General features: G+C 35.0%; 66 protein-coding genes and 1 pseudogene (1 of these 67 running past the window's edge). 46 read left to right on the top strand and 21 right to left on the bottom strand.

Features of this window, described 5'->3' with window-relative positions:
- On the top strand, nucleotides 1–359 hold the final stretch of the coding sequence (locus tag BHX94_RS04790; protein WP_199798139.1) for a YncE family protein. Its footprint begins 859 nt before the window's first position; 359 of the gene's 1,218 nt are visible here — the last part of the coding sequence; its start codon lies beyond the left edge, outside the window; its stop codon occupies nucleotides 357–359.
- Between the two features lie 52 nt (nucleotides 360–411).
- Entirely contained in the window at nucleotides 412–1,365 is a 954-nt protein-coding gene (gene corA, locus BHX94_RS04785; protein ID WP_111745143.1) for a magnesium/cobalt transporter CorA, read from the top strand.
- Between the two features lie 52 nt (nucleotides 1,366–1,417).
- Here corA and cspD (BHX94_RS04780) read toward each other — a convergent pair whose 3' ends face one another.
- The 6 genes from cspD (BHX94_RS04780) to BHX94_RS04755 all read right to left on the bottom strand — a co-directional run bounded on the left by cspD (BHX94_RS04780) (nucleotide 1,418) and on the right by BHX94_RS04755 (nucleotide 4,762).
- Nucleotides 1,418–1,618 carry a cold-shock protein CspD gene (cspD, locus tag BHX94_RS04780; protein ID WP_096077388.1) on the bottom strand — a complete coding sequence of 67 codons (201 nt, stop codon included), beginning with the start codon at nucleotides 1,616–1,618 and terminating at the stop codon, nucleotides 1,418–1,420.
- A 263-nt stretch (nucleotides 1,619–1,881) separates the two neighbouring features.
- Nucleotides 1,882–2,100, bottom strand: coding sequence for a hypothetical protein (locus tag BHX94_RS04775; protein WP_111745142.1), 219 nt, complete (start codon nucleotides 2,098–2,100; stop codon nucleotides 1,882–1,884).
- Nucleotides 2,101–2,294: 194 nt separating this feature from the next.
- Nucleotides 2,295–2,495: a cold-shock protein CspD gene (gene cspD / locus BHX94_RS04770; RefSeq protein ID WP_096077388.1), complete on the bottom strand. Its 201-nt coding sequence runs from the start codon at nucleotides 2,493–2,495 to the stop codon at nucleotides 2,295–2,297.
- Between the two features lie 353 nt (nucleotides 2,496–2,848).
- Nucleotides 2,849–3,049: a cold-shock protein gene (locus tag BHX94_RS04765; RefSeq protein WP_096077387.1), complete on the bottom strand. Its 201-nt coding sequence runs from the start codon at nucleotides 3,047–3,049 to the stop codon at nucleotides 2,849–2,851.
- Nucleotides 3,050–3,320: 271 nt separating this feature from the next.
- The gene (locus tag BHX94_RS04760) at nucleotides 3,321–3,719 is read right to left on the bottom strand and encodes a hypothetical protein (RefSeq protein WP_111745141.1); all 399 of its coding nucleotides are present in this window, start codon (nucleotides 3,717–3,719) and stop codon (nucleotides 3,321–3,323) included.
- Nucleotides 3,720–3,820: 101 nt separating this feature from the next.
- The gene (locus tag BHX94_RS04755) at nucleotides 3,821–4,762 is read right to left on the bottom strand and encodes a DMT family transporter (RefSeq protein ID WP_111745140.1); all 942 of its coding nucleotides are present in this window, start codon (nucleotides 4,760–4,762) and stop codon (nucleotides 3,821–3,823) included.
- A 367-nt stretch (nucleotides 4,763–5,129) separates the two neighbouring features.
- Here BHX94_RS04755 and BHX94_RS04750 point away from each other — a divergent pair, with 367 nt between their 5' ends.
- Together BHX94_RS04750 and BHX94_RS04745 are read left to right on the top strand one after the other, a co-directional pair.
- Nucleotides 5,130–5,693, top strand: coding sequence for a winged helix-turn-helix domain-containing protein (locus BHX94_RS04750; RefSeq protein ID WP_111745139.1), 564 nt, complete (start codon nucleotides 5,130–5,132; stop codon nucleotides 5,691–5,693).
- 117 nt (nucleotides 5,694–5,810) lie between these two features.
- Nucleotides 5,811–6,995: an MFS transporter gene (locus tag BHX94_RS04745; RefSeq protein WP_111745138.1), complete on the top strand. Its 1,185-nt coding sequence runs from the start codon at nucleotides 5,811–5,813 to the stop codon at nucleotides 6,993–6,995.
- Between the two features lie 8 nt (nucleotides 6,996–7,003).
- Here BHX94_RS04745 and BHX94_RS04740 read toward each other — a convergent pair whose 3' ends face one another.
- From BHX94_RS04740 to BHX94_RS04735, 3 genes and pseudogenes are all read right to left on the bottom strand, one after another.
- The gene (locus BHX94_RS04740) at nucleotides 7,004–8,242 is read right to left on the bottom strand and encodes an acetylornithine deacetylase (RefSeq protein ID WP_111745137.1); all 1,239 of its coding nucleotides are present in this window, start codon (nucleotides 8,240–8,242) and stop codon (nucleotides 7,004–7,006) included.
- A 92-nt stretch (nucleotides 8,243–8,334) separates the two neighbouring features.
- The gene (locus BHX94_RS13185) at nucleotides 8,335–8,451 is read right to left on the bottom strand and encodes a hypothetical protein (protein WP_379875210.1); all 117 of its coding nucleotides are present in this window, start codon (nucleotides 8,449–8,451) and stop codon (nucleotides 8,335–8,337) included.
- Between the two features lie 11 nt (nucleotides 8,452–8,462).
- Nucleotides 8,463–8,642 (bottom strand): annotated as a pseudogene (locus tag BHX94_RS04735) (DUF1761 family protein); the annotation flags it as partial.
- Nucleotides 8,643–8,803: 161 nt separating this feature from the next.
- Between BHX94_RS04735 and BHX94_RS04730 the strand changes: the two are divergent.
- The 17 genes from BHX94_RS04730 to BHX94_RS04650 all read left to right on the top strand — a co-directional run bounded on the left by BHX94_RS04730 (nucleotide 8,804) and on the right by BHX94_RS04650 (nucleotide 24,308).
- Nucleotides 8,804–9,406 carry a Type 1 glutamine amidotransferase-like domain-containing protein gene (locus BHX94_RS04730; RefSeq protein WP_170120765.1) on the top strand — a complete coding sequence of 201 codons (603 nt, stop codon included), beginning with the start codon at nucleotides 8,804–8,806 and terminating at the stop codon, nucleotides 9,404–9,406.
- A gap of 47 nt (nucleotides 9,407–9,453) precedes the next feature.
- Complete coding sequence (locus tag BHX94_RS04725) at nucleotides 9,454–9,684, top strand: VOC family protein (protein WP_111745134.1); 231 nt, start codon at nucleotides 9,454–9,456, stop codon at nucleotides 9,682–9,684.
- A 315-nt stretch (nucleotides 9,685–9,999) separates the two neighbouring features.
- Nucleotides 10,000–10,875 carry an ABC transporter ATP-binding protein gene (locus BHX94_RS04720; RefSeq protein WP_165958656.1) on the top strand — a complete coding sequence of 292 codons (876 nt, stop codon included), beginning with the start codon at nucleotides 10,000–10,002 and terminating at the stop codon, nucleotides 10,873–10,875.
- Nucleotides 10,862–11,599 carry an ABC transporter permease gene (locus BHX94_RS04715; RefSeq protein ID WP_111745132.1) on the top strand — a complete coding sequence of 246 codons (738 nt, stop codon included), beginning with the start codon at nucleotides 10,862–10,864 and terminating at the stop codon, nucleotides 11,597–11,599. Before BHX94_RS04720 ends, BHX94_RS04715 begins: the two co-directional genes overlap by 14 nt.
- Nucleotides 11,600–12,670, top strand: coding sequence for a sensor histidine kinase (locus BHX94_RS04710; RefSeq protein WP_111745131.1), 1,071 nt, complete (start codon nucleotides 11,600–11,602; stop codon nucleotides 12,668–12,670).
- Entirely contained in the window at nucleotides 12,664–13,263 is a 600-nt protein-coding gene (locus tag BHX94_RS04705) for a response regulator transcription factor (protein ID WP_170120779.1), read from the top strand. The genes BHX94_RS04710 and BHX94_RS04705 overlap by 7 nt, the downstream gene beginning before the upstream one ends.
- A 113-nt stretch (nucleotides 13,264–13,376) precedes the next feature.
- A complete protein-coding gene (locus BHX94_RS13085; RefSeq protein WP_096077374.1) occupies nucleotides 13,377–13,685 on the top strand; it encodes an ArsR/SmtB family transcription factor in 309 nt (102 codons plus the stop codon).
- A 2-nt stretch (nucleotides 13,686–13,687) separates the two neighbouring features.
- On the top strand, nucleotides 13,688–14,035 hold the full coding sequence (gene arsD, locus BHX94_RS04695; RefSeq protein WP_111717341.1) for an arsenite efflux transporter metallochaperone ArsD: 348 nt from the start codon (nucleotides 13,688–13,690) through the stop codon (nucleotides 14,033–14,035).
- Between the two features lie 12 nt (nucleotides 14,036–14,047).
- Nucleotides 14,048–15,766, top strand: coding sequence for an arsenical pump-driving ATPase (gene arsA / locus BHX94_RS04690; RefSeq protein WP_111745130.1), 1,719 nt, complete (start codon nucleotides 14,048–14,050; stop codon nucleotides 15,764–15,766).
- Nucleotides 15,766–17,058 (top strand): arsenic transporter, encoded by a 1,293-nt coding sequence (locus BHX94_RS04685; RefSeq protein WP_165958660.1) that lies wholly within the window; start codon nucleotides 15,766–15,768, stop codon nucleotides 17,056–17,058. Before arsA ends, BHX94_RS04685 begins: the two co-directional genes overlap by 1 nt.
- A gap of 7 nt (nucleotides 17,059–17,065) precedes the next feature.
- Nucleotides 17,066–17,467 carry an arsenate reductase (thioredoxin) gene (gene arsC, locus BHX94_RS04680; protein ID WP_096077371.1) on the top strand — a complete coding sequence of 134 codons (402 nt, stop codon included), beginning with the start codon at nucleotides 17,066–17,068 and terminating at the stop codon, nucleotides 17,465–17,467.
- Between the two features lies 1 nt (nucleotide 17,468).
- A complete protein-coding gene (locus BHX94_RS04675) occupies nucleotides 17,469–17,654 on the top strand; it encodes a helix-hairpin-helix domain-containing protein (RefSeq protein WP_111745128.1) in 186 nt (61 codons plus the stop codon).
- Nucleotides 17,655–18,003: 349 nt separating this feature from the next.
- Nucleotides 18,004–19,365, top strand: coding sequence for a dihydrolipoyl dehydrogenase (gene lpdA, locus BHX94_RS04670; protein WP_111745127.1), 1,362 nt, complete (start codon nucleotides 18,004–18,006; stop codon nucleotides 19,363–19,365).
- Between the two features lie 16 nt (nucleotides 19,366–19,381).
- The gene (locus BHX94_RS04665) at nucleotides 19,382–20,332 is read left to right on the top strand and encodes a thiamine pyrophosphate-dependent dehydrogenase E1 component subunit alpha (RefSeq protein ID WP_111745126.1); all 951 of its coding nucleotides are present in this window, start codon (nucleotides 19,382–19,384) and stop codon (nucleotides 20,330–20,332) included.
- A gap of 12 nt (nucleotides 20,333–20,344) precedes the next feature.
- On the top strand, nucleotides 20,345–21,367 hold the full coding sequence (locus BHX94_RS04660) for an alpha-ketoacid dehydrogenase subunit beta (protein WP_096077367.1): 1,023 nt from the start codon (nucleotides 20,345–20,347) through the stop codon (nucleotides 21,365–21,367).
- A 16-nt stretch (nucleotides 21,368–21,383) separates the two neighbouring features.
- A complete protein-coding gene (locus tag BHX94_RS04655) occupies nucleotides 21,384–22,688 on the top strand; it encodes a dihydrolipoamide acetyltransferase family protein (RefSeq protein ID WP_111745125.1) in 1,305 nt (434 codons plus the stop codon).
- A 180-nt stretch (nucleotides 22,689–22,868) separates the two neighbouring features.
- Entirely contained in the window at nucleotides 22,869–24,308 is a 1,440-nt protein-coding gene (locus tag BHX94_RS04650) for a sucrose-specific PTS transporter subunit IIBC (RefSeq protein WP_111745124.1), read from the top strand.
- A gap of 83 nt (nucleotides 24,309–24,391) precedes the next feature.
- Here BHX94_RS04650 and BHX94_RS04645 read toward each other — a convergent pair whose 3' ends face one another.
- The gene (locus tag BHX94_RS04645; RefSeq protein WP_111745123.1) at nucleotides 24,392–24,916 is read right to left on the bottom strand and encodes a transcription repressor NadR; all 525 of its coding nucleotides are present in this window, start codon (nucleotides 24,914–24,916) and stop codon (nucleotides 24,392–24,394) included.
- Between the two features lie 12 nt (nucleotides 24,917–24,928).
- Nucleotides 24,929–26,011, bottom strand: coding sequence for a cysteine desulfurase family protein (locus BHX94_RS04640; RefSeq protein ID WP_111745122.1), 1,083 nt, complete (start codon nucleotides 26,009–26,011; stop codon nucleotides 24,929–24,931).
- A gap of 81 nt (nucleotides 26,012–26,092) precedes the next feature.
- Between BHX94_RS04640 and BHX94_RS04635 the strand changes: the two genes are divergently transcribed.
- The 4 genes from BHX94_RS04635 to BHX94_RS04620 all read left to right on the top strand — a co-directional run bounded on the left by BHX94_RS04635 (nucleotide 26,093) and on the right by BHX94_RS04620 (nucleotide 29,892).
- A complete protein-coding gene (locus tag BHX94_RS04635) occupies nucleotides 26,093–27,532 on the top strand; it encodes an L-aspartate oxidase (protein ID WP_111745121.1) in 1,440 nt (479 codons plus the stop codon).
- On the top strand, nucleotides 27,498–28,331 hold the full coding sequence (gene nadC, locus BHX94_RS04630) for a carboxylating nicotinate-nucleotide diphosphorylase (protein ID WP_111745120.1): 834 nt from the start codon (nucleotides 27,498–27,500) through the stop codon (nucleotides 28,329–28,331). Before BHX94_RS04635 ends, nadC begins: the two co-directional genes overlap by 35 nt.
- Nucleotides 28,324–29,415, top strand: coding sequence for a quinolinate synthase NadA (nadA, locus tag BHX94_RS04625; protein WP_379875200.1), 1,092 nt, complete (start codon nucleotides 28,324–28,326; stop codon nucleotides 29,413–29,415). Before nadC ends, nadA begins: the two co-directional genes overlap by 8 nt.
- A 66-nt stretch (nucleotides 29,416–29,481) precedes the next feature.
- The gene (locus tag BHX94_RS04620; protein WP_111745118.1) at nucleotides 29,482–29,892 is read left to right on the top strand and encodes a hypothetical protein; all 411 of its coding nucleotides are present in this window, start codon (nucleotides 29,482–29,484) and stop codon (nucleotides 29,890–29,892) included.
- A gap of 166 nt (nucleotides 29,893–30,058) precedes the next feature.
- Here BHX94_RS04620 and BHX94_RS04615 read toward each other — a convergent pair whose 3' ends face one another.
- Complete coding sequence (locus BHX94_RS04615) at nucleotides 30,059–30,364, bottom strand: hypothetical protein (RefSeq protein ID WP_111745117.1); 306 nt, start codon at nucleotides 30,362–30,364, stop codon at nucleotides 30,059–30,061.
- An 86-nt stretch (nucleotides 30,365–30,450) separates the two neighbouring features.
- On the opposite strand from BHX94_RS04615, the gene BHX94_RS04610 reads away from it, so the two are divergent.
- Nucleotides 30,451–31,170, top strand: coding sequence for an AAA family ATPase (locus tag BHX94_RS04610; protein ID WP_096077357.1), 720 nt, complete (start codon nucleotides 30,451–30,453; stop codon nucleotides 31,168–31,170).
- Nucleotides 31,171–31,184: 14 nt separating this feature from the next.
- Here BHX94_RS04610 and BHX94_RS04605 read toward each other — a convergent pair whose 3' ends face one another.
- Both BHX94_RS04605 and BHX94_RS04600 read right to left on the bottom strand, forming a co-directional pair.
- A complete protein-coding gene (locus BHX94_RS04605; RefSeq protein WP_170120764.1) occupies nucleotides 31,185–32,003 on the bottom strand; it encodes an MBL fold metallo-hydrolase in 819 nt (272 codons plus the stop codon).
- A gap of 121 nt (nucleotides 32,004–32,124) precedes the next feature.
- A complete protein-coding gene (locus BHX94_RS04600; protein WP_157742216.1) occupies nucleotides 32,125–32,637 on the bottom strand; it encodes a DUF402 domain-containing protein in 513 nt (170 codons plus the stop codon).
- A gap of 218 nt (nucleotides 32,638–32,855) precedes the next feature.
- Between BHX94_RS04600 and chrA the strand changes: the two genes are divergently transcribed.
- The 3 genes from chrA to BHX94_RS04585 all read left to right on the top strand — a co-directional run bounded on the left by chrA (nucleotide 32,856) and on the right by BHX94_RS04585 (nucleotide 35,405).
- The gene (gene chrA / locus BHX94_RS04595) at nucleotides 32,856–34,010 is read left to right on the top strand and encodes a chromate efflux transporter (protein ID WP_111745115.1); all 1,155 of its coding nucleotides are present in this window, start codon (nucleotides 32,856–32,858) and stop codon (nucleotides 34,008–34,010) included.
- Nucleotides 34,011–34,104: 94 nt separating this feature from the next.
- Nucleotides 34,105–34,635, top strand: coding sequence for a DNA-3-methyladenine glycosylase I (locus BHX94_RS04590; RefSeq protein WP_111745114.1), 531 nt, complete (start codon nucleotides 34,105–34,107; stop codon nucleotides 34,633–34,635).
- Between the two features lie 11 nt (nucleotides 34,636–34,646).
- Entirely contained in the window at nucleotides 34,647–35,405 is a 759-nt protein-coding gene (locus BHX94_RS04585) for a class I SAM-dependent methyltransferase (protein ID WP_111745113.1), read from the top strand.
- A gap of 111 nt (nucleotides 35,406–35,516) precedes the next feature.
- On the opposite strand, the gene BHX94_RS04580 is transcribed toward BHX94_RS04585, so the two are convergent.
- Nucleotides 35,517–36,650: an MFS transporter gene (locus BHX94_RS04580; protein WP_111745112.1), complete on the bottom strand. Its 1,134-nt coding sequence runs from the start codon at nucleotides 36,648–36,650 to the stop codon at nucleotides 35,517–35,519.
- 214 nt (nucleotides 36,651–36,864) lie between these two features.
- On the opposite strand from BHX94_RS04580, the gene BHX94_RS04575 reads away from it, so the two are divergent.
- From BHX94_RS04575 to BHX94_RS04565, 3 genes are all read left to right on the top strand, one after another.
- Nucleotides 36,865–37,494 (top strand): tetratricopeptide repeat protein, encoded by a 630-nt coding sequence (locus BHX94_RS04575; protein WP_111745111.1) that lies wholly within the window; start codon nucleotides 36,865–36,867, stop codon nucleotides 37,492–37,494.
- Between the two features lie 80 nt (nucleotides 37,495–37,574).
- Nucleotides 37,575–38,075: a GNAT family protein gene (locus BHX94_RS04570; RefSeq protein ID WP_111745110.1), complete on the top strand. Its 501-nt coding sequence runs from the start codon at nucleotides 37,575–37,577 to the stop codon at nucleotides 38,073–38,075.
- A gap of 158 nt (nucleotides 38,076–38,233) precedes the next feature.
- Nucleotides 38,234–39,580 (top strand): YjiH family protein, encoded by a 1,347-nt coding sequence (locus BHX94_RS04565; protein ID WP_111745109.1) that lies wholly within the window; start codon nucleotides 38,234–38,236, stop codon nucleotides 39,578–39,580.
- A gap of 57 nt (nucleotides 39,581–39,637) precedes the next feature.
- Here BHX94_RS04565 and BHX94_RS04560 read toward each other — a convergent pair whose 3' ends face one another.
- The 4 genes from BHX94_RS04560 to BHX94_RS04545 form a co-directional block, all read right to left on the bottom strand.
- Entirely contained in the window at nucleotides 39,638–39,937 is a 300-nt protein-coding gene (locus BHX94_RS04560) for a hypothetical protein (RefSeq protein WP_111745108.1), read from the bottom strand.
- Complete coding sequence (locus BHX94_RS04555) at nucleotides 39,934–40,260, bottom strand: heme oxygenase (protein WP_111745107.1); 327 nt, start codon at nucleotides 40,258–40,260, stop codon at nucleotides 39,934–39,936. Before BHX94_RS04555 ends, BHX94_RS04560 begins: the two co-directional genes overlap by 4 nt.
- Nucleotides 40,261–40,272: 12 nt before the next feature.
- On the bottom strand, nucleotides 40,273–40,989 hold the full coding sequence (locus BHX94_RS04550) for an SDR family NAD(P)-dependent oxidoreductase (protein WP_111745106.1): 717 nt from the start codon (nucleotides 40,987–40,989) through the stop codon (nucleotides 40,273–40,275).
- Nucleotides 40,990–41,213: 224 nt separating this feature from the next.
- Entirely contained in the window at nucleotides 41,214–41,477 is a 264-nt protein-coding gene (locus tag BHX94_RS04545; RefSeq protein ID WP_096077344.1) for a SunI/YnzG family protein, read from the bottom strand.
- 161 nt (nucleotides 41,478–41,638) lie between these two features.
- Here BHX94_RS04545 and BHX94_RS04540 point away from each other — a divergent pair, with 161 nt between their 5' ends.
- A complete protein-coding gene (locus tag BHX94_RS04540; protein WP_242446657.1) occupies nucleotides 41,639–42,802 on the top strand; it encodes a CynX/NimT family MFS transporter in 1,164 nt (387 codons plus the stop codon).
- An 18-nt stretch (nucleotides 42,803–42,820) separates the two neighbouring features.
- On the opposite strand, the gene rarD is transcribed toward BHX94_RS04540, so the two are convergent.
- Nucleotides 42,821–43,726 carry an EamA family transporter RarD gene (rarD, locus tag BHX94_RS04535; protein WP_111745105.1) on the bottom strand — a complete coding sequence of 302 codons (906 nt, stop codon included), beginning with the start codon at nucleotides 43,724–43,726 and terminating at the stop codon, nucleotides 42,821–42,823.
- A 165-nt stretch (nucleotides 43,727–43,891) separates the two neighbouring features.
- Between rarD and BHX94_RS04530 the strand changes: the two genes are divergently transcribed.
- From BHX94_RS04530 to BHX94_RS04485, 10 genes are all read left to right on the top strand, one after another.
- Nucleotides 43,892–44,587, top strand: coding sequence for a hypothetical protein (locus tag BHX94_RS04530; protein ID WP_111745104.1), 696 nt, complete (start codon nucleotides 43,892–43,894; stop codon nucleotides 44,585–44,587).
- 344 nt (nucleotides 44,588–44,931) lie between these two features.
- Entirely contained in the window at nucleotides 44,932–45,435 is a 504-nt protein-coding gene (locus BHX94_RS04525; protein WP_111745103.1) for a metal-dependent hydrolase, read from the top strand.
- A gap of 61 nt (nucleotides 45,436–45,496) precedes the next feature.
- Entirely contained in the window at nucleotides 45,497–46,678 is a 1,182-nt protein-coding gene (locus tag BHX94_RS04520) for a UTP--glucose-1-phosphate uridylyltransferase (protein WP_111745102.1), read from the top strand.
- 11 nt (nucleotides 46,679–46,689) lie between these two features.
- Complete coding sequence (locus BHX94_RS04515) at nucleotides 46,690–46,938, top strand: hypothetical protein (protein WP_111745101.1); 249 nt, start codon at nucleotides 46,690–46,692, stop codon at nucleotides 46,936–46,938.
- A 114-nt stretch (nucleotides 46,939–47,052) separates the two neighbouring features.
- On the top strand, nucleotides 47,053–48,144 hold the full coding sequence (locus BHX94_RS04510) for an efflux RND transporter periplasmic adaptor subunit (RefSeq protein WP_111745100.1): 1,092 nt from the start codon (nucleotides 47,053–47,055) through the stop codon (nucleotides 48,142–48,144).
- Between the two features lie 92 nt (nucleotides 48,145–48,236).
- Entirely contained in the window at nucleotides 48,237–49,205 is a 969-nt protein-coding gene (ypfJ, locus tag BHX94_RS04505) for a KPN_02809 family neutral zinc metallopeptidase (protein WP_111745099.1), read from the top strand.
- Between the two features lie 65 nt (nucleotides 49,206–49,270).
- On the top strand, nucleotides 49,271–50,830 hold the full coding sequence (locus tag BHX94_RS04500; protein WP_379875192.1) for an amidohydrolase: 1,560 nt from the start codon (nucleotides 49,271–49,273) through the stop codon (nucleotides 50,828–50,830).
- Nucleotides 50,831–51,017: 187 nt separating this feature from the next.
- Entirely contained in the window at nucleotides 51,018–51,488 is a 471-nt protein-coding gene (locus BHX94_RS04495) for a SepA family multidrug efflux transporter (protein ID WP_111745098.1), read from the top strand.
- A 64-nt stretch (nucleotides 51,489–51,552) separates the two neighbouring features.
- On the top strand, nucleotides 51,553–51,963 hold the full coding sequence (locus BHX94_RS04490) for a MarR family winged helix-turn-helix transcriptional regulator (RefSeq protein WP_111745097.1): 411 nt from the start codon (nucleotides 51,553–51,555) through the stop codon (nucleotides 51,961–51,963).
- Nucleotides 51,964–52,055: 92 nt separating this feature from the next.
- Complete coding sequence (locus tag BHX94_RS04485; RefSeq protein ID WP_111745096.1) at nucleotides 52,056–52,352, top strand: VOC family protein; 297 nt, start codon at nucleotides 52,056–52,058, stop codon at nucleotides 52,350–52,352.
- Between the two features lie 49 nt (nucleotides 52,353–52,401).
- On the opposite strand, the gene BHX94_RS04480 is transcribed toward BHX94_RS04485, so the two are convergent.
- Nucleotides 52,402–53,859, bottom strand: a complete 1,458-nt coding sequence (locus BHX94_RS04480) for an alpha-amylase (RefSeq protein WP_111745095.1) — start codon at nucleotides 53,857–53,859, stop codon at nucleotides 52,402–52,404.
- A 171-nt stretch (nucleotides 53,860–54,030) separates the two neighbouring features.
- Here BHX94_RS04480 and BHX94_RS04475 point away from each other — a divergent pair, with 171 nt between their 5' ends.
- Genes BHX94_RS04475 through BHX94_RS04465 form a run of 3 tightly spaced genes read left to right on the top strand, consistent with a single transcriptional unit; the run spans nucleotide 54,031 to nucleotide 57,189 of the window.
- Nucleotides 54,031–55,089 (top strand): Mrp/NBP35 family ATP-binding protein, encoded by a 1,059-nt coding sequence (locus BHX94_RS04475; RefSeq protein WP_111745094.1) that lies wholly within the window; start codon nucleotides 54,031–54,033, stop codon nucleotides 55,087–55,089.
- Nucleotides 55,090–55,101: 12 nt separating this feature from the next.
- Nucleotides 55,102–55,833: a KinB-signaling pathway activation protein gene (locus BHX94_RS04470; protein WP_111745093.1), complete on the top strand. Its 732-nt coding sequence runs from the start codon at nucleotides 55,102–55,104 to the stop codon at nucleotides 55,831–55,833.
- Nucleotides 55,834–55,881: 48 nt separating this feature from the next.
- Complete coding sequence (locus tag BHX94_RS04465; protein WP_111745092.1) at nucleotides 55,882–57,189, top strand: MFS transporter; 1,308 nt, start codon at nucleotides 55,882–55,884, stop codon at nucleotides 57,187–57,189.
- The last annotated feature ends 482 nt before the right edge of the window (nucleotides 57,190–57,671 follow it).

Here is a 57,671-nt window from a genome sequence, read left to right as displayed (position 1 = left end):
AAAGACCACGTCATTTAGTACTTGATAATCAAGGGAAGACAATCTATATTACAGTGGCTGGTGCTAATGAACTATTAAAATATGATGTTGCAACAGATAAAGTTATTGCACGTGCTACTACAGGAAAAGAGCCACGTTCAATGGCGATTTCACCAGACAGTACAGCTGTATATATCGTTAATTACGATGAAAATACAGTATCAAAGTTTGATACGAAGACGTTGAAAGAAATTACACGTGTGGAAGCTGGGTTCCATCCGATTGGTATCACTTATGAAAATACGACAGGTGATGTATGGGTAGCGAACTATGGCGGTACAATCTCTGTTTATGATGATAAAGTATCGCTAGTAAAATAGCTTTGATCTTTTTATATTCTATTAAAGAATATATATATAAGGGAGGGAGAACATGGCATTAAGCATTTTGTATCATGACGATAATAAATTAAAACGTGTTAATACAATAGATGACCTGCCAAAAGATGCTCCATTTATTTGGTTTGATTTTGAAGGGGCAAATGAAGAAGAGAGTGAACTTTTTAAACAACACTTTGATATTAATGGATTAACGATAGAAGATGTCATACATAGTAACTCTAGACCGAAATATAAAAACTATAACGCATATGAGTATTTAGTGTTCCAGAAGTTTGAACGTGATACTTATGAAGCAGAAACGATTAACGTTCTCTTGAAAGATAATGTATTTATTACTTATCACGATGAAGATATTGAAGCCACAGATGAAATAGATGCTTTAGCCAAAGAATTAGAAGAAGAAGCACCAAGTAATTTAACACCAAAAGTAGCAGCAATGATGTTACTTGATAAGATAGTAGATTTCTATACGGAAACTGTAGAATCTATAGAAGAAAAAGTACTAAGTTTTGAAAAGAGACATTCTACTGATAAAAAACAACACTACATTATGGATGATATCTTTGACTTAAGAGCAAAATTGATTCGTATCAAAGGGATTATCGTACCAATGAGTGAACTGGTAGATGAATTAGAACGTGATCAGCATATGATAGAAACAGAACACGATCATCATTATATTCACCATATTCAGGACCATATGATTAAGCAGAAGAATATTATAAAAAATTCTCAGGAACTCACGGATGAAATAAGAAATAACTATGAATCATATAACAATTACAGAATGAACCGTGTTATGCAGATGCTAACCCTCGTATCAACTGTATTTTTACCATTGACATTGATTGCAGGTATTTATGGGATGAACTTTGAGTACATGCCGGAACTTAAATGGAAATATGGATATTTTACAGTACTGATAGTAATGGCGTTACTATTAGTAGTAAGTATGGTGTATTTTAAAAAGAAGAAGTGGTATTAAATATCTTCAAAAAAAATAAGCCCCTTGAGGGCTTATTTCTTCACATTAAATATTATAATTTAACGATGTTAGCAGCTTGAGGTCCACGTTGACCTTCTTCGATATTGAATTCAACTGCTTGACCTTCTTCTAAAGATTTGTAGCCGTCTCCTTCGATAGCACTGAAGTGAGCGAATACGTCGTCTCCACCTTCAACTTCGATGAATCCAAAACCTTTTTCTGCGTTAAACCATTTAACTGTACCTTGTGTCATAATAATGACCTCCAATAAATTATTAAATAATATCTAATGTTTTACATAATAAAACTTCACATATTTCAAAAAGCAAACCCTTAACACGATTACTTTTTGTAATAGGTGAAGTTCTTACGTTTCTTGCATATGTTCGATATATTTGACTTAAGTATATAACGGATATCATGATTTGTCAATGCATTTGTAACTTTAGTTTATTTTCACCTGGTAAGGCTGCTATAAATGCATGGATTTACTTCTTACATAAAGCCTTTTTTTTCTTAATTGTAACTATAAAGCAACACGATTAAAGTTGCGCCTAAGTAGATGGGTTCAGGCACATCATGAATAATATTGAATGGTTTGGAAGTATCAAGTGTTAATAGTTTATAAAATGAAAAGATGAACAGGATCCCGATAACATAATCGAACGCTTTAGCATATGCAGAATTTCCGATCATTCTTTTCTTACTATCCACTGGATGTTTTGCTTTAAACATCTTTGTTTGACCAAATATTTTATATTTAAAAAGTTCAAATAAGATGAATATTAATATAACAGTGCCAGCAAGTAATTCCTCATAAAAACACTTCTTTATGGTTTTTTATACCAATAATGTTAACATATGAATGAGGCATTCTCAATAAACAAAAAAAATAAACCCCTTGAGGGCTTATTTCTTCACATTAAATATTATAATTTAACGATGTTAGCAGCTTGAGGTCCACGTTGACCTTCTTCGATATTGAATTCAACTGCTTGACCTTCTTCTAAAGATTTGTAGCCGTCTCCTTCGATAGCACTGAAGTGAGCGAATACGTCGTCTCCACCTTCAACTTCGATGAATCCAAAACCTTTTTCTGCGTTAAACCATTTAACTGTACCTTGTGTCATAATAATGACCTCCAATAAATTATTAAATAATATCTAATGTTTCTCTTACAAAGAAAAATTCACATATTACAAAAAGTCTCGACTTAACACGATTACTTTTTGTAATATGTGAAGAAGCTTTGTTTGTTGCATATGTCCGATATATTTGACTTAAGTATATAACGGATATTCGTATAAGTCAAACGTATGTTCTTGTGGTTTGGTCTTATTATCTCGTTAAAGCGCTTAGGTATCGCTTATAAAGAGTAAAAAATTTATTTTTATTTATTAAAAAGGGATCAATAATAGACAGAAAAGTGAAATTAAAGATAAAAAAATAAGCCCCTTGAGGGCTTATCTTTAAACATTAAATATTATAATTTAACGATGTTAGCAGCTTGAGGTCCACGTTGACCTTCTTCGATATCGAATTCAACTGCTTGACCTTCTTCTAAAGTTTTGTAACCTTCACCTTGAATAGCGCTGAAGTGAGCGAATACGTCGTCTCCACCTTCAACTTCGATGAATCCAAAACCTTTTTCTGCGTTAAACCATTTAACTGTACCTTGTGCCATAATATAATGACCTCCAATAAATTATTAAATAATATCTAATGTTTTACAAAGAAAACACTTCACATATTACAAAAAGTGTTGTCTTACATTATTACTCTTTGTAATGATGTGAAGAGCCTTAATTTCTTGCATATGTACGATAGTATTTGACTTTATTATATAATGATTTATTACAATTGTCTAGTATTTATAGTCACTTTAATACAATATGAGTAAAATAAGAATTTATTTTACGTGTATTGAGGCATATATTAGGAGAATTGAAATTGGTTTATTGTGCCAGGTGGTGCTGTAAATATTCGATAAAATGAATGAAACCATGTTGCTCAACTGTCATATCGTATGCATAATCAGCGCCATGAGAAGCATCATGATTTTCTAATAAAGCTTTTAAGTGAATCGTAATATCGATAGTTGTTTCATGAATATTCTTGATATCGATATATAATGATGGTTCTATAAAATGATATTTACCTGTGTTTAATGATTGAAGGCGACTGAGTATAATCAGATCTTCTTCATATAATATATGTTTAAATTGTAAGTTGCTATGCCCATTAATAAAAGCAATTTCAAATTTCGCTACTTTTGGATCATGTTCAATGCTGTAAACTTTATAAATCATTGACGTACTATTATTGATATCCATTAAAGGAAGCGTGTTATTCATCATGATCACCTCAAAACAATTATAGCAAAATCTGTAATATAAAAGAAAATGATTTTATAGTGTTGATGGCTTAAGATTTCTTATCCTTAATAAAAATATCTTTAAAAAAGTCTGATCATCACTACAGCACATACTAATAAACCTAATCCCAACATTTGAACACGAGTGATTGGGACTTTTTTTGCGCCAAGTAAACCAAACATATCAATCAATACACTGCATAAAATCTGGCCGAATAAACAGATTACAACAACGAGTCCAGTTCCGATAATCGGTACAAGATAAGCCATAATTAACACGAAGAATGCGCCGAGAATACCACCACACCAAATCCATTTCGGTTTATCATTACCCAGTGCTAGTTTGAAGTTGCCTAGTTGTCTAAAAACCACTGCAACGATGATAAATAAAATCGTTGTACCGACAAGGAATGATATGAAAGCTGCATGAATTGCTGAATCAAGCAAACCGCCTAAATGTCCGTTAATAGCAGATTGACTAGCCATAAGCATACCTGCTACAATCCCTAAAATTTGAAACGGCAATTTATTGCCACCTTCAGTTGAGACATTTGAGTTACTATGTTTCTTTCTCAAATAATCAGGTAAAACGATCACACAGAAGACACCAAGCATTAAAATAATGATGCCGATGAATCTAAGCAATGTAAAACTTTTCTCTGGAGAGAAGAACAATCCAAAATGGTCGATTAACATACTCATCATAATCTGACCCATAATTGGCAGAACTACAGTCTGTACACCACCAAGTTTAGGGAAGAGCAGTATATTAGTGGTTAAGCCCATGACCCCTAATAAACCACCCATCCAGATCCAGAAAGGATTATCCTGGAATGTGGATAAAGGTATCATCACACTATGCTTTGTTGCAAGTGTCATTATCAATAAAAAGGTCGTTCCCACTAAAAATGAAATAAATGATGCCATAAAAGGGGATAATACGTATGTACGTAATCTTGAATTAACAGCTGTCTGAATAGGCATCATCAACCCGATTGCAAAGGCTAACAAAATATAAATCATAACAACACTCCTATATATTAATAAAATTATCATACATGATTTATGTGTAAATAACATAGTGAAGGGTATTAATAATTTCAGTTAATTAAATGTGGAGGTAACGAGAGAATATAGAAGATCAGAAAGTACATATATAGAAAGTGCTGGACAAGGTATTGACGGAAAAAGTAAATAAACAATTCTTACAATCCAATTAATGAATTAATACATATATGAGACACAAAAGTTTTTAGAGCGGTATTGATTCTAATATTAATCATGTTAATTTATTTCTATCATTAAAAGTGCTGATCTCAATTAGAGCTTTTATTTTTTTCTCCATTTTTATGTTAAAATTATTTTAAACGATAAAGCTGTAGGTGAGAAAATGGCAAATGAATTACTGAAAATATTAATTGATGAAAAAGCGAATCAAATCATTCAGTTGACACGAGAAAAAGCGATGACAACAAAAGAAATTGCAAAAGCTTTAGATGTAAAAACATCAAATCTTTATTATCCTATCAAGAAACTGATGGAAGTTGAAGCGTTAAAAATAGTTGAAGAAAGACAGATCAAGAATATGACGGAGTATTACTATTCAAGTGAACACTTAAATAAATCACCAATTAATTTTGATTTTCCATCGATAAAAGAAAACTTCGATACTATATTAGCATTCTATACGCTAGAAGTTCAGAAAGTATTTGATGCGCTCAAACGAGATGTTGATGAATATGGTGAATTGTCAGAAGAGGAATTAAAGAAAATCGAGACACCAAACAGTGCTCAAATGTCTAATTTAGAAGTAGAATTACCATACGAACAATGGATGGAATTAATGAATGAGATGAGAGCATTAAGTCAAAAATATGAAGAAAAGTATAAAAATTTAGAACACAAAAATTTATATCAAATTCAATTGTCGTCGTATAAAGATGAAACTGAGTAGAGTAGCATAGGCTGCTCTACTTTTTTTGTATATTAAAATAGTCTGATAATTATTATTGACTTATTTATTTTTATCAGTAAAATATATTTTAACGATAAAAATAATGGGAGTGATAATATGTCGAACAAAAATTACCTTTTAACAGGAAGGCTCATTTCAGCGTTAGGTGATTCAATTTATTCAGTAGCAATTATGTGGTATATCTTTGATGTGACAAAAGATGCCTTTATAACGAGTGTCACATCAGCAATTATCTTTACACCAGGTATTCTTTCTGCTTTTGCTGGCCCGGTAATTGATCACTTCAATCGCAAGAAGATGATGCTAATAGCACAAATCTTGCAACTATTTATTATGATCTTTATTGCAGTGATGTTCTATTTGAATCTTATGCCTATAAGTGTTTTATTGTTCAGTCTGTTCATCTTAGGATTAATTGAAGTGGTAGAAGGTAATGCGGAAAGTGCATTGTCTCCTTTAGTGATGGAAGAAGATGAACTTATTGGATATAACAGTTTTGTAAGTACAGGTTCGACGATTATAGGTGTCATTGCAAAATTAATAACAGTTTGGCTAGTCATGAAAGCTGGTATAGAAAGTGTGTATTTTCTAAATGCAGTGACATTCTTCTTAGCTGTGCTATTCTTCGCCAAGATTAAATATAACCATATTGATAACGGCGTATTTAATACTGAAATTTACAGAACTTCTATAACTGAAGGATGGAAATATTTCGTGGGTAATAAATTGTTTTTATTTACCTTACCTGCTATGATCGCAAACTTTACAGGGAGCATGACCAATGCGATATTGCCGGCATTTACTTATAGTAGAGGTGGAGATTATGCATATGGCTATTATTTAACCGCGAGTGTTGTCTTTGCATTAATAGGTTCACTCATTACTCCTAAATTTAAAGATGTAGATATCAACAAGATATTAATGATTTCTCCATTGGTATCTGGTGTGTGTATGATACTTACAGCTGTTGTTCCAAATTATTATGTCTCAATTTTCTTTTATGGTTTAATGACATTACCGATTATGGTGCTAAATATCAGTATGTTTACTTATATTCAGAAGATGGTTGATAATAAAGTGTTAGCACGTGTAGGCACTATAATGAATGCACTATGTATGGTTGCTATGCCTGTGGGATCATTGCTCGGAGGCGTTGTGGCAAAACAATTTGGTGTAGATGTGCCGATTTATATTTCAGGCATTGGATTTATGAGTTTAACAGTGGTGTTTCTGTTGCTACAGCGTAAAGGTGGTAAGATTGATATACAAAAAGCCGTCTAAGTTTATACTCAGACGGTCTGTGCTTTTGGTGACTGATACCATTGTTTAAGAAATGCATACAATACTTGAGAGAATCGCTCTAACTCTGTTGCACTAATTCTTTCATCCACGCTATGTGCTTCAGATAATTGTCCCGGCCCATAAAGAATCGTCGGTATACCGAAGTCTGCTAACCATCCACCATCTGTGACAGTTGAGCTCATTTCGTGTTTTAGAGGTGTATTGAATACTGATTGATGAGAATTCGCTAGGAGTTCGTACCCTGGATGGTCTGTAGGTACTGTAAAACTTGGGAAGATTTCTCCTTTATCTTCAATCATAGAAGAGCCACCCCACTCAAAAGAAAGGGGATTGTCTCTTAACCATATATCAGCATCGGCTACTTTATTTAAGTAATCTTCAATTTCTTTCGTAATATCATGATAATTTTCTTCCGGTAAATAATGTACTGTTATCCAGAGTTTACATTCATCTGCAATAAAGGCTGGATGTCTGCCACCTTCAATGACAGCCGGGTTAATCGTATTTGCACCTGCTGGCATTCCTGGACTTGATTTCATTACAGCCCAGTGCTGTTCAAGTTCTCTTAAAGCGGTGATAACTTTCATCATTTTTTCGATTGCACTGGCCCCAAATAAACCACCGCCTGCATGGATGGTATTTATTCTTGCTCCGTCGTGGATGGTATTATTGCTTTTAACAGTAATCCATCCTGTAATAACGCCACCTTGACCTTGTGCTACACAGTCACTTGTGTCTAATACCAGTGCTAAATCAGCTTTAGAAGAATGTTCGCAGGCAGTTTTTGTGCCGGCTTCTCCAACTTCTTCACCGACGACTGAATGAACGATAATATCTCCTTTAGGCTGAATGTTTTCTTGTGATAGTCTTTCCAATACATAAAATAATGCACTCATGCCACCCTTCATATCGCTGACACCACGACCGTATAACCAGTCATCAACTTGAGTGAGCTGAAATGGCGGATATGACCATTCATCTTCGGTGACTTCAGCGACGTCAACATGTCCATTTAATATTAATTTTGGAGCATTTGCATCCGTACCTTTTAATGTCGCAACGATTACGGAATCATTTTTATATAGTGGAATTCTTTCAATTTGAAAGTTAAGGTTTTTTAGTAGCTGCTCAATTTCATTTTGTAGTGGGTCTGTATTTCGTGCTGGAGGGCTTTCTGTATTATAACTGATCAATAAATCGAGTATGTCGTAAAAACGTTTTTCCAATTCAATCACTCCTTCATCGTGTTGATTTAAGTATAACAACGAATAGGATGAATTTGGAAATGAAAAGGGATGTTCGAAGACAACCCTTATTTTCATCGTTCTAATTTGTTTAGTTGCATCGGGTAGAAGGCTTTACTCATAAATTTAGCAACTGGATTCCCTTTACCATTTGAAATACCTTGCTTACCGCCTTCAAGCATTTCTTTGATAGTAATATCAGAATCAATATACTTACCGTCTTTGTAAAAATAAATACAGAACTTAAGCTACCGGCTGCTTTAATTTGTTCGTCTGTAATTCCGACTTCTCGTTGCCATAACTTACCGAATAAAACAGTATACCAAAGTGCGCCGACCATAAAGGTTAAAGCACCGGCAATGATTGCTGCTAATATACTCAAGCATAAGTAATCTCCATAAGTTTATTCAATTTAATCTTAAACGATATTTAAGAAATTAGCTAAAGGAAAGTGAGAAGTTACACTGATAGGGATGATTGCGGTTGTGTTTGGATGGAAAAATTGAGAAGTATCACTTATATTTTAGAAAAGGAGGGATGGCAGTGGTCGTATTAATATCTGGTGGAGGAACAAAAGAAAGTAATATTATTGTTAATCAATATTTTGCCGATTTAATTAATAAAGGTTCTGTACTGTATTTCCCAAATGCAGGTGATGAATTGATTAGGACTTATCAAGAAAGCTATAAGTATGTTAAAGATATGTTTGAAAGTGTAGGGATTCGTAACATCGATCTATGCGTTGATTTCAATCAAATTACACAAGAAATATTGGTCCAATATGATGCCATTTATATAAGTGGTGGATCTATATCTAAGTTAGTTGGTGAAATGAGGATAGCAGGTATCGTAGATTTAATTTTTAATTTTGAGAAAGAAAATGTGATTTATGGACAAAGTGCCGGGGGAATATCATTAGGCAAAGATGTATCATATTTTGAAGAAGCAAAAAATACGGTACCGTTAGGATTAATTGACTATGCGATTACCTGTCATTATAAAGATGAATATTATGAAAGAGTACTTAAAGGAATTAAAATAAATACATATTGCATTCGTGATAATGAAGCAATACTTTTTGATAGAGATGATGTTAAATTCATCAATGGAATTTCATTATATATAGAAAAAAATAATTTTGAATAATTTTACTTAAATTATATACCCTATTTGATATTTTAGGTGAACGTTTTATGATTAGTGATTCTTGGGGACAACATGAAGTGAACAATGAAGGGACATCGGTTTGTTTCACATTTGATGGGAACAATGAAGAAGATGTTAAGAAAGTAACAGATTTCTACCATAAAGCGATTGAAGTGGGTTGTAAAGAAGCGATGCCGCTTGGTCAAACTGAATGCTCTAAATTATATGGTTATTTTAATGATCCGTTCGGTGTAACTTCGATGATTAATGCTTGTTAATAATTTGGAATGCTTTCTCTGTTGGGAGGAAGTATTTTTTTGTGAAGATTTATCGGTCAAGAAATCTGAAAAACGGGCCAAACCTCAAAATGATGGCCGATAAATCGAAAATATCGGCCAAGAAATCTGAAAAACAGGCCAAACCTCAAAATGATGGCCGATAAATCCAAAATATCGGCCATGAAATGCTCAACAATACAACGCTCTACACCCTCCTCTCCATCTTTATGACAAATGTCATCTCAATTTCATGATGTATGTGAATTATCATAGAAAGCTCTTTCCTGTTTAATGGAGATAAGGAGGGAGATAACAATGATTACGATTCACAACTTAAGTAAAGATATCGGTAAGAAACATATTTTAAAGCATATCAATCTAACGATTAATAAAGGTGATGCAATCGCATTAGTAGGTCCGAATGGTGCGGGTAAATCGACGTTAATTGATTGTTTGTTAGGCAATAAGAAATTAACTTCAGGTGATATTGATGGCCAGCAATTGATATTGGATCACACAAAAACAAGTGTTTTATATCAACAGACATATTTTACACCGAATATGAAGGTTTATCAGATCATTGAACTATTTCAGAATCTTTATCCGAATGCTTTGACCAAAGAAGAGATAAAAGCCATTACATTATTTGATGATGCATTATTAAACACGGAAGCAGAGAAAATTTCAGGTGGTCAAAAGCGTATTTTAGATGTTGCACTAACTTTAATCGGACGTCCGGAGTTTATTATTTTAGATGAACCGACTGTAGGAATGGACACTTCGACACGCAGAAGATTTTATGATTTAATCAAAACGTTAAAAGCAGAAGGCAAAACGATTTTATTTACATCGCATTACATAGAAGAAGTTGAAAGCTTATCTGATCGTATTGTTGTACTGCACAAAGGTGAAATTATACGTGATTCAACGCCACGTGCTCTAAGAGAAGAATCTACTCAGAAACAAATCGTATTACCGAAGAAATATGAGAATGTCACGAAACAAATTTCTGATATTGCATTCTCAAAAATTGAGGGTGAATATATTATGATTCATACTTCACAAATTGATGAAGTGATTAATATAGTGATAAACAATCATATTAGTTTCGAACATGTTGAGATTACAAACGAGTCATTATTAGATAGAGTATTTAAAGTTGTGGAGGAGGAGCGTCATGAAACAGTTTAAAGCGATGTTAAAGTATGAAATGATTGATTTAAGTCAACGTAAAAGTGTATTTATTTTATCTACTTTATTGCCGGTGATCTTTTTCTTAGTGTTTTCTTCTATGATGAAGATACCAGACAAAGATATTCAGCAATTCTTTGTGCGTGATTATATGTTATCAATGACGACATTTAGTCTGACAAGCTTTGCAATATTTACTTTTCCATTAGAGATGATCAATGACAAAGAGAAAGGTTGGAGTAGAGCACTATTTCGCACACCGCTTAATCCATTTTATTATTATGTATGCAAAGTGGTAAAAATATTGATGATGTATATGTTATCGATATTAATCGTATTTTTAGTTGGTTATTTTATCAAAGGTGTGAATATGAGTTTAACAGAATGGTTAGTAAGTTACGCAGGACTTTTGTTTGGTGGCATTATATTTCTAACACTTGGTATCTTATTATCTCAATTTAAAGATACACAGAAAGTAAGTACTTTCGGTAATATTCTGTATTTAGGATTAGCAATGCTGGGTGGACTGTGGTTTCCGGTAAGGACATTTCCCGAGTGGTTGCAACCAATCGCTAAACTCACGCCAACATATAACTTTAAGAATATTGCAGCTGGACAATTCGAAAAGCGTTATCCTTTTGAATCAGCTGGTATTTTACTAATATATGCAGTTATATTTATAATGATAAGTATATGGATGAGAAGGAGATCGGAAGTGATTTAATTGAACTGGATTTATAATAAAATATTACAGTACGGAACGTCTTTAATATTTCTGATATTTCCGATAACTGAGATGCTTGCTACAGAAGAAATCAGCTGGAAATTATTCAAATTGTTCTTTATTTTACTGTATATTTTTTCGGCAGTATTTATGATGAATAGCAATACAAGTAAATATATACCTATTGTAATTGGATGTTTACTTATTTCGATTACTGTGTTTGTTCATTTTTGTAATTTCGGTAACTTATTGTTTTATTTATTCCCTATCTCATATATACCATATGTACTTGGAAAAAGAGTGAATTCTCTGTATGGGAAAATAACACTAGGTAGTTTCGTGCTCAACTATATTGCAATTTGTGTGCAAAACTATGCATATGGCATGGAACTCATTCCACATTTTTTCTTTGTATTGATGATGGCAGTTTCAATGGACTATTTTGCTGAACATTCTCGTAAAATATATGAACTAAACATTAAGAATGAAAAGCTTGCTTTGCTTTCTACACAAATTGAACGTAATCGTATTTCTCAGGATTTACATGACTCACTCGGCCAGGTGTTTAGTACATTGGCAGTCAAATCTGAACTTGCATTGAAATTAATTGAGAAATATCCTGATATAGCAAAAGATGAATTGCAGGAAATTCACTCGCTATCACAGGAATCTTTATATAAAGTAAGGTCAATCATTGAAGATATTAAATCGACTACAATTGAGGACGAAGTTGTACAAGTTGAGAAAATACTGAGAGATGCAAATATTGAATTTGAGAGAAAGGTTCATTACGAGTCTGTTGATGAAATTCAGCAACATGAAGTCAGTATGCTGATTAAAGAATTGATTAATAATGTCATTAAACATAGTGAGGCAACGAAAGTTCAACTTCTTATTGATCAAGTTGATAACATATTAAATTTATCATTGAGTGATAATGGTAAAGGATTATCAAATAGTATGAGTTTAAAAAGTATCGAAGCGCGGGCGCAGGCAATGGATGGTATCGTGAAAACGAAAAGCTTAAATCCAGGACTTGGCATATATGTCACAGTAGAGGTGAAATCATGAAATTACTACATGCAGAAGACCAAAGTATGTTACGTGAAGCAATGAAGAAACTGTTGGTGATTAGTGGTACGTTTGATGAAATTGTAAGTGTTTCTAATGGTGCAGAAGCAATCAATGTTATTGATGACTCATTTGATATTGCATTGCTTGATATTGAAATGCCTGAGCAGAGTGGATTAGATGTGCTAGCTTATATTCGAGAACAAAAGTTAGATGTAAAAGTAATTATAGTCACAACATTTAAACGCCCTGGTTATTTTGAACGTGCTGTAAATTTAGATGTGGACGCATATGTATTAAAAGAACGCTCAGTAGATGAACTTACAGAGACGATTCATTCTGTCATGCAGGGAAAAAAAGAGTATAGCCCGGAACTACTCCCATTAATGCTCACTAAAAATCCATTAACTGATAAGGAACAGGAGATATTAAAGTTAATAGGAGAAGGATTGACGAGTAAAGAAATCAGTCAAAAGTTATTTTTGAGTGATGGCACCGTCCGTAATTATACGAGCATTATTTTAGAAAAACTCGGAGCAGATAACAGAGTACTTGCATGGAAGATGGCAAAAGAATTGGGATTTATAGACTGAAGACTGTAAAAAATGCAGTCTTCTTTATTTTTAATTTAAATATAGACAATCATCTATATTCGATATATACTAAACTTGAATATAGACAACCATCTATATAAAGAGGTGAAACGATGGATTATGAATATTTGGCTAAGCTGTTGAAAGTATTATCGGATAAGAATCGTCTGGAAATTGTGGATTTACTGAGCTGTGGTCCGTTATGTGCATGTGATATTTTAGAGCATTTTGAATTCTCGCAACCGACGTTATCGCATCATATGAAACAATTGAAACAAAGCGGTATCGTAACGAGTTGGAAAGAGGGTACGAACGTGATGTATGCTAACAACTTAGAGGTCATCGAGCAAATCGTCAATTTACAAAATCAAATCTTCGTACCACATCAAAATTGTGTGTGCAAAACAAATGAGGAGTGTTAATTATGGTAGAAATTAAATTATTTGAACCAGCGATGTGTTGTTCTTCAGGTGTATGTGGCCCATCTCCTGATCAGGAACTGATTCGAGTGAATGGTGATATTGAAAAGATGAAACAAAATGGAATTAAAGTATTACGTTACAACTTAACGAGCGCGCCGAATGCTTTTGTGCGACATGAAGCAATCATGACATTAATCAAAGATAAAGGTGAAGCGATCATGCCAATCACGATGATTAATGACGAAGTTGTCAAAACAGGTAGCTATATGACAACAGATGAAGTATTAGATATTATCGTAGTTCATGATTTACAAAATAACTGTTGTGCCCCTGGAGATAACTGCTGTTAGGAGTGAAGTATCATGCAAAAATTTAATCCAAATGCTATATCTTTAACAAAATATTTATTCTTTACGGGTAAGGGTGGTGTCGGTAAGACATCAATTTCGAGTGCGCTTGCTGTCTATTTAAGTGAACAAGGCAAGCGAGTGGCACTCGTTAGCACAGACCCTGCGAGTAATTTGCAGGATATATTCGAAATGGACTTAACGAGCGAATTAACTCAAGTGCCATCATTACAAAATTTATATGTAGCGAACTTCGAACCTATTGAAGCGGCTGAAAAATACAAACAATCTGTCATCAAACCATATATCGGAGTCCTTCCAGAGTTTGCGATAAAAAACATGGAAGAACAATTAAGTGGTTCATGTACTGTAGAAGTTGCAGCTTTCAATGAGTTTACTGCCTTTCTGGCAAATAGAGATTATGCAGAACAATTTGATCATATTATCTTTGATACAGCTCCGACAGGTCATACGTTAAGGATGCTCGAACTGCCTGATGCATGGTATTCATTTATTGAATCATCAACGCATGAAGCATCGTGTCTTGGACAACTTTCGGGTTTATCGGACAACAAACAAATATACTTAGAAGCAGTTAATAAATTGAAAGATACCAGTTTAACAACGATGATGTTTGTTGCTCGTGGTGATCAGCACAGCATTCATGAATTAATACGTGCAATGGATGAATTACGCGATTTAAATATTACCAATGACATGGTTATTATTAATGGCATCATCGAAAATCCAACGAGTAATCTCGCGCGTCAAAAAGCGAATAAAGAACAATCAGTTCTAAAACAATTTGAAGATTTTCTAAATCAAGTGCCGACCTATTACGTACCCATGAAACAGTTTAATATTTTCGGGATTGAAGCGATGAAACAAATGTTCACTGATGACACTTCAATCAACAATCATGAAAGTGTTGTTTTAGATAAAGGGTATTCAATAGATGAACTCGTTAACAAAATGATTAAAGATAATAAACGTTTCATCTTTACGATGGGTAAAGGTGGTGTAGGTAAGACAACAATTGCCAAAATAATCGCGAAACGCTTAGCTAGGCAGGATAAGTCTGTCTTATTGGCAACTACTGACCCGGCAAATATTTGGTATGATACTGAATCAAACGACCGAGTTACAGTGAAATATATTGATGAAGTAGAAGCATTACGTGAGTATGAAGCAGAAGTATTAGCTGCTGCAGAACATCTATCTCAAGATCAAATTGATTATATTAAAGAAGACTTACGAAGTCCTTGTACTCAAGAAATAGCATTTTTCAGAGCTTTTAGTGATTTTATTGCAGACAAATCACATGATATTGTTGTAATTGACACCGCACCAACTGGACATACACTATTACTGCTAGATGCTTCACAAAGCTATCATAAAGAGGTAGAACGAAACACGAATGTTCTACCAAGTTCTGTATCAGATTTATTGCCGAGTATAACGAATAATGATTTAACTGAAATGGTCATTGTGACACTCGCTGAACCTACGCCTATTAAAGAAGCAGAGCGTTTGAAAGTAGATTTAGAACGCGCCGGTATCAATCAGCGTATGTGGGTCGTAAATAATACAATCGCTGCACAAGCAGATACGCACGATATGTTTGATAGCAAAATTCAGGAAGAACGTAAACAAATCAATAAACTAATAGCACATCAGCCGTTTGTAGCGATACAACCTTATGATGTCAATATAGAAGAGGTAGCAGAAATATGATAACAGCCATTGCGATTGCAATATTCTTAATAACTTTAACATTGGTCATCTGGCAGCCGAAGAATCTTTCAATTGGATATTCTGCTGTAGGTGGCGCCATACTGGCTCTTATTTTTGGCGTTGTGGATTTCAACGATGTCATTGATGTAACGAACATCGTTTGGAATGCAACATTTACATTTATCGCAGTGATATTAATCTCGCTCATACTAGATGAAATAGGTTTCTTTGAATGGGCAGCATTGCATATGACGCATCTAGCAAAAGGGAATACCTTTAAAATGTTTGTTTACGTATGCATATTAGGTGCGATCGTTGCAGCATTTTTCGCAAATGATGGTGCAGCTTTAATTCTTACACCGATTGTGCTGGCGATGGTGCGTAACTTAAACTTCAACGAAAAGATGGTCTTTCCTTTTATTATTGCGTCAGGATTTATCGCTGATACAACAAGTTTACCGTTAGTTGTAAGTAACCTTGTCAACATCGTATCAGCTGATTATTTTGATTTATCATTTATGGAATATGCAAAACATATGTTTCTACCGAACATATTCAGTTTAATTGCAAGTATCACAGTGCTCTGGTTATACTTTAAGCGTAATATACCAGCAACTTATGATAAGGATACGTTACGTCAACCGAAGTCAGCAATTAAAGATATGAAATTATTTAAGATGTCGTGGATTGTACTGGCGATTCTATTAATAGGATATTTAGTGAGTGACTTTATTAACTTCCCCGTAAGTATTATTGCATCACTCATTGCTTTTATCTTTATTATATTCGCAAGACAAAGTCCAGCTGTAAACACAGGCAAAGTAATTAAAGGTGCACCGTGGGCAATCGTCTTCTTCTCAATCGGCATGTATGTTGTCGTATATGGGCTAAAGAATGTAGGACTGACAAGTTTACTCGCAGGTGTAATCGATAATATTACACAAACGAATTTATTTGGTTCAATTATGGGTATGGGCTTCTTATCAGCAATACTCTCATCTATTATGAACAATATGCCAACCGTATTGATTGATTCAATCGCAATTAAACAAAGTCAGGCATCAGGGATGCTTCAAGATGCTTTAGTATACGCTAACGTTATCGGATGTGATTTAGGACCTAAGATTACGCCAATCGGAAGCCTTGCAACGTTACTCTGGTTACACGTGTTGAGTGGTAAAGGTGTAAAGATTTCTTGGGGAACGTATTTTAAAACAGGCATCGTCATTACAATTCCCGTATTGTTTGCGACACTTGTAGGACTTTATATATCAATGAGATTATTTGGATAAAAGGAGAATGATTATGACTAAAACAATCTATTTTTTATGTACAGGAAATTCTTGCCGTTCACAGATGGCAGAAGGGTTCGGAAAAGAATATTTACCTGAATGGAATGTATATTCTGCAGGAATTGAATCACACGGAGTAAACCCAAAAGCTATTGAAGCAATGAAAGAAGTAGGTATTGATATTTCAAACCATACATCAGATGTTATTGATAAAGACATCTTAAATAATGCAGACTTAGTTGTAACACTATGTGATCATGCAAAAGATGTATGTCCGGTTACACCACCACATGTACGTACTGAGCATTGGGGATTTGAAGATCCTGCTGGACAAGACTGGTCAGTATTTCAGCGAGTACGTGATGAAATTGGAACACGTATCAAACACTTTGCTAAAACAGGTGAATAAAATGGATCTACCAAAGATCAGCAAACCAGCACTGCGCGCCCTTAATAGTATCAATGTGAAGACAATGGAAGATGTTACGAAATATAGTGAAGCTGAACTGCTGGAGTTACATGGATTTGTCCCAAAAGCCATTCGTATTTTAAGAGAGGATATGGATGAGCAGGGATTGAAATTTAAGGATGAATAAATATATAGGATATGCACCGTTCAAATTTGAACGGTGCATTTTTTGTGTAAGAAATATCACACTTTTTATAAATTTTCACAAATATATTATTACTAGATACTATAAATAGAGACTAGAATTTATTGATTAGACACTAATTTATTTTGAATGTATAAATCGAAAAAAGAACATTTTATATGGATAATGAATTTACTTAATATACACTTTGTGAAAATGAAATTTAAGTTGTATTTTTGAAAATTTTTCTTGTGAATATTTCGTCATAAAATAGATACAAAATATTCTGACAAATTAATTGTAAACGTTTGCAATTAGAGTTAAAATGAAATTGTGAATAGAGGAAGAGGTGATGATATTGAAATATAATTACGATGTTGCAGTGATTGGTGGAGGTCCTGGTGGTTATGTTACTGCCATACGTCTCGCACAATACAAAAAGAACGTAGTTCTATTCGAAGGGGAAAGTCTTGGTGGAACATGTCTTAACGTAGGTTGTATACCTTCAAAAGCAATGCTCAGAATTTCAGAAGTGATGTCAATCGTAAAACAAGCAGAAAAGTTTGGTATTTCAGCGGAAGATGTACAGCTTGATTACTCAAAAGTTAAGGCATACAAAGATGAGGTTGTGTCACAACTTGTGAATGGTGTCGGTTATTTACTGAAGAAAAATGGAGTAGAAGTGATTGAGGATTTCGTTACAGAGATTAAAGGGCATGATATATCATACAGCGATGGAAATATCTCAGCGCAAAATATTATTTTAGCAACAGGTTCGAAACCTTTTATACCGCCTATTGATGGCATTGATAATATTAACTATGACACAACAGATACAATCTTTAGCTGGGAAGCATTACCGAAGTCTTTAGTTATTATTGGTGGAGGCGTTATTGGTGTAGAAATGGCACAAGCATTTGCACCCCTTGGAACGAAAGTGACGCTTGTAGAAGTGGCAGATGATATTTTAATGACTGAGGATGTAGAAGCCCGTAAACTCGTGAAGAAACATTTAAAAAAAGAAGGTATCACTATTATCACAAATGCAAAAATTGAGTCGATTGAAAATGGGAAAATCAAAGTTGGTAAAGAGTCAATTTCATTTGAAAGATTACTTGTGGCAACGGGTCGTAAAACGAATTTAGAACTTGCGGATAAATTAGGGCTAAAACGCACTGAAAATAATAAATTTATCGAAGTAAATGATTTTATGCAAACTTCACAAAAACACATTTATGCCATTGGTGACATTATTCCAGGTTATCAACTTGCACATGCTGCAAGTCACGAAGGATTTGTTGCAGCTGATCATATAGTTAATAATAATCCGCGCAAATTAGATCAAACAAAAGTACCACGTTGTGTGTATACAACACCTGAAATCGCTTCATTTGGCTTAAGTGAAGAACAAGCAAAAAAAGATTATGATGTAAAAGTTTCATCTTATAACCTCGCTGGCAACGGTAAAGCAATTTCATATGGAGATTCTACGGGATTTGTAAAAGTCATTAGTGAAAAGAAATACGGTGAAATTCTCGGTGCAGTTATTTGTGGTGCGCATGCAACAGAACTCATAAGTACTATCTTAGCTGTAAAAAATGCTGAAGGTACGATGGATGAATTATCTCATCAAATCTTTGCACATCCTACAGTTTCAGAATCAATTGGAGAAAGTGCTGAAGATTACTTTGGTCTAAGTATTCATCAGCCATAAAAGGGAGGAACGCAAAATGGAAAAAGAAAAAGTGTTATGGATTTATAAGAAAATGAATGAAATTCGTGAATTTGAAGATGAAGTGCACAGAATATTTTTAACAGGAACGATTCCTGGTTTCGTGCACTTGTATGCAGGTGAAGAAGCGATAGCAGTAGGTGCTTGTGCAGAATTAAATGATGCCGATTATATTACAAGTACACACCGAGGGCATGGTCATGCAATCGCTAAAGAGTGCGATATTTTAGGAATGATGGCTGAAATCTATGGTCGTAAAGATGGTTTGAATAAAGGTAAGGGTGGATCAATGCATATCGCCGAAGTAGAGAAAGGTATTCTCGGTGCTAACGGTATCGTTGGTGCCGGATTCCCACTTGCAAATGGTGCGGGTTTATCTATAAAAACATTGAAACAAGATGCAGTGGCAGTATGTTTCTTTGGAGATGGTGCATCAAATGAAGGTACTTTCCACGAAGGATTGAATTTCGCATCAATTCTAAATTTACCTGTAATCTTTATTTGTGAAAACAATGGATATGGTGAGGCGACACCACATAGCTATGCCTCAGCGTCAGATACTGTTGCAGAACGTGCCTCAGCATATAATATGCCAGGTCACCATGTTGATGGTAAAGATGTTGTTGCAGTCAACGAAGTGATGATTGAAGCAGTGAAACGCGCAAAAGCTGGAGAAGGGCCGACATTAATTGAATGTAAGACTTATCGTAACTATGGTCACTTTGAAGGAGATGCGCAAAGTTATAAATCAGATAAAGATGAACTACGTGATTTAGATCCTATTGTCATCTTTAAAGAGCGTGCATTAAAAGAAGGCTGGATGACAGAAGAAGAAGCGAAAAAAATTGAAGATGATGCTAAAGCATTAGTTGAAGAAGCGGTTAAATTCGCAGAGAATAGTCCACTACCAGATGAATCTTCATTACTTGAAGATGTCTATGCAGATTAAGGAGGAATAATAATGACAAGAGAACTCACATTTATGCAAGCAGTTACTGAAGGAATCGACCAGGCAATGGAGAAAGATGAAACAGTTATTTTAATGGGAGAAGACGTTGCTGGTGGTAATACAATTGAGCATTTAGATGGAGATGAAGCGTGGGGCGGCGTGTTCGGCTTAACGAAAGGTATTGTAGGTAAATATGGTCGTGAACGTGTTATTGATACACCAATCGCCGAACAAAACTATGTTGGTGCAGGTGTAGGTGCCGCGGCAACCGGACTTAGACCGATTGTTGAATTAATGTTCAACGATTTCATTGGATATGCACTAGACGCATTACTTAACCAAGGTTCAAAAATGCGTTACATGTTTGGTGGTAAAGCAAAAATTCCTATGACGATGCGTACCGTGCATGGCGCAGGTGCTTCAGCGGCCGCTCAGCACAGTCAATCATTATATGGTATGTTCGGAGCAATTCCAGGTATAAAAGTAGTTGTACCATCAAACCCATATGATGCAAAAGGATTATTACTTGCCGCAGTTGAAGATGATAACTTAGTTGTATTTTCTGAAGATAAAACATTATATGGTATGAAAGGTGAAGTACCAGAAGAGTATTATACTGTTGAAATAGGCAAAGCAAAAATTGTAAGAGAAGGTACAGACCTTTCAATCGTTGCGATTGGTAAAATGGTACATGTAGCACTTGAAGTAGCGGATGAATTAGAAGGCCAAGACGTTTCAGTTGAGGTTATTGATTTAGTAACAGTAGCACCGTGGGATCAGGAAACAATATTGAATTCTGTAGAGAAAACAAATCGACTAATTGTAATAGACGAAGCAAACCCTCAAAGTTCTACAGGGCATTCTATTGCAGCTGTTGTTAGTGACAAAGCATTTGATTATTTAGATGGGCCGGTAAAAGTGATTACTGCACCACATACACCTGTACCTTTTGCTGAGAACCTTGAGAAACTTTACATTCCAAATAAAGATAGAGTACTTAAAGAAGCAGCAGAAATTATTGATGATTTAAAATAATGCGAGGTGAAGTTAAATGAGTAAAAGAATAGATATGCCGAAGCTAGGGATGACCATGACAGAAGGTACAATAGATGAATGGTACAAATCAGTAGGAGATGCTGTTAAGAAAGGCGAAGCAGTATGTATGATTGCTTCTGAGAAATTAACGATGGATGTTGAATCTCCGGCTGATGGACAGTTACTGGAAATCACTGTAGAGTCAGGAGGCGTTGCGAAAGTTGGAGAGCAGATAGGGCTTGTTGGTGATGAAGGTGACTCGGTTGGTGATAAGCCGGCAGGAGACGATGAAGCGCTTAGTGAATCAGGTGAACCAACTGATGAACGTGAAGCAATTAAAGATGCTGCAGAGAAATCAGATAGCTTTGAGCGCACTCACGATAAGGAAATTAATGAAAATGCTATTGAAGAAGAAGAGCATCCAACTGAACAATCTCAACAATCTGGTAAGAGAGTCTTTATCACACCACTTGCTAAGAAAATAGCACAAGAGAATGGTATAGATTATTCGCAAATAAAAGGTACGGGTGGTAACGGACGTATCACAAAGCGCGATGTTGAAAATGCACCAGCTAAAGCGCAAACTGAGCAAACAGCTCAAGCGGAGATTAAAGCTGTTGCCGAGAAATCTGTTACACCGAAAAACTTAAGTCCGATGCGTAGTGCAATTGCAGCAAATATGATGAATAGTTTACAAACGACAGCGCAATTAACATTACATCAAAAAGCAAACGCGGATAAATTATTTAAATTTAATAAAAAGCTTAAAACAGAAGTCGGTAATAGTGGACTAGATATTAAAGTAACTGTTACTGCATTAATTACTAAAGCTGTTGCATTAACATTGAAAGACGATCCGAAAATGAACAGCACTTATAAAGAGGGGAATTTAACAAAGCATGATGAAGTGAATATTGGTGTTGCAACATCGCTTGACGATGGATTAATGGTACCGGTAATTCATGATGCAGGTAGTAAATCTATCGGTGACATTGCAACGCTGATCTTCGAACTATCTGACGCAGCAAGAAACGGTAGTTTAGAGAACGAGAAGATGAGTGGTGGTACATTTACGATTACAAATATCGGAACATCAGGTATTGAATACTTCACACCAGTGCTAAATGCACCTGAAGTAGGTATTTTAGGTGTAGGATCAGTGCAAAATGAATTAAAATTAGTTGATGGTGAAGTGAAGGAAACGAAAACTTTACCACTCAGCTTAACAATCGACCATCAAATCATTGATGGTGCAGATGGCGCTCATTTCTTATCAACACTAATCAATTATATTGAAAATCCTTATTTATTAATTCTATAGATTAGAATAAGTGGCCAGTTCATTAATGGACTGGTCACTTTTAATATTCTTATAAAATATTTTAAATGTAAGCGTTGACAGAAAAAGATTTTGGGAGTAAGATTAGTTTAAATTAAGCACATAGTTCACGGACATATTTTTTTACACTAAAATGGAACCGGTTCCAAAGGAGGAAATGGAATGGATTACAATCAAGTTTCAAAAGATATTTTAGCTGCTATCGGTGGTAAAGAAAATATCGATGCAATGGCACATTGTTCAACCCGTTTACGTTTAGCTTTAAAAGATGAGAGTATCGTAGATCAGAAAGCATTAGATAATATGGATGCGGTAAAAGGCACTTTCTCAACAGGTGGTCAGTATCAAATTATTATCGGAGCTGGTACAGTAAATACTGTATTTAACGAAATGAGCAAGATGACAGGTATGGATGCTGCAACGAAATCAGAAGTAGCGTCTAAATCTACGAAGAAGATGAACCCTTTACAACAATTTGTGAAGATGTTGTCTGATATCTTTGTTCCAATTATTCCAGCAATCGTAGCTGGTGGTTTATTGATGGGGATTAACAACTTATTTACAGCACCAGGATTATTCTATGATGGTAAAACAACGGTTATTGAAGCTAACCCAGGTTTAGCTGGTTTAGCAGACTTTATTAATTTACTTGCCAATGCACCATTCGTCTTCTTACCAATCTTAATTGGTTTTAGTGCCGCGAAACGTTTCGGTGGTAACCCGTATCTAGGTGCAGCACTTGGTATGATTTTAGTGCATCCGGCATTGTTAAATGGATATGACTTCCCAAAATATGTTGTAGCGGGTAAAGATATTCCGTCTTGGGATTTACTTGGACTGCATGTTCAAAGTGTAGGGTACCAAGGTCAAGTGTTACCGATTTTAGTTGCGAGCTGGATATTGGCTACAATTGAGAAGAATTTACGTAAAGTAACACCATCTTGGTTAGATAACTTAACGACACCGTTAATTTCTTTATTCGTTACTGGCTTCTTAACATTCCTATTCGTTGGACCGTTAACACGTACAGCAGGTACCTATTTAACTGATGGTTTAACATGGTTATATGAAACGGGTGGATTTGTAGGTGCGATGATCTTCGGATTCTTCTATGCACCAATCGTTATCACAGGTATGCACCACTCATTTATCGCAGTTGAAACACAGTTGATTGCAGATGCTGCAAAAACAGGTGGGTCATTTATCTTCCCGATTGCTGCTATGAGTAACGTATCTCAAGGTGCAGCAACGTTAGCGGTATTATTTATTACTAAAAATGAAAAACTTAAAGGTATCGCATCAGCTGCCGGTATCTCAGCATTATTAGGTATTACTGAACCTGCAATGTTCGGAGTAAACTTAAAATTACGCTATCCATTCATTGGAGCGATTATTGGTTCAGCTGTTGGTTCAGCATACATCGGTTTAATGCAAGTTAAAGCGACAGCTTTAGGTGCTGCTGGTTTACCTGGTGTTATCTCAATTGCTCCAGGAAGCTATATGAATTATGTTATCGCAATGGCGATTGCAATTGTTACTGCATTTGTAGCAACATTTATCTTATCAAAACGCCCAAAAAATAAAGAAGTTGAAGAAGCATAAATCGATAATTAATTTATATAATTAATTGAATATAAAATATTAATAAGGCCAGGACAATTGTGTCCTGGCCTTATTTTTGCTGTTTACTCATAGTCATAAATAAAGCCATGTGCTTTTAAATCACGTTCTGCATTATCAAGTATCTTTTCGGTTTTAGCAGATATTACATGTTCATGTACACCGTATGTGAGTTCAGCTAGCATTCTCCCATTATCTTCAGTCATATCATTTGAGAATTCATAACAATCTTCAACAGAATTGAGCATCAGATCCGCTGTAATTTTACCGTATATTGGATGATTGATAGACACATTGTCGATCATTGCGCCATTTTCAACGATAATCGTTAGTTCTTCAAGCATTCTGCTATTGTCATGTTTTACGGTAATTGTACGTTTATATTTCTCACCTGTCTGAGGCGTGGCTTCAAAGATATACCCTTTTTTTGTCGCTTTGATGCCAATTTCTTCTTCACGTAATTTTGCAATATCTGAAACGATGATTTGCCTTGACACATTAAATCGTTTCGCTAATGCAGCGCCAGGTATTGCAGTCGAACTTTCTTTAATCAGTTGTGCGATGTGTTGCCTTCTTTCCTCTGTTTGCATAGACTTTCACCTTTATGTTATTTGATTGATGACCTCTAAAAAAGTATTGATTTCTTCTTCTGTCGTTAATGTACTGAGTGATACTCGAATATATTGATGTACCGAGTAACCCTGCTTTGTAATCAATGTTTCTAAGCCTCTTGAATGCATTGTACCATGCCCGCATGCGGTTCCGGTAGAGATTAAGATATTGTGTTGTGACAGTTGTTGCATTATATATTGTCCGTCTGTTTTGTTGATAAGTATCGGAATAATGTTTTTAAGTTGTGGTTCGAATTTCATCGGCACGTATAATGCTGGATCGAGCTTAGTAATAATCTTGTGATTTAACTGCTGTATAGTGTCTGATTGTTTATATTCTATCAATGCTTGTGTCATCGCAACAAGTGATGGTACATCCACTGTGCCGTTTCTCATATGATGTTCGTGATGGAAGAAAGGATTAGTGATGCGCATTGCCTCTTCCCTAATAAGAAGTGCACCGATTCCTTTTGGACCAAAAAATTTATGCCCGCTGATTGAAAGTGACGTTACATATTGCGTTGGAATCATTAACTTACCAGCTGATTGCACAGCATCAATGTGAAATGGAATATTAAATTGATTTGTTAATTGTCCTATTTGTTCAATTGGGAAGATATAACCTGTTTCAGAACTGACATGAACACAGCTTACACATGCTATTGTCTCATGATATTGCCGGATAAATTGTTCTGTCATATTTAAATCAATCATGCCAATTTCGTCTTCCGGGAAGTAGTGTATGTCGTAACGAGCATGTCCGTGTAACGCTGCATAGACAGATGGATGTTCAAATTTAGACGTAAGTACGATTGTTTTATTTGATTCATGATAGAGATAGTTGTTTAAAGCCATTTCATTTGCGTGAGAGCCACTCGTCGACGTTACAAGTGTAAAGTTATCTGTAAATCGTGCATTCAGTGCATTCTCGCAGTTGTGTACGATATCTTTAACGATGTCGCCACCACCATGTAAACTCTCGGAATTATAATAAAATTTTTTGTTTGTATCAAAGTAACCTTGCATTGCACTAGGAGACATAGGTGTTGTTGCAGCATAATCTAAATTTATCATCGAATTACCTCTTGTAATTTTATTGTTTATGTGACAATATAATTGTAAAACTAATGTAAATATATTGTAAAGGTGTTTTTTATGTATGATGTAATTGTTGTCGGTGGTGGTATTAGCGCACTCAGCCTGTTAAGTTATCTTCCGAAACACTTTAAAGTTGCTGTCGTGATGGATAACAATACTTCTTCAAGTGTGATGGCTCAAGGTGGTATTGCTTCATCTTTATTTGAAGAATCAATTGAAAATCATGTGCAGGATACATATATCGCTGGCTGCAATTACGGTGATATTGATGTTATCCGTAAGATGATTGAAACGGGAAATCATGTTGTTCGGGATTTAATAAATAGAGGTATCGAGTTCGATCAAAAAGCGGGACGGATTGATTTAGGTATGGAAGGAGCGCATGCTATACCTCGCATCTTTCATATGAATCACGATCAGACAGGGAAGTCAGTTTGTGCATTTATGCATGCTCATATTCAACCACAGGTTGAAGTGATATATGGTCGTTTAACGGCACTACATAAAGATGTATATGGAAAGATTTGCGGTATTTCAGTAGATGATAGAGTATTTTCGGGGCAATTTGTTGTACTTGCTACCGGTGGATATAGTGGTATGTTTCAACCTGCTTCGAACCCGAGTTCGGCTGGCGTGTATGCTCAAATGCTTGCACTACTTTCAGGTTGTACGTTACGTGACCTTGAAATGGTACAGTTCCATCCGACGATGCTTACGATTGATAATAAAGCAATCTGTCTCGTCTCTGAAGCGGTTAGAGGCGCTGGAGGAGTACTGGTGAATGAATATGGTGAACCAATTATGGCAAAGTATTTGCAGCGTGATTTATCTCCAAGGCACATTACGAGCTATGAAATATTTAGGCGCATACAAATTGGAGAGCGCATTTATTTAGACATTTCAAACATACACAATTTTGCACAGCAGTTTCCATTCATTAATACACAGTGTGAGCAGTTTGGTTTATCAGAACGCATTCCTGTTGCACCGGGTGCACATTATACGATGGGTGGTATAGCAGCTGATGTAAATGGTGCAACAGCAGTAGAGAACTTATTTGTAATTGGTGAAGCGGCATGTACTGGCTTTCATGGCGCGAATAGACTCGCAAGTAACTCACTGCTGGAAGGATTAGCAATGGGGAAACTGCTGGCACAAACGTTGATTAATGAAACGTTAAATCCACCTGGCAGAATTTTTTCTACTGTAAATATTCAATATAATCGTGATTTTGATCATGTATCATTTATGAAGTATGTAGGTATCGTTAGAGATACTGAAAACTTAAATAAATACTTGAAGGCCCTTAATTCAAATGATAATTTAACAGTTTTTGCAAGACTCGTTACGGAATGCGCGATAAATCGGACGTCTACACTCGGTGCGCATGTGATAAAGGAGAAAGATGTAGCAGACAGAGATAAAACAAATATCGTAAAACATATAAACGGAGGAACAATCGTTGAATTTAATTCGCTTAGAACAAAAGTTACGTGATTTTATGGATGAAGATTTATCATATGGAGATTTATCATCAGCTATCTTTGATGACAATACAACCGGCACAATGCAACTGATTGCCAAAGAAGATGGTTATTTTTGTGGTGAAGATGTTATCTTACGAGGATTTAATATTTTAGATAAGTGTGATGTCGCTTGTTTCAAACATGATGGGGATGCGTTACAAAAGGGTGAATGTATTGCTAAAATCTCTGGAAAAGTAAAATATCTATTACAGGCTGAACGTACTGTATTAAATATTATTCAACGTATGAGCGGGATTACGACAGAAACGAAAAGGTATATGGAGAAAATAGCACATACGTCAGCTAGAGTGACAGATACACGTAAAACAACGCCGGGGCTAGGCATGTTCGAAAAATACGCAGTACGTATTGCAGGTGCCAGTAATCACCGTAGAAATCTTAATGACGGAATCATGTTAAAGGATAATCACATTGCATTTATGGGTTCAATTGACGCTGCGATGCAAAGTGTAAAGGCGTTGCACGGTCATATGGATAAGATAGAAGTTGAGATTGAAGATGAAGCAATGCTTGAAGCAGCAATTAAAGCTCAGGCCGATATCATTATGTTTGATAATTGTACACCGGAATTTATTAAGGCGCATATCCATCTTGTGCCAAACCATATTATTACAGAAGCATCTGGTGGCATTAATATCGAAACGATCAAAGCATATGCCGAAGCAGGTGTCGATTATATTTCAGTTGGTAAGCTATTTCATGGCGCAAATGCATTAGACATTTCCGGAAAGGTGGATATCAATGATTGATTTATTAAAGTCAGGACAAATTCCTGAACAGTATTTACACATGTCAAAAGAAGCGCTTGAAGCAAGGGTGACAGAAGTAAAGAGTTTGCTTGGTAATGATCTATTCATTCCTTGCCATCATTATCAAAAAGATGAAGTGGTGCAATTTGCAGATGCGATAGGAGATTCATTAGAACTTGCAAATATTTGTAAGACGAATACAGCGAAGTATATCGCATTTTGTGGTGTACACTTTATGGCAGAAACTGCTGATATGCTGACAAACGATGATCAGATTGTCTTGTTACCAGATTTAAGAGCAGGTTGTTCGATGGCAGATATGGCGAATCTTCATCAAGTAGAACGTTGTGATGCTTATTTAAAGTCAGCGTTTAATATAGACTGTCTGCCGTTGACATATGTCAACTCTACTGCAGCAATTAAAGCATTTGTTGGCAGGAAAGATGGTGCATGTTTAACAAGTGGTAACGCACATAAAGTAGTAAGTTGGGCACTTGCACAGGATGAAATCATACTTTTCTTACCTGACCAGCATTTAGGGCGTAATACAGCATATGATTTAGGTGTTCCGTTAGAACAAATGGCGATCTATGATCCGATTCAAAATAAACTTGAATATGATGGTGATATGAGTGATTTACGTATCATCTTATGGAAAGGGCATTGTTCAGTACATGAGAAATTTACGGCGCAAAATATTGCTCAAGTAAGAAAGCAACATCCAGACATGCGTATTATCGTTCATCCTGAATGTACTTTCGAAGTAGTTCAGCAAAGTGATGATGCAGGTTCTACGCGTAAAATTCTAGAAGAAATTACGAACGCAGCACCTGGCTCTAAGTGGGCAATCGGTACTGAAATGAACTTGGTCAATCGCATTATAAAGCATAATTCAGATAAAGAAATCATTTCACTTAATCCATTTATGTGTGCATGTCTAACGATGAATCGTATCGATTTACCGCATCTCGTATGGTGTCTCGATAAGATAATAGACCATAACTTTGAAAACCAGATTACAGTAGATCAGGAAACGACGACCTATGCATTAAAAGCATTAGATAAAATGTTATTTCTGCAGTAATCGTTATAAATGTAATAAATCTATAAATACATTATAATAAAAATAATGTTGAATGGAGGAATTACAATGAATAAATGGGTAAAAAGAGGATTAGTAGTCGGTGCTTTAACAGTCGGTGCTGTTCAAGGTGCTAAATATTTAGAGAAAAATGAGATGGTTAAAAAACGTCTGAATGATTTAAAGAACGTAAAAGAATATAACGACTTACGTAAAGCGATTATGGAAGTTGTTCATGCGTTTAATAACAACAATGCACCGCGTCTAGAACAGCAGTTCCAGGACAATGATTTTGTTACTGACCAAACTGAACCGACAAATAATGTGCAGGAAGAAACGATTGGTGAAGCGGTGAAGCGCGTGTTAGATACACCTGTTGTAACGAATTTAATTGGCGACAAGGCAGATATCGATATGATGAAAGATTTAATCGATGAAACAGCAGAAGTTGAAAAGCTAATCAGAAGCTGGTTTAACTAAAAAGAGGCTGGGACAGAAGTGTTCTGCCACAAGCAAAAACCGAACAAAACTAATAAATCGCTCTTTGATTTATAGTTTTTGTTTGGTTTTTTGTCGTAGGGGCAACTTCTGTTCCGCCGTTTAAGCTGTTAAACAGAAGAGGGCTAAGAATTTTGTCTCAATCTTTTTATATTTCCAGCTTATAAATATATTGTTTACCATGACCTTTTCCACTATACGAATAATCCATAATCAGATTGGTAAGTAGTAAGGACTGTTTATCATCTGTATACTGAAATCTTCTATCAGTACGATGCAATAAGAAGAATCCAATCGTCTGATTTTGATTAATAATCACGACACCATGTACATTATCGTTTATTTCTTCGATGCTGTATTCTGGTAATTGCGTGTACTTTAAAGTTTCAGCTGGTTGATAGAATTGCTTTAATCGCTCTTTGTACTGCTCCTCATATGGAACCAATTGAACCATCTTGGCACCTCGAATGACAATAAATTTTTATTATTACTTTTTTTACTATATTATTAATATAACAGAATTTTTTATGAGGTGAAAAGATGTTTATCAAAAGTATTGCATCAAATTTTAAGCCACATGAAGCAACACCTTACTATATGAAAATCCCTGCGATCAAAAAGTTGGAACGTATTGATTTAACTAAACCTGTGACGATTATTGTAGGTGAAAATGGAACTGGGAAATCAACTTTAATTGAAGCGATTGCAGTGAATTATGGGTTAAATCCAGAAGGTGGAGGTAAGAACTTTAACTTTGCAACGAAACATTCACATGCAGGACTATATGAAGAAATAAGGCTTGGAAAGATGGGTGTACCAAGTGATACATTCTTTTTACGTGCAGAGGGGTTTTATAATGTAGCTACTGAAATTGAGCGACTTAATGCGATTGATGGTAGACTGCTCAACAGTTATGGCGGAAAAAGTTTACATGATCAATCCCACGGCGAATCATTTTTAGCGTTACTTAAGTACAGATTCCGTGCAAAAGGTTTATATATATTAGATGAGCCGGAAAGTGCTTTATCACCGATGCGTCAAATGTCGATGATTGTTAGGATAAATGACTTAGTAAAGCGTGGTGCGCAGTTCATTATCGCAACGCATTCACCAATTATTATGGCATATCCAGGTGCAGATATTATTCAGTTAAATGAAGATGGGTATGACCGCATAGATTATCGTGAAACAGAACATTATATCGTTACAAAAGCATTTATCGATAAACCAGAAAAGATGATTAAGACTTTATTAGAATAGTCTTAATCAACTTTTTATAATGTGATGATTTCTTCTTTTAAATCGAGATCATGACTTGTTAATATTTTCTTACATAGAGGATCTTTACTTACTTTATTAATCCAGAGTAATGCCTTCTTTAAATCATAGAGATTCATCACGTGAGCTGGAATGATAATCTCTTCGTATGATGTATTCACCAGTGCAGCATCACTCGTGATTAATATATACTCTCCATCACTATTCATTACTTTCACCATAAATAAACCAACGCTATGACCTGGAGCATGGATGAGCTGTACTGATTTGTCTCTGAATAAATCATATGAAAAGCCGTTTGGTCCAATGCCCGTTTGATCAAACTCGAAACACGTTAGATCAACATCAATCCATAATTTTTGAAGATAACGGATTACGCGTTTATTGGATTCTAATATTTCTTCGCGACTCGCAAATATATATTTGGCATCTTTAAGCTGACGTACGCCGCTTACATGGTCACTGTGGAGATGTGTTAGCAGCACATAATCTAAGTCACCTGGTAGTATTCCTCTTTTACTGAGCTGTTCATCTATCGATTGTCCTTCAGGTAAAGTAGCACGATGAATTAATCGCTGTAATCCCAACTCTTTATGTTCTTCTTTACGTACACGTTTATGCCAGCCTGTATCAACAAGAATTAATCCTTTCGGGTGTTCAATCAGGAAACATGCGATAGGATATTGTTTGCGCTTTTTCTTATACGAAATAAATCCAAGCTTTGTAAGTGGATTTAGGGATTTAGTCTGTGTCGTAACGGTGCGATTGACAGTAATAAACCCTGTCTGAATAACATGTATACTAATTTTTGACAAGTAAATCCCTCCATTCCAGATAATGTTACAACAAGCGTATCATATTATTTCTAAAGTTTTATTCCTTTATTGTTACAATTTGTTAAAGTTGTATTAAAAAAGATACTCTAAAAAGAGCATCTTATTTTATCGGTCCATCGACATCTTTAAAATTATCAATGCCGAATGGAAATACATTATTTTTAATATTTGTTTTAAGTTCCTGCAATGAAACAAGAGCGAAATTGGTTAACTGCAGAGGATAGTTATATCGCTTTGTATTATCTAAGAACATGTCATTGTTTCTTAAAAACCATTGTCCTGTATTCGATTTGACATAATCCATATCCAGGTCAATATATGTAATGTTACCTTCATCATCCTTTTGACAAGGTGTTGAGATATTACAAAAAATCTTAACGGGTTTATATTGTTCATCGATTGAGATTGATACCGTATATCCATGATATTTAGAAAGAAAATGAAGCGTATCGTAATCAAGTAAATATTCTTCGTCTTTAATGAAATGTTTTAATAGAGAATTTTTTTCACATACTACAAAAAAGTAATGTGGTGTTTCAGAAAGTAATTTCCCTTCTACTTCTACGTGAGGTCTATCTGGATATTTATGTGATTTTATCTTTACTGTGTTCACTATCTGGACCTCCTAATTTGATATGTAGGTTTATTATAATATGAAATCGTTTTCCATGCATTGATTTCAATAATTCTCTTTAATAATGTCATAAATTCGAGAAATTTTAAACCGTAACTCAATATGTTCTCTTAAACCTTACATAATCTTTAAAGTGTTGTAACATAACTGTACTGAATATTCGTTATGATAAACTCAACAAATCAAGGAGGTGGGTTATGGGACGTTTATTAGAAATATTTTTTGTTGCATTAAAACTTGGCGTGACGAGCTTTGGAGGACCAGTTGCGCATCTTGGTTATTTCCGGGCTGAATATGTCGAGAAAAGAAAATGGCTAAGCGATAAAATATATCAGGATCTTGTCAGTCTATGTCAGTTCCTGCCTGGGCCGGCATCGAGTCAGGTCGGTATCGGTATAGGTTTAATGCGAGGAGGAATACTCGGCGCAATATTAGCCTTTTTAGGATTTACATTACCGTCAGTCTTTATCCTGATTACATCAGTCTACTTTATGAAGGCACTCGATATGGATCTGGATTTTATAAAAGGATTACTCATAGTTGCAATTGCAGTCGTATTACATGCATTAGTTGGAATGGGAAAGACCACGTTAAATAATTTAACAGCCATCATGATCTTTTTGATCAGTTTATGCACTGCACTTGTATTTCCAACAGCATATACGCAAATCTTAATCATTATCGCTTCCGGATTAATTGGTATGTTACTGTATAAAGTTGAAACGAAAAAAGATGCGCCAATCTCGATTCAAGTTTCGAAATCAATGAGCATTGCTGCGTTACTATTGCTTGTTAGTTTAATGATTGGACTACCGATTATTGCCCAGTTGATTAATAATGACTGGCTACATATGTTTGACAGATTGTTTCGTGGAGGGTTACTGGTATTTGGTGGAGGTCATGTCGTATTACCACTGTTACAAAGTGTCTTCGTACCGGATATGATGGATATCGATACATTCCTTGCTGGATATGGCTTGACACAGGCGATGCCTGGTCCATTGTTTACCTTTGGTTCATTTGTTGGCGCAAGTTTATTTGGTGTTACAGGTGGACTCGTGGCTATGGTAGCAATCTTCTTACCGGCTTTTTTATTAGTGATCGGTACTTTGCCGTTCTGGGCTGTTATTCGTGAGCATCGATTGATGAAACAAGCATTAAAAGGAATTAATGCCGGTGTTATCGGTATATTAGGGGCTGCATGGATTAATCCGATTATCATGCATACTGTAACGCACTGGCAGGATATTGTATTTAGTTTAATACTTTTTATTTTATTATATTTTGTAAAATTGCCACCGTGGGTTATCGTCGTACTCGGTATTATTATAGGATTAATTTTTTATAGATAAGTACACATACATTGTGTACTTCTTTTTTATAGTAGTAGATAAGTTGCTTAAATGATACAATAAGTAAGTAATTTACAAAGAGAAAGGTGACAGCATGAGATTTAGCTGGGCAGATAGTCATCCGTTGATGGCCAAATATTATGATAATGAATGGGGTATTCCATCGCATGATGATACATATCTCTTTGAAATGCTCGTGCTTGAAGGGATGCAGGCAGGACTTTCATGGCTGACGATACTGAAACGCAGGGAAGGCATGCGTACTGCTCTCGATCAATTTGATTATCAGAAAATCGCAAAGTATGAAGCTGATGACTTTAATCGGCTGATGACGTCAGATGCGATGATTAAAAATAAATTAAAGATTGGTAGTATCATTAATAATGCGCAGAAATTTATTGAGATTCAGCAGGAGTTTGGTAGCTTTGATCGATACATATGGTCATTTACAGACTTTAAACCAGTGATTACATATTTTGAAGAAGAAAGTTTAGTGCCTGCAGATAACGCTTTATCTCAACAAATTAGTAAAAATTTGAAGCAGCGTGGTTTTAAATTTGTCGGACCGGTAATAATTTATGGATTTTTAGGTGCAATAGGTATCATTCAAGATCGATTACATTAAAGAGGTGTTATATGGATAGTAAAGTACTTTTTAGTGAAAAAGTAGAACAGTATCGGAATTCCAGACCTAAATATGCTTGTGCGTTAATGGATTATATGAAAGAAACTTTTTCAATTGATGAGACGACAACGATTGCTGATATTGGTGCGGGGACTGGTATATTCACTGAACTATTACTGGATCTAGGCGCAAAAGTTATTGCGATTGAACCGAATAGTGCGATGGCAGCACAACTCCGTCTGGCATTAAAGTGTAAAGAACTTGAAATACATGAACGACCAGCAGAAAGTACAGAAATTGAATCTCATACCGTTGATATGATTACTGTAGCACAAAGTTTTCATTGGTTTGATCAAAATGCGTTTAAAGCAGAATGTAGAAGAATATTAAAAGGGAATGGCCCGGTTTGTCTCGTCTGGAATACGCGTATAGAAGAAGCACCGATTAATGTAAAGACCGCAGAAATTTATTCTGCATTCTGTCCAAACTTTAAAGGATTTATCGGTTACGGTGGTGGGGTGCAGTATTCTGAAGAAAGTATCTCAGATTTCTTTGGAGGTAAATATGCTAAGCAGTCTTATGAATTCCCATTAACGTATAATAAACAAGGATTTATCGATCGTTCGTTATCCGCATCATATGCATTAGTAGAAGGCGATAGACAATATGTTACGTTTGTAGAAAAGTTAGCTAACCTGTTTGATGAGTTCGCTGTAGATGGCAAAGTAATCGTGCCAAATGAATCAGTTCTCTATTACGGAACAATATAAATTTGCACTAAATATTTTATGCGCAAAAAAAGAACACACTTTATCATTTGAACTGATAAAGTGTGTTTATTTTTAATTTATTATGGTATTTCAGGTGGATGACTGATTGTATTAATCTCTCTTGATAGATAATGCTAATCCTAAGCAGATAATCGCAAATAGGATTGATAAATAAGGCGCAACAGATAAAGAAAATGTTTCTACAATAATACCACCAATTAACGCACCAAATCCGATACCCGCGTTTAAAGCTGACATGTTCCATGCCATGATAGTGCTTGAATCACCTTCTACTTGCTTTATGATACCGATTTGAATGGCTGGGTTTGTTCCCCATTCAAAGATATTCCAGACAAGCATCACGAATAGTAATATAAAGTAAAATGGTAAAGCGATATTAAAGAAAAATAATGATAGCGTAAATACAGATAAGGCGATGATCAACCATTTCTTACTACCAATTTTATCTGCCATCATCCCACCTAAACTTGTTCCTGCAATACTACCTATACCACAAACGAATAATAGAATAGAGACGTGTTGTAGCGTATACCCATGACTGATCATTAACGGGCTAATATAAGTAAACACGATATAGTTTGAAGCTAATATAAAGAATGTGATACCGATATATTTTGCAGCTTCTGCCGGATACAGTAGTTTTGAATGTTTGTTTTCATCTTCCGCCTGTACATTAATTTTATTTGGTAACTGAAACATTAAGAGGATGGTCGCAATAATACTCACTATAACAATCATCCAGAATGTCGCACGCCAACCGAACATTTCGCCGATTTTTGTGCCAAGAGGTACGCCAAATACATTAGCGCCACTAAATCCGATGTATACAAGACCTAACATTTTCCCACGTTCTTCAGGTTTACTTAAGACGACAGTAAGCGCTAATAGCTTTACAACGATAATGCTCGATGCCGCAGAAGCAATAATACGTCCGATGACGATGACGGTAAATGTATCACCTACCGCATTAATCGTATTTCCAATAATAAAGATAATCATGCTGATGAGCAATATCCATTTCGGATTATATCTTTCGGTAAGTTTCACGAGAATTGGACCACAAATAGCAACTGTAAAAGCATAGATAGTGACTAATTGACCGGTCAGAGATTGATTAATATTTAAATCATCACTGATAAGCGTTAATATACCTGCAACTACCAGTTCGACCATTCCAACAACAAAGATACTAAGTATAAAAGTAAATAATTTAAGACGTGTCATAATAGATCCTTTCAATATAGCGTGCACTAGAAATTATATCAGTAAAAATAAAAAAGTACATCCTTAATGTTATCAGATGAATAATTATGATAAACACTATACAATGAAAGAGAGGTGAGCATCAAGGGAGCAATACTATCATTTATTGGTGATATATTTGCAGCAATAGCGACAAGTCTATTACAAAAAACAAAACAAAGCGAGGAGCATGACAATGAATTATAATGAACAAATCGATTTAGTATTTGGACAGTTTGAGAATGGTGATATTGAAGAGGCGACAAAGTTATTACAGGAAATTGGAAATAATATCAATCCAGGTGATGAAGATTACGCGGACTATCAATTAAATGCGGCATATATTTATGCAACAGATAATCACTTTGATAAAGCACGCGAATCATTAAATAACTTATTAAATTCTGAAGATGCAGAAGAACAACAAATGGCATATCATCAATTAGGATTAGTAGAAAGAATGGATGCAGAGTTCGATCAGTCGATTGCATACTTTAAGAAAGAAGCTGAATTAATCGATGCCAACTTTAGTGATGATACAATTAAACAATCTGTAAATTTATACGAGTTAGGATATGTCCAATTATTAAATAATCAATATGATGAAGGGAAAGCGTCACTTGAAGCATCTTTAAAATTAGCTGAACAGTCAGAAGATGATTTAAGTATTGCGATTTCTAACCGTGCATTAGGTGAATTATATGCGGCACAGGAAGAGATGAATAAAGCTAAATCTTACTTCACTGAAGCGAAACGCTATTTCCGTAAAGATGGCGATGAAATGGGTATTGCTGAAATTGAAGCTTTAGAAGCGGCAATTTTCTAAAAATTCATTGTCAAAAGCGCTATAAAAGGTCATAATGATAATGAAAAGGTTTTCATAAAGGTTGTCAAGGAGTGATGGGCATGATTCAGGAACTAACTAATGAAGAACTTCAAGATGCAGTGGATCGAATTGCTGAGATTTATTTAACAAATTTCGAAGATGCGAGAAGCCATAAAGAAATGGTTGAAAATATTTTAAAGTATAGTGAAATACCGGGATTTAAAGCATTGATTAGTCATCAGTTTGGTAATATCAATGGTTATTTATATGGTTATACGAGTGAGAGTAAACAATTTTATCGTGAATTAATCGATCGATATTTAACAGCTGATGAGAAAGAAAAATTAAATGGTGCATTTGAGATTCTTTCCATCGCAGTCGATAAGAATAGTAAGCATAGTGGGATAGGAACGAAGTTGCTTGCAGCACTTCCAGCAGGTAAATATTATTTAACAAGTGATGTGCATGATATCGTTGCAAACACATTCTACTATAAGAATGATTGGCAATTGCTAAAAGATAATATGCATCTACATCCAAGTATACCTGATAAAAATTTATATTATAAAGAAGTGAAATAAAACTGGATACCCAATCGACATTTTTCGATTGGGTATTATTATGGTCTTTATTATTTGAATATTCAAAAAAATGAATATTTTAAAATAGCGTTTACACAGTAAATTTATTGTGTTAATGTATAAATATTAATTTTTGTGAATAAAAAATGGAGGATAAGATGGAACAATATGATAAGAAGACCTGGAAAATAGGTCAAATGAAATTTATTATTTTAAGTATTATTGGTATATTTTTATTTTTAACGCCACTACAAGTTGATGGTAAGACGAGTTTGCCTGTGGCTGTACTTGCCAAGTGGTTTTTAAATGTACTGGGTAATACAACACCAACATTGATTTATAGTGTAATTATGATTTCGATATTATTTACATTTTATTTTAGTTTTATTAGTAAACCTAAATCGTCTTATATTAATACTTTATTTAATGTGAACTGGATATGGTGCATTGTTAGGTTAATAGGTGCAGTATTTGCAACGATTGTTTATTTTAAAATGAATGTTCCTTTTGTTGATACAGAAGCCACAGGACAATTAATTTATTCTGGGTTATTGCCAACTTTAATTGCAGTCTTTTTCTTTGCAGGTCTGTTTTTACCATTTTTAATGGATTATGGTTTACTTGAATTTTTAGGTCCGATGTTTTCGAAAGTGATGCGTCCACTTTTTACATTGCCAGGACGATCAGCGGTTGATAATCTGGCTTCGTTTATTGGAGATGGGACAGTAGGCGTAATGATTACTTCTAGGCAATATGAAGGGAATTTCTTTACACGTCGAGAGGCGACTGTTATTGCCACATCATTCTCAGTTGTATCGATTACGTTTGCGATAGTAGTGTGTGAACAAGTAGGGTTAATGAATCATTTCTTTGCCTTTTACGGTACGGTTATCGTATCATGCTTAATTGCAGCGATGATTATGCCACGTATCTGGCCATTATCAAAAGTGCCAGATCATTATGCAGATGGCAGTACAGGAATTATTGATGAGAAGCCACCTGAAGGACATACGATTGTAAGTTATGGTTATCACAATGCGACAGTTAAAGCGATTAAAGCACCAGGATGGAAACTGTTCTGGTTATCAGGGGTGAAGACTGTTGGGGATATGTGGTTTGCCGTATTACCTGTAGTAATGGCAATCGGAACATTAGCAACGATTGTCGCAGAACATACGAAGTTCTTTACATATATAGGGCTGCCGTTTGTACCTTTACTTAATGTATTGCAAATACCAGACGCAGTTGCTGCATCTGAAACGATATTAATTGGATTTGCAGATATGTTCCTGCCTTCAATTCTAATCTCAGATGTAAAGTCAGATTTAACACGCTTTGTAATAGGCGCACTTAGTATTTCACAATTAATCTACTTATCAGAAGTAGGTGGGGTGATTCTAGGTTCTAAAATTCCGGTTAGTCTGCCAAAATTATTCGTCATCTTCTTGATGAGAACAATAATATGTCTGCCAATTATAACGCTTATGGCACATTTAATCTTCTAAGACTGTCAAAAAAAGTGTAAAATAAGCCCGAACTGTTTAAACAGCTCGGGCTTATTTTTATAAACATTCATATATTTCTACCGACTCAAGTGTATGTTTAATATCATCTGCAAACCAAATGGCATTCCAATCATCCTGACTACGTTCAAATGCTGTGCGTGCTTCGTAATCAGCTATTGAATTGTAGAAAATATCTAGAACGATTATCGTTGTTGTGCCGTTTGTTTGTCTATACATTTTAATATCGGTACTCGATGGCATTGAATTGAATTTGTGATCTGCCGATGCCTGAAACTTATGCATCAGTTCAGGTAGATATTCATTTTTAGTTGTGTAGGTGAATACAACTTTAATCATTTACCAACCTCTGTTTCAAGTTTTGCAATTACTATCTCTGAACCTAGCATCGGTGATTCCTGTTTCTCAGTATCTGATTTATTACCACGTTGTCCGTGCGCTTTTTTAAATGCATCACTCGTTTTCCATGCTTCGAAATCTTCTAGTGTTTCCCACCAAGTGTTTACATGTAGCTCGTCATATTCTTCTAAGTTCTGAATTGACCAAGTTTCAATTTTAGTAAATCCTTTAAGATCTGTTATATCGCCACCTTTAGTAAACATAGGTGCCATTTTTTCTGCAAACCCTTTTTTCATTTTAATTCTGTTTGTTACGATATACATTATTTTGCCTCCTTATTTTTTGATAGGGTTTGTCGCCCAGATTTGATTTTGTTTAACAAATGTACGTCGATTTAATTTTAATTGGCTCACAATAACTTCAGCAATATCTTCAGGATGCGTCATCGTTTCAGGTTCAAGTGACGGTTCACCGATTAAGTCTGTTAGCACTGCTGAAGGATGAATTAGAAATGTACGGATATTATGCGGACGCATTTCTAGCATAAAGCTATCAGACATACCAGAAAGTGCAAATTTAGTGGCAGAATAAGCACTTGAATTGGCATTAGCATTCACTGCTGACATAGAGCTCATATTAACGATATCGCCTTGACCTTGTTTAATCATGACTGGTGCTACTTCCTGCATAAAGCGGAATGGACCGTATACATTTGTTTGGATGAGCTCATCTAATAACGCTTCTGATGTTTCTAAGAACGGTGCATTTTTCATTACACCTGCGTTATTTACTAATATGTCAATTTCCTCAAATGTTTCAAGAACGTGCGCGACACAAGCTTTAATATCTTCTGCATTTTTATTATCACAAACAATCGCTGTCGTATCGATATCGTATTGATCGAGTGTTGTGATAGCTGATTCTAACTTATCAAAGTTACGTCCGGTAATTGCAATATTTACGCCTTCCTGAGCTAAAGCTTTCGCAATTTCAAGACCGATACCACTAGAACCACCTGTAATTAAAGCAACTTTTCCTTTTAATTGTTCCATTGTATTGCCTCCTTTACCTTCACGTTTATAGTAACAAAATTAGGCGAAGGGAGGATAGTAATATGAATAATGATGCTTATTATAGAAGGCGTGTGGTGGAAATAGTTGGAATGTGTATCATCTTTTCCGGATACTCGTACTATCCGGAAAAGACGGGCGAAAATTATAATACAAAAAAACATAAAAAGAGGCCGTATATAAACCCGGCCTCCATCGTATTACAATTACTTATTTAATTCATTGATGATTTTTTTATCGTTGTGTGTGTAGATGATGTATTTTTTATCTTTAGTGTCTAAAAGGATACGATTAGTTTTACCAAAAGTTGAACCGATACGTACTACTTTCTCATCGTTATTCTCATCTGCACCAGCATAAATGTTTGTATCTTCTTTCACGCTTAAGATGTCTTCGTTCGGAATTGTGATGTCAGCAACACGCCATTTGATATTTACTTCTTTATCGTTCTTAGTAATTCTCATTGCCATTTTTAATACACATCCTTATATATTTGATACCATAAATATACCCCTTTTTATGACCACTTACAATTAAACCGATGTTTTTTCCCGAAAAAAAATGAAAGTTACGTGATATGATTGAATTAATAAAACAAACAATAGAAAGGCAGAAATTAAGGAGGATAATATTGAATAAAAAATTTCAAATGTATGTATTACTACTCGGTGTTGTTGTCGTTGCTTCAACTTTACGAGCACCACTCACAGCAATTGGTCCGATGATTTCAGAAATAGGTGATACATTAGATCTTCCAAAATCCTTACTTGGAATGCTAACGACGATTCCACTGATTATGTTCGGAATTGTGTCACCGTTTGTGGCGCGTTTCTCTCGTTCTGTAGGGCTGAGTATTGCATTAATGATTGGCATGTTTATTCTGCTCTGTGGTCTTATCATTCGAATTATTCCGAACATCCCTATGTTGTTAATAGGTACGGTATTGATTGGTATTGGTATAGCGATAGGAAATGTAATATTACCAAGCTTTGTAAAATGGCGTTTTCCTGAACAGATGGGATTGATGACGGGTGTATTTGCTGCAACGATGAACATGACAGCTGGTATCGGTGCTGGTTTAAGTGTGCCATTAAGTAAGGTTAATGATGGGGGATATCAGTATTCACTAGGGTTCTGGATATTATTTAGTATTGCTGGTATTTTACTATGGATGCCACAACTAAAGTATAATCCAAGGTTATCTGTAACAGAAGGTAAGCGTCCTATATACAAATCTAAACTTGCGATTGCAATTGCTTTAATGATGGGATTTCAGTCGATGAACTTTTATTCAACTGTTACTTGGTTTCCTGATATTTTAATGTCTTATGGCGCTGATCAGGAAGCAGCGGGTTATTATTTAATGCTCAATCAGTTTGCTCAGTTACCGATGACTTTCCTGATGCCTGTTATTGCAATGAAAATGAAAAATCAACGTCCACTTGTGTATTTATTTACAGCATTATTTTTAATTGGCTTCAGTGCATTGCTAGTTAACAAGACGATATTTATCGTCATTGCAATGATAGCCACTGGTCTGGCAGGTGGTGCGGCATTTAGTCTATGCATGTTGTTCTTCTCACTACGTGCTAAGACTACTGAAGATGCGATTGAATTGTCAGGCTTCAGTCAATCGGTTGGATATTTTGTAGCAGCAATTGGTCCTATGCTACTCGGATATTTACATGATGTATTTAATAGTCACACACCGAGTTATATTATGTTCTTCGTAATTACCATTGTGATGTTTATATTTGCTTTCATCTCAAGCCAGAATAAATATATCTTTGAATAGAAAAACTGCTCAGTGATTTTAACTGAGCAGTTTTTTACGTTTCATTGTCTTAAATTGCATGTATTTACTGTAACTATAAAGGACAAGACCAGCCCATATACAGAAGAAAGTTAAAAGATCGGTCATACTAAATGACTCCCCGAACAAAAAGACACCTTGCAATAATATTAAGGTTGGTGAAATATATTGTAAGAAGCCGATTAAAGATAATGGGATACGCTTTGCACCTGCAGTAAACATGATAAGCGGCACTGCAGTAGCAACTCCGGCAAAAAGTATGAGAAAACTCGTATGATTCATACCAAAGTGTTGTTCGCCTTGTCTCGCTAATAGTATGAGGCCAACAATTGCAACGGGTAATGAAATGATCGTTTCAAGCGCAATACTATAGATGGCATCGATATTGACAAACTTCTTCATCAGTCCATATAATGCAAAACTCATAGCAAGAATGATTGATATCAATGGGAATGTACCGCTACTGATTGTCATATAAAGTACACCGATTGCTGCAAAGATAATCGCAAATGTCTCTAATAAATTAAAACGTTCTTTCATAAATATAAATCCAAGTGCAATACTCATCAATGGATTGATGTAATATCCAAGACTTGCCTGCAACACATGATGGTTGTTGATCGCCCAGATAAAGATACCCCAGTTCACCATAATGACGACACTTGCAACAATTAGTGCAATCAATTCTTTTTTACGATGGAATAACGCTTTCGTGTCTGTTTTAAAGGTACCCCATTTCTTTAATGCGACAATCAAGATTACCATAAATACAGCTGACCAGATCACGCGATGAAATAATATCTCATACGGGTGGAAGGTATCGACCGAGCGCCAATATGTAGGAAGTAATCCCCATAATAAATATGCACCACCTGCATATAGTACGCCTTTTGTATTTTCCTGCATATATACACCTCCGTCTTTTCTTTCATCATCATAGCAAAACTCTATTATGTCGTGCTTAAATGATGCTTAAGAGCAGGATGATTAGTGTTTCTACACATTTTTAGTGCATGTGGTATAATACTTACATTGTATGTTGTTAATTTCATACATTTAAGGAGAGAAACAATGAAAAAGTGGATAAGTATTTTGCTTATGTCAGTAGTACTTTGTGCATGTGGTAAAGCGGAAGAAGCGCCTAAGAAAGTCGATCATAAGCCTGATATAGAAGTGAAAGTAAAACCACCAGTTGATAAGAAAAAGACTGATAAAACTAAAAAAACAGTGAAAAAAGAAAAGCATAGTAAAAAGCAAAAGAACGAAATGAACAATACATCAACTTCTAAAACTGTTCAAACATCAAGAAGCTATGATACAGAACGCTATAATCTTGCAAGAACTTGTCTTGTGACCCCAGGTAAAGAAAAGGAAGCTGTTTGTCAGGAGATTAGTCACACCTCTGAATATTCAAAAGCATGGAACAATCTGACGAGTGAGGGCTATATTTGTAGAAGTGGTCAATGTAATTTGGCAGTTCAAACCGAAACTGAAGAGAAGATTATTGAGAAACAAGAGAAGGTCACAAATGAACAGAAGAGCACTGTCCCGATTACAACTGAAGTCATCCCTGCTCAACCTGATAAAACGACAGAACCGAAAATAACAGAACCGAAAACAACAGAACCGCCACAAACAACAGAATCTGATGAAGTAAGCACGAATGAATCGAAAATGACAGAACAAAAAAATACGCTGACAAAAGAAGATACAAAGCAACAATCGAGGTCAGCAGTGCAGGACAATTCAGATGATAACCATCAATGATATTAAAAGAGCATACAATCCTCTAAAAAATAATGAACATCAACATTCGATGGAAAGTTATATGAAAAATAACTTTCCATTAAACGCTCACCATTGTCAGAACGTGAAGCTTTAAAATGGATGACAAGAACACAAAAAATGACTCAAACTAAAATGAGTCGATTTTTTGTGTTCAAATGTAGTCATAAACACTTGACTAGAATGAGTTGGGCGAAATAAAGGGGGTTATTTCATTTATTTATTACTCATTGACTTATAATGCTAGTATAATAATATGTGAAATATATTTCAATAAATATGTGATGTATTTCACAGAAGTGTCAAATATGAAGGAGATGTGTCCAATGACCGGAAAAACGCATGTAGCACTCGGTGTGCTAATCGGCACATCTTATGGGATGAATGCTGCTTATGATATCAGTTCTTTTGCCGGTATTATCGGTACTACAGCACTGTTTAGTATTGTACCTGATATTTGCCATGCTGGTAGCAAGCTCGGGAAAAAGATATGGCCAATCAGTTCGTTAATTGCACTTATTTTTGGACATCGTACACTGACGCATTCAATCTTTTTTATGTTACTTACAGGTATATTACTAATTGTACTGAATGTTAATACGATATATGTGATCAGTGCGGTACTGGGTGTAATCAGCCATTTGTTATTAGATATGTTAACACCACGTGGCGTAACTCTATTCTTCCCGGTAAATAAGAAAATTGTTTTCCCTTTTACATTTAAGACTGGTGGGATTTTAGATTTGTCACTTGCAACGACTTTTAGTGTGTTAACGATGTATCTATTTTATATAGAAATGTTTCATAGAGCATTAGTATGGCTAAACTAATCATGATAAAATATGAATAAACATCATTTTAAAATAATAAAGTATAAGGAGAATTTCACGGATGAACAATAAATTAAAACAATACGGTCATATAACTTTAGCTGCACAATTAGAGCGCTTATCTAATGATAAAAAGGTTGAGTTACAAAATATGCTGGAGCAGCAGAATTTTGATAGCATCAAAAAGTTATATGATGAAGTTTATGTTAATCGAGAGGTAAAGTTACCACAAGGTGAAATTAAAGACGTTGAGACAATCATCAAAGATGAATTGTCAGAAGAAATACGAAATACATATAAAGAAAAAGGATTAGAAGCAATTAGACAACTTAAAATAGCGCCTGTATTGATGGCAGGTGGTCAAGGTACACGTTTAGAACATCCAGGGCCTAAAGGTACATTTGAATTTGATGGGAAAAGTTTGTTTGAATTTCAGGCTGAACAAATTATTGCTTATAATGAAACATATAACATCAATATGCCATGGACAATTATGACAAGTGACATTAATCACGAGGAAACATTAGCTTACTTTGAAGCACATCATTATTTTGGTATGCCAAAAGAAAATATTACGTTCTTTAAGCAACCGAATATCGTGGCATTGAGTGAGTCAGGTGAATTATTATTAAATAAAGAACAATCACTTCTTACAACGCCGAATGGAAATGGTGGTATTTTTGAAGCATTGCATTCATCTGGTGTAAATAAAGATTTAAAGGATAAAGGCGTAGAATATCTTTATATCAATAATATTGATAATGTTCTCGTAAAAGTGTTAGATCCAATGCTTTGTGGATTAGCAGTAGACAGTCAGTCAGATGTTACTACAAAGACAATTGCAGCTAAGGATAATGAAAGTGTAGGACGTGTTATTGAAGTTGAAGGTGTTAAACAAGTTATGGAGTACACTGAATTACCTGAAGGTGAAGAGAATACATATCGTAACGCAAATATTGGTATTCACATCTTTAAATTAGATTATTTAATAGCGCATGCTGAAAGTGAATTACCATATCACTTAGCAATCAAAAATTTAGAGCAATTAGACAGTGATTTAAATCCTGTAAAGCAATCAACATTAAAGTTTGAGAAGTTTTATTTTGACATCTTCCGTTACGGTCAATCATTTAAGACACTACAAGTTGATCGTGCAAGTGAATTTAGTCCGTTAAAAAATAAAGAAGGTAAAGATAGTGTTGAAACAGCGCGACAGGACTTAATCAATAATAAATTATTGTAGAGGTGAAGTACTTGAAATCTAAAACACATATTTATGTCATCATCATGATGTTAGCACTTGTGGCTATAAATCTCTATTTATCATACTATTACATTGTTGGTCCCGGACGCGGAGAAGTTAGCTGGATGGGATTTGTATCTTTATTTGCTGCTTTAATGCTTATCGGACTAACGTATAAGTATTATCAATCTCAAAAAAAGATTAATATGGATGATTTTAATTCACATATTAAATCAGATGATGACCGTATCATTAAATAACTTAAATTTATAATAGAAAATTAAATCTTCTGGATGTATATATAAAGTAATAAACGATGTGTAATGTTATTTGCATTATAAATTGAAATTTTAGGCATAGGGCGTGTGAATGTAATGAAGAATAAATGGTTTTTGCCGGTTGTCGTATCGTTAATTGTACTTGCATTAGTATTAGCAAGTGTCATATTTTTATACTTAAATGAGCAGGACAAGAAGAATACGATTGAAATTGATGAACGAATAAAGACACACGTATTAAATGTCAAGGGTAAAGTTAAGCAGAACTTATCGAACTATTTTCAGGAAGGTGAACAGAAAGAAGCGGTTCAAATGCATGTGGAACTAGGGGATACCGTACAAAAAGGTGATCCATTGTTCACATATAATGACGAAGCCCTGTTCTCTAAAGAAAAAGAAGTTGGGCTTTCATTAGATAATAAGATGATTGAAAAAGATCAGATAGAAGGACAAATCCTGGCGATGGAAATGGTCCAAAGTGATACTTCTTCTCAAAATAAGCTTGATGAAATTGAAGCTCAGTTAAACTGGCTGGATTCTGAACTAACTAAAGCAGAGAACAATATTGATATATTAAAGGAAAAGCAGACACAAATTTCAGGAAAAATTGATGATTTAACAGTTAAGGCAAGTACTGACGGAAGAGTTGTTAAACTGGATAAGGCTCAAATAGAGAAATTCTCAGAAAAAGCACAGACAAAACCAATTCTGGTTGTGACAGATAAGAAGTACTTTGTAGAAGGTACAACAAGTAGAAAGCAGATTGACTTCCTTGAAGAAGGATTGAAGTTTGATGCTAAACACGTGCAAAACAAAGATAAATTATACAATGGAACTGTGGATACATATGAGCAGGTAGCAGTAAATCCTGAATCTAATACACAGCGCTTTTTATATCATGGTAGTTTAGATCACCATAAAGATCTTTATGTCGGAGATAAGATGAAAGTTAAGATTCATCTATCCTATAAAGATCATATTTGGTTACCGGAGCGATACGTGAAGAAAAAGTTAATCACACATAAAAATAAAAAGAAGCTAGCACACCCAGTAAAAGAATATCACGTCAATAAAATATATGGTAATCAGGTAAATGAAGAGAAAGTTAAAGTGAAACGATTTGCAAATGGTCAGTACCTTGTCGTCGAAGGCCTATCTTCAATCGATGCAATAAAAGCGTTTAAATAAATTTTGTAACAATTTTATGATTGCGACATAGCACTTTAGGGTAATTAATATTAACTATTATGTAAGCAATCAACCGAGTAGGGGGAACGTATATGAAATGGCAAGGTCGACAAGGTAGTTCGAACGTTGAAGATGCTAGAGGATCTGGTGGCGGATTCTCAGGCGGCGGTAGCCCGATGGTTATCGGCGGAGGCGGAATGGGTTGTTTAGGTATTGTTGTAATGATAATTTTCGTTTTAATGGGTGGTAATCCCGGAGATTTAGGTGGTGTTCTTGGTGGAGATTCATCACAACAAGAACAAACGCAAGACAATGGGGCAACATCTGGTGGTTCTGGCTCTCAAGATAATCCGTTTGAAACAGGTAACGTAAAGAAAGAAGCTGAGCAAGTAGATACTAAGACTGAACAGTCATTAGATGAACGTGGCCAGTTCACTTCAGTTGTTCTTAAAGATACTGAAGATGTATGGCATGCATTATTTAAGAAATATGATCGTACATATACTGAACCTAAACTAGTGCTATATACGGATGGTGTCCGTTCAGGCTGTGGTAATGCAAGTGCACAGATGGGACCTTTCTACTGTCCGACAGATCAAAAAGTTTATATTGATTTATCTTTCATGGATGAATTAGATAAAAAGTTTAATGCACCTGGAGACTTTGCGATGGCTTACGTTATTGCACACGAAGTAGGTCACCACGTACAAAATGAATTAGGTATCCTACCGAAATTCCACCAATTAAGAAATCAATTATCTGAAACTGAATACAATAAATATTCAGTAGCAGTTGAGTTACAGGCAGACTATTTAGCTGGTGTGTATGCGAAACATGCACAGGAAATGGGTTACACTGATGAAGGGGACCTAGAAGAAGCGATTAAAGCAGCGCATGCTGTAGGTGATGATACTATTCAGGAAAAAGCAATTGGTAGAGCAAATCCAGATACATTTACACATGGATCAAGTGCTGACCGTATGAAATGGTTTAAAAAAGGTTATGAAACCGGCGATTTAAGTGAAGGTGATACATTTAAAGCTTTAGGATTAGAATTTTAAATCTTCAGATAATTAAGGTATACTAATATTAATTAGTATATCTTTTTTTATTTGGAGGGATGATCTTGGAATTATATTTTAACGGTCCAATCTATACAATGAAGCATGATAATGAAACTGTTCAGGCAGTGCTTGTTGATGGCAATCGCATAAAAGCGATTTATCAGGAAGTACCGGAATTAAAAGATGTTAAATACATAGATTTAAACGGTAAAGCAATGTTTCCGGGTTTTGTAGATACTCATATTCATCTTGTTGGAACAGGAATTGCACTGAGAGGTGTGAACTTTAAAGATGATGATGACATAGAGATTATCATCGAAAAGATTCGTAATGCAACTGAAAATATGGATGACGGTAGCTTTTTAATATGCGAAGGGTACAATGAAAATCAATTAGATGGATATAAAATAACGAAAGATGATATTGATGCAATCACTGACAAGAAGGTGATTATCAAGCGTGTTTGCAGACATGCAGCAATCGTTAATTCAAGTGTTTTTGAGTATTTTAATATCAATGACAATGTAGCTGATATGCCAGGTGGTCATTATGAAAAGGTAGACGGCATGTTGAACGGTTGGGTGCATGATAATGCCATGGAAGCAATGTTAGAAGTTGCATCAATAGAAGATGAAGCGTCACTAACAGGACATGTTGAATATGCAGTACAGCAATTTACTCAAGCAGGTTTAACAGGTGTTCATACAGAGGATCTTGCTTACTATAATGATTTCAAAGATGTATTGAATGCTTATCAAAATGTGATTAATAAAGATAATCCTTTTAGATTAAATATTTTACGTCATACGGATGTCATTGAAGACGTCGTTCAATATCATTTTGATTATAATGATTATTTCAGACCAGATGCGATGAAATGCTATGCAGATGGAGCTTTGGGCGGTAGAACTGCTTTGTTTAGTGAACCGTATAGTGATGAAGATACATATGGACTCGCAATCTATACGCCAGATGAACTTGCTGAGCAAGTGAAAAAAGCGCGAGATTTAGATATAAATATCGCTGTACATATGATAGGTGATAAAGCTGTTGAAATGGTCCTTGATGCGATAGAAGCTCATCCACCACGTAGTGGGCGAGATAGATTGATTCATGTGAGTTTCTTAAGAGAAGATTTAATCGAAAGAATGGCGCGTCTTAATATAATATGTGATATACAGCCGATGTTTGTTGCCTCTGATTTTCCATGGGCAATCGAAAGAGTTGGTACTTCGCGTATCCGTTACAGCTATCCATGGAAGTCATTACTTGATAAAGGCATTATTTGCGGAGGAGGTTCTGATAGTCCGATAGAAGATTTCAGACCGATGTCAGGCATTGCTGCTGCAGTAAATCGTAAAGCAGCAGAGGATAAGAGTGATGGCTATAATATGGTCGAAGCACTAAGTGTGTTTGAAGCGATATCCCTTTATACGACTGAAGCGGCTAAAGTTGCAGATAATATATCAGAATATGGAACGATTGAGGAAGGTAAGATAGCTGATTTTACAATACTTAAAGAAGATCCTTTTAAAGTAGATAGACTTCAGTTACATAAAGTAGAAGTTGCTGGTACAGTGATTGATGGAAAGATGATTTACAACGCTGAAAATATAAACTAATCAAAAAAGTGTCACACAATTTGATGTGTGGCACTTTTAAAATTAATCTATAATTTCTTTCGTCAGTTATAATCAGAAAGAATCATAGTTTATTTTATTTTGCACAAAAACGAAATACTTTGTTAATCTATATTTAGATTATTTAACACAAAAAAGGGAATTGGAAAAATAATGAGGAGGGCAGTTGATGAAACAATTTAAATTTTCTAAAGGTTCTATGTTCACGATCTTATTTGTTTTATCAGTTGTATTAATCTCCGGTGCCTCATTTATTTTGATGATTACGTTTGGAATGTATGGTTTAAGTCGTATCCTTATATATTTCAGGTTGGCTGAATTTACGTATAATGAGAATGTGATGGATAATAGTTTCTATTATGGTTCATATATTGCGATAGGTTATTTCCTGTTTGTCGTCATAGAATATATATTAGATGACGTAAAACGCATGCAATCTGATAATAAATATTTTCAAGGATGGTATTTCCATCTATTGACGATTGGTTTATCAACAATCGTGTTTTATTTTGGTGTTCATATTAACTACCAGCATATCAAGATAAATTTCTTTGTTATCCTGGCAGTCATAAGTTTACTGTATTATTTAACTGAAATATTCTATCCTGACAGTGAAGATTTGAATAAAGAAGACGACTAGTACTTCAGTGCTAGTCTATTGACATTTATCGGTTTAATATTAAACTGATAAATGAGGTGAGAAGATGGAACCCAATAGAAGTTATCTTGTCTGGCTTAATATTGCACGCATCTATAACGATATTCTGAAAGAAATTAACGAACAATTAAAAGAGACAGGCTATTCATCCAGTCACTTCGATTGTTTAAATCAAATAGATACACATCCTGGATGTACACAAAATGAACTATCAGAATTAATGTTTGTCACGAAAGGGAATATTACGCATTTACTTAAGAAATTAGAAGCAGATGGGTTAATAGAACGTTCTCAGGAGTGGAAAGTGAAGTATATACGATTAACCCGCGAAGGGAAACGCGTTGTTGAAACATTGAGACCTAAACACACAACATTGCAGGAAGAACTTTTCGGTGGGCTTGATCAGGACGAACAAAAAGAATTATTACAGTTGCTTCGAAAGATAAGACATAAATAATAATGATTAGATTTAAACTAAATCTAAATTAAAGATAAAATTTTAAAATTAAAAGAGGTAGATAATCATGAGAAAAATATTGGGACAACATCATGCATCACGTTGCTCTACGTGTTAAAGACGAAGATGAATTACAAGAGTGGATAGATTTTATTAAAGAGAATAACATACCATCAAGCGGTTTCGTAGATCGTCATTTATTTAAATCGCTTTATATTAGAACGCGACAAGGCATATTAATAGAACTTGCAACGGATGGCCCGGGATTTGATGTTAATGAGCCGCTTGAATCATTAGGTGAAAGTCTTTCATTACCGCCATTCCTTGAAGAAAAGCGCGAATGGATTGAATCACAGGTTAAACCACTACCTGAAGTGAAACATTTATAATAAAAGAAAAAGATGACTGATCAGTTTAATTGATCAGTCATCTTTTTAATTATGCTTCTTTTTCGCAATATACAGACACACTGCCTGGATTTACTTTGAAGATGCCGTTACCTTTTTCATCGATGACTACACCTTCTTCAATTGTGTCGGTATAGTCATACCAAGTTTGTCCGGCACGATCTTCACCAATAAACATTTGTTTTTCGGCAGGTTGTTCACTGTTATTAATGATGACAGCACATCCTGATTTATCTTCGGCATATCCACGTCTAACCCAGCCGACAACATTTGGATGATCGAAGTAATCATCTTGCTGGCCATAAGCTTTTAATTTACGGACATAGAGTAACGGATCAATCGCCATCTGTTTACCGTCAATTGGCTGATCTCCACCGATACCATAATAATCGCCATAGAATACACAAGGGAAACCATCTTCACGAAGTAAGATAAGTGCGTAAGCAGATTGTTTAAACCAATCTTTAACAAATGATTCTAAAGCTTCTCCTGGTTGAGAATCATGATTGTCTACAAAGGTTACTGCATGTTCAGGGTTCTCTTTAACTATAGTGCCATCAAATATTTGACGTAGATCATAAGCAGCACCACCTTCTGAAGCGGATTTAAAGTTAAAGTGTAGTCTTACATCGAATAAATCTAAGCTATATTCAGCTTCATCTAAAAAGTTCTCGTTCACTTCAAGATCCGGATTCCAGAATTCACCGACAAAATAGAAATCTTGTCCGCGATGTTCACGCATTGCGTGTACAAAGTCACGTATAAAATAACTCTCGATATGTTTAACAGCATCAAGACGCATACCATCAATATTTAATGTATCAGTAAACCATTTTCCCCAGTTGATTGTCTCATCACGTACGTCGGGATGTTGGTAATCAACATTTGAAAACATTAGATAATCAAAGTTACCTTTTTCCTGATCGACATTTTCATTCCAGTCTTTATTCTCGCCTAAAATTTTAAATATACCATTTCGTCCTGTACGATGGTCATAATCAGTACCATTGAAATGCGTGTAGTTCCATTCAAATGCACTGTATTTTTTTTTACGACCCGGAAAATAGAACTTTGTAAACGCATCGATATCAAATGGTTCTGAAATTTCGTAATTTCTGTCATTTGGATCAACTTCTACAACGCGTACTGTTTCAGTTTCATCAGCACCTGCCTTATGATTTAGAACGACATCGGCATAAACTTTAATATCTTGTTCATGAAGTGCTTCGATTGCTGCGATTAATTCTTCTTTCGTGCCATATTTTGTTCGAACCTGTCCTTTTTGGTCGAATTCTCCTAAGTCGTATAAATCATATACGCTATAGCCGGTATTCGTTACATGGTCAGCTTTAGTTGCGGGTGGCAACCAGATTGCATCAAATCCTTTTTCTTTGAGTGCTGCAGCTTCATCCTTTAATCTGTTCCAGTGATTACCGTCATCATTTGAATGCCATTCAAAATATTGCATAATTGTGTAGTTTTTAGTCATAGTGTTCTCCTTTAAATGTGTATCATATGTATATCTTAATTATTTTCAATTTAATCCCTAATCTATTATAGCCCTTTTAATAGAATATAATCTAGAATAAGAAATAAATTTATACAAAGTGACAATCTTTTGTTAAACTATAGCTATTAGAAATGAGAAGGAGCGTTTATTGTGCTGACAAAAGAACAAGTTATTGAATTAATCGAAAAGTTAGATGATCCAGTTGTGAATATTCCATTGAAAGAAACTGGCGGTGTGAAAGAAGTTTCTATTAAAGAAGAAAAGAATCATGTTTCAGTTAAGATTGGAATTGCTAAACCTGGTGGACAAGAACAGCTAGATCTACAAATGAAGATCGTTGAAGTATTAAAAGAAAATGGAGCAAATACTGTAGGACTTCGTTTTGAGCAATTAGATGATGAAGCTTTAGAACAATTCCGTGGTCAAACTTCATCAGAAATTGAACGATTAATTTCACCCGATGATAAAGTGAATTTTATTGCGATTGCTTCAGGTAAAGGTGGCGTAGGTAAATCTACAGTTTCTGTTAACTTAGCAGTTGCATTAGCACGATTAGGAAAGCGTGTTGGGTTAGTCGATGCGGATATATACGGATTTAGTGTACCTGATATGATGGGTATTTCAGAAAAACCTGAAATTGAAGGGAATAGAATTAAACCAGTTGAGCGTTTCGGGGTAAAAGTTATTTCAATGGCGTTTTTCGTAGAAGAGAATACCCCTGTCATTTGGCGTGGTCCAATGTTAGGTAAAATGATCAATAACTTCTTCCAGGAAGTGAATTGGGGAGAATTAGATTATATCCTTTTAGATTTACCACCGGGTACAGGTGACGTGGCGCTCGACGTTCATACAATGTTACCGAAGAGTAAAGAAATTATTGTAACAACTCCTCATCCGACAGCAGCATTTGTTGCAGCACGTGCGGGTGCTATGGCATTACATACTGATCATGAAATATTAGGTGTAGTGGAGAACATGTCATATTTTGAAAGCAAAGTGACAGGGGAGAAAGAGTATGTATTTGGTAAAGGTGGCGGAGAGAAGTTGGCATCTGAGTTAAATACAGAATTAATCGGACAATTACCACTTGCACAACCTGACTGGACTGAAGAAGCTTTTGCACCGTCAGTTTATGCTGAAGATCATCAATTAGGTCAAATTTATTTAAATATGGCAGAACGTATTATTAATAAAACAGAAGAAAAGTAATGAGGTATTAAAGTGACTTTAAAGAATTTAGGTAAATTTTACGGTATTACTTTATTAATCGGCCTTGTTTGTACAGTGCTTGTGAGTTTAGTTTTCGGATATGACAAACTAACAGTTTACTTAGTAAAAGGTGAAATGGGTGAGTTTTTAGCCGCACTTGTATGGTTTATGGGATATGGTTTGCTGATTGCATCTATTTCACAACTGGCATTTTTTGCTTATCTCTTTATCCATCAAATGGGTCAAGGAATATTCAAGAACGGATGGAATGCTATTCAGGTCGTAATTATATTGTTTGCGATTATTGATTTAGTATATTTCAGATATTTACGTTTCGGTAAACAGGACGGAGATATCTTGAAATTTATCTGGATTCCATTGCTTATCGTTATTTTTGGTGTTGCAGTGGCAATTTATAAGAACAAACTCACAGGAAAGAATGTATTTATTCCGGCAATGTTCTTTATGGTCGTGATGACAACGGTAGAATTGATTCCATTTTTAAAAGTAAAAGATATGATGTGGCTATATTGCACGATATTTAGTTTGCTGTTATGTAATGCATTTCAACTATTATCGCTGCCAAAGTACAATCGTTTATCATTTGAAGAACGTAAAGCGCGTAAAATAGCGAGAGGTACATGGGAAGAACCTGTTACTGAAACTGTACAGATTACAAAGCAGTCAAAATCAACACAAGTTGTATCCCATAAGAAAAAGAAATCAAATAGAAAGAAAAGATAAATCAGATTAGACGCAAGTTTAATCTGATTTTTCCTATGGAGGGATAAGATGAAAAGAGGATTGATTAGCGCATTAGTGATTATTATGTTTATGAGTGCGATTGAAACATCAATAATATCACTCGCGACACCTGCGATTGGGAAAGATTTAAATGCAACGCAGTCACTCGCATTGATTTTTACTACTTACATGATAGCAATTGTTATCGTAACGCCTATTGTTGGAGAACTGATGAAACGATTAGGTGCTAAACGTTTAATGCTACTTGGTATTATTGTCTTTATTATCGGCAGTATGCTATCTGGACTATCGTTTACATTTGAAATGCTACTTGCATCAAGATTAGTGCAGGGGTTAGGTGCAGGAATTATGATGACGATGGGGAATATCATCCCGAAGATAGCGTTTGAAATCCCATACCGCTATAAAGTGATGGGAATCGTTGGTTCTGTATGGGGTATCTCGAGTATCATCGGACCGATACTCGGTGGACTTATTCTTACTTACCTTAATTGGAGTTATTTATTCTACGTCAATGTACCGTTAGCGCTTTTAGCAATAGTCCTTGTTATTAAATATTTTAAGTTTGAAGAAATGAAACAGGAAAGTAAATTTGATTTTAAAGGATTGATATACTTTTATATCTTTCTTGGCAGTTTGCTTTGTGCATTATTAATAGAAACACATTGGTTTATTCACGTTGCTTTATTTATATTAGCGATGATGACATTAAACATATTCATAAAATATGAAAGCAGGATCGATGAACCATTTATCCCGGTGAAAGCTTTTAATAAGAGGATAGGCATCGTGATGGGTACGGATATGCTATATGCGATTATCATGATGGGGACAAATATTTTTCTGCCAATTTACCTTCAGACAGAAAAGGGATTAAGTCCTTTGCTTGCTGGACTGACTACGTTTACGATTTCGATATTCTGGTTGCTTTCAACATTTATATTGAAGACACTCGAAACAAAACTTACTATACAACGTGTCTATCAATTAAGTTTCTTATATATGATTATAGGAAGTTCGATCATATTCATTTTTGATCATGGGATAGCAGTAACGATAGCATCAGCATTTTTGGGCCTATCTTTTGGTACTGTATTTACTAAAAATATTGTAACGATACAGGAAAGTGCAGCACCTCACCAATTAGGTAGCATGATGAGTACTTATAGTTTACTTAAGTTTATCGGTTCAACAACTGGATCGATTATTATGTCCTTCTTCTATTACAGTAATGTATTTACTACGATAGATAATAATATGACATTCGGTATTTTAGTGGCCTTATTCTTAATCATCGTCTATCAATTCGTCTTTAAAAATAAGGCGGTTCAATAATCTTTACAGCGATTGAATGCTTGTTCAATCGCTGTTTTATTTTGCTTAACAGTAAGCATTCCGTAATTAATTTAAAAATAAACAAAAAAGTTTTAAAAAAGTATTGACGAAAGCAATCCATCTTGATAAGATATAAAAGTCGCTGAAAACAAGCGATGCACAGCTTTAAGACATTGAAAATAACAAAGTGAAAAAGTGTAAAACTTGCACTTGAAACTATGTTCATATCGATGTAATATAATAAAGCAAGAAAGATTACTGCTTGAAACGAAATGAACATTCAAGTGTAAAACTTCTTAAAAATAAGTGTTGCAAAGAGTTGAGAGTTATGGTAACATTAATTCTTGTAACGCGAAAAATGAACATTGAAAACTGAATGACAATATGTCAACGTTAATTCCAATAATTTGAGTGAACTTAGTTCACTCCCAAGAGTGATTGCCATAAGCAATCAAAGAGCATTATCAAACAAACTATTATGG

Source organism: Macrococcoides bohemicum (assembly GCF_003259675.1).
Taxonomy (GTDB): Bacteria; Bacillota; Bacilli; order Staphylococcales; family Staphylococcaceae; genus Macrococcoides; species Macrococcoides bohemicum.
The sequence above is the reverse complement of the archived record's forward strand: the minus strand, read 5'-3'. Positions and strand labels throughout refer to the sequence as shown.

Excerpts from the sequence above, each read along its gene's own strand:
- corA (WP_111745143.1), top strand. The coding sequence starts at position 412 with ATGGCATTAAGCATTTTGTATCATGACGATAATAAATTAAAACGTGTT.
- cspD (WP_096077388.1), bottom strand. The coding sequence starts at position 1,618 with ATGACACAAGGTACAGTTAAATGGTTTAACGCAGAAAAAGGTTTTGGA.
- BHX94_RS04775 (WP_111745142.1), bottom strand. The coding sequence starts at position 2,100 with ATGTTTAAAGCAAAACATCCAGTGGATAGTAAGAAAAGAATGATCGGA.
- cspD (WP_096077388.1), bottom strand. The coding sequence starts at position 2,495 with ATGACACAAGGTACAGTTAAATGGTTTAACGCAGAAAAAGGTTTTGGA.
- BHX94_RS04765 (WP_096077387.1), bottom strand. The coding sequence starts at position 3,049 with ATGGCACAAGGTACAGTTAAATGGTTTAACGCAGAAAAAGGTTTTGGA.
- BHX94_RS04760 (WP_111745141.1), bottom strand. The coding sequence starts at position 3,719 with ATGAATAACACGCTTCCTTTAATGGATATCAATAATAGTACGTCAATG.
- BHX94_RS04755 (WP_111745140.1), bottom strand. The coding sequence starts at position 4,762 with ATGATTTATATTTTGTTAGCCTTTGCAATCGGGTTGATGATGCCTATT.
- BHX94_RS04750 (WP_111745139.1), top strand. The coding sequence starts at position 5,130 with ATGGCAAATGAATTACTGAAAATATTAATTGATGAAAAAGCGAATCAA.
- BHX94_RS04745 (WP_111745138.1), top strand. The coding sequence starts at position 5,811 with ATGTCGAACAAAAATTACCTTTTAACAGGAAGGCTCATTTCAGCGTTA.
- BHX94_RS04725 (WP_111745134.1), top strand. The coding sequence starts at position 9,454 with ATGATTAGTGATTCTTGGGGACAACATGAAGTGAACAATGAAGGGACA.
- BHX94_RS04720 (WP_165958656.1), top strand. The coding sequence starts at position 10,000 with ATGATTACGATTCACAACTTAAGTAAAGATATCGGTAAGAAACATATT.
- BHX94_RS04715 (WP_111745132.1), top strand. The coding sequence starts at position 10,862 with ATGAAACAGTTTAAAGCGATGTTAAAGTATGAAATGATTGATTTAAGT.
- BHX94_RS13085 (WP_096077374.1), top strand. The coding sequence starts at position 13,377 with ATGGATTATGAATATTTGGCTAAGCTGTTGAAAGTATTATCGGATAAG.
- arsD (WP_111717341.1), top strand. The coding sequence starts at position 13,688 with ATGGTAGAAATTAAATTATTTGAACCAGCGATGTGTTGTTCTTCAGGT.
- arsA (WP_111745130.1), top strand. The coding sequence starts at position 14,048 with ATGCAAAAATTTAATCCAAATGCTATATCTTTAACAAAATATTTATTC.
- arsC (WP_096077371.1), top strand. The coding sequence starts at position 17,066 with ATGATTATGACTAAAACAATCTATTTTTTATGTACAGGAAATTCTTGC.
- BHX94_RS04675 (WP_111745128.1), top strand. The coding sequence starts at position 17,469 with ATGGATCTACCAAAGATCAGCAAACCAGCACTGCGCGCCCTTAATAGT.
- lpdA (WP_111745127.1), top strand. The coding sequence starts at position 18,004 with ATGATATTGAAATATAATTACGATGTTGCAGTGATTGGTGGAGGTCCT.
- BHX94_RS04665 (WP_111745126.1), top strand. The coding sequence starts at position 19,382 with ATGGAAAAAGAAAAAGTGTTATGGATTTATAAGAAAATGAATGAAATT.
- BHX94_RS04660 (WP_096077367.1), top strand. The coding sequence starts at position 20,345 with ATGACAAGAGAACTCACATTTATGCAAGCAGTTACTGAAGGAATCGAC.
- BHX94_RS04655 (WP_111745125.1), top strand. The coding sequence starts at position 21,384 with ATGAGTAAAAGAATAGATATGCCGAAGCTAGGGATGACCATGACAGAA.
- BHX94_RS04650 (WP_111745124.1), top strand. The coding sequence starts at position 22,869 with ATGGATTACAATCAAGTTTCAAAAGATATTTTAGCTGCTATCGGTGGT.
- BHX94_RS04645 (WP_111745123.1), bottom strand. The coding sequence starts at position 24,916 with ATGCAAACAGAGGAAAGAAGGCAACACATCGCACAACTGATTAAAGAA.
- BHX94_RS04640 (WP_111745122.1), bottom strand. The coding sequence starts at position 26,011 with ATGATAAATTTAGATTATGCTGCAACAACACCTATGTCTCCTAGTGCA.
- BHX94_RS04635 (WP_111745121.1), top strand. The coding sequence starts at position 26,093 with ATGTATGATGTAATTGTTGTCGGTGGTGGTATTAGCGCACTCAGCCTG.
- nadA (WP_379875200.1), top strand. The coding sequence starts at position 28,324 with ATGATTGATTTATTAAAGTCAGGACAAATTCCTGAACAGTATTTACAC.
- BHX94_RS04620 (WP_111745118.1), top strand. The coding sequence starts at position 29,482 with ATGAATAAATGGGTAAAAAGAGGATTAGTAGTCGGTGCTTTAACAGTC.
- BHX94_RS04615 (WP_111745117.1), bottom strand. The coding sequence starts at position 30,364 with ATGGTTCAATTGGTTCCATATGAGGAGCAGTACAAAGAGCGATTAAAG.
- BHX94_RS04610 (WP_096077357.1), top strand. The coding sequence starts at position 30,451 with ATGTTTATCAAAAGTATTGCATCAAATTTTAAGCCACATGAAGCAACA.
- chrA (WP_111745115.1), top strand. The coding sequence starts at position 32,856 with ATGGGACGTTTATTAGAAATATTTTTTGTTGCATTAAAACTTGGCGTG.
- BHX94_RS04590 (WP_111745114.1), top strand. The coding sequence starts at position 34,105 with ATGAGATTTAGCTGGGCAGATAGTCATCCGTTGATGGCCAAATATTAT.
- BHX94_RS04585 (WP_111745113.1), top strand. The coding sequence starts at position 34,647 with ATGGATAGTAAAGTACTTTTTAGTGAAAAAGTAGAACAGTATCGGAAT.
- BHX94_RS04580 (WP_111745112.1), bottom strand. The coding sequence starts at position 36,650 with ATGACACGTCTTAAATTATTTACTTTTATACTTAGTATCTTTGTTGTT.
- BHX94_RS04575 (WP_111745111.1), top strand. The coding sequence starts at position 36,865 with ATGAATTATAATGAACAAATCGATTTAGTATTTGGACAGTTTGAGAAT.
- BHX94_RS04570 (WP_111745110.1), top strand. The coding sequence starts at position 37,575 with ATGATTCAGGAACTAACTAATGAAGAACTTCAAGATGCAGTGGATCGA.
- BHX94_RS04565 (WP_111745109.1), top strand. The coding sequence starts at position 38,234 with ATGGAACAATATGATAAGAAGACCTGGAAAATAGGTCAAATGAAATTT.
- BHX94_RS04560 (WP_111745108.1), bottom strand. The coding sequence starts at position 39,937 with ATGATTAAAGTTGTATTCACCTACACAACTAAAAATGAATATCTACCT.
- BHX94_RS04555 (WP_111745107.1), bottom strand. The coding sequence starts at position 40,260 with ATGTATATCGTAACAAACAGAATTAAAATGAAAAAAGGGTTTGCAGAA.
- BHX94_RS04550 (WP_111745106.1), bottom strand. The coding sequence starts at position 40,989 with ATGGAACAATTAAAAGGAAAAGTTGCTTTAATTACAGGTGGTTCTAGT.
- BHX94_RS04545 (WP_096077344.1), bottom strand. The coding sequence starts at position 41,477 with ATGGCAATGAGAATTACTAAGAACGATAAAGAAGTAAATATCAAATGG.
- rarD (WP_111745105.1), bottom strand. The coding sequence starts at position 43,726 with ATGCAGGAAAATACAAAAGGCGTACTATATGCAGGTGGTGCATATTTA.
- BHX94_RS04530 (WP_111745104.1), top strand. The coding sequence starts at position 43,892 with ATGAAAAAGTGGATAAGTATTTTGCTTATGTCAGTAGTACTTTGTGCA.
- BHX94_RS04525 (WP_111745103.1), top strand. The coding sequence starts at position 44,932 with ATGACCGGAAAAACGCATGTAGCACTCGGTGTGCTAATCGGCACATCT.
- BHX94_RS04520 (WP_111745102.1), top strand. The coding sequence starts at position 45,497 with ATGAACAATAAATTAAAACAATACGGTCATATAACTTTAGCTGCACAA.
- BHX94_RS04510 (WP_111745100.1), top strand. The coding sequence starts at position 47,053 with ATGAAGAATAAATGGTTTTTGCCGGTTGTCGTATCGTTAATTGTACTT.
- ypfJ (WP_111745099.1), top strand. The coding sequence starts at position 48,237 with ATGAAATGGCAAGGTCGACAAGGTAGTTCGAACGTTGAAGATGCTAGA.
- BHX94_RS04495 (WP_111745098.1), top strand. The coding sequence starts at position 51,018 with ATGAAACAATTTAAATTTTCTAAAGGTTCTATGTTCACGATCTTATTT.
- BHX94_RS04490 (WP_111745097.1), top strand. The coding sequence starts at position 51,553 with ATGGAACCCAATAGAAGTTATCTTGTCTGGCTTAATATTGCACGCATC.
- BHX94_RS04485 (WP_111745096.1), top strand. The coding sequence starts at position 52,056 with ATGCATCACGTTGCTCTACGTGTTAAAGACGAAGATGAATTACAAGAG.
- BHX94_RS04480 (WP_111745095.1), bottom strand. The coding sequence starts at position 53,859 with ATGACTAAAAACTACACAATTATGCAATATTTTGAATGGCATTCAAAT.
- BHX94_RS04465 (WP_111745092.1), top strand. The coding sequence starts at position 55,882 with ATGAAAAGAGGATTGATTAGCGCATTAGTGATTATTATGTTTATGAGT.